This is a genomic window from Variovorax sp. 01N429 (assembly GCF_056399425.1).
This window is the reverse complement of record NZ_JBFTRG010000003.1, coordinates 396075-451011: the sequence shown is the minus strand read 5'-3', so window position 1 is coordinate 451011 and position 54937 is coordinate 396075. Positions and strand designations below refer to the sequence as shown.

Genomic DNA, 54937 nt, shown 5'->3' with positions numbered 1-54937 from the left:
TACACGCGTTCCATTCGGACGAATCTCACAGACGCACGACTACATTAGCAGCGCTTCCGTGGCATTTCGAGCGATAGTCGAACATTCCAAAGCTGAAGCGAGGCACGATTCCATGTTCCCTTCCATCGTCGGCAGCACGTCTCTCTACCTTCTTCCCGGTGATCCGGTGACGAACGTCCGCCTTCCGCGCATGTTCAACGCCGCCTTCGAGCATTGCGGCATCGATGCCGTGATGGCGCCTGTGCAAGTTGCAAGGCGCGATCTGGCGGTCTTCGTGAAGGCGGCTTTCCTCGCCAGGAACGTGCGGGGAATGGCAATCGCGCCGCCGCACAAGCCGCTGTTGGTCGACCTGCTCGACGGCTGCGGGCTCTTCGGCCGCGTGGCGGGCTCGGTCAACGTGGTGCGTCGCATCGACAACGGCGAACTCGAAGGCGACTTGTTCGACGGCGAGGGGCTCCTGGGGGCGCTCGACCGCTACAACATCCCGTTTCGCGGCAAGCGCGTGCTGATTCTCGGCGCGGGCGTGAGCGCCGCAGCCATCGGTGTCGCGCTGGCCGAAGGCGGCACTGTCAATGGCGCGGAGCACATTGCCTTCTATGACGTCGCAGCCGGCAAGGCGGCCGGTGTAGCGGCCAAGATCGACTCGTTCTTCGATGCGACGAGCGTTGCGGTCGAAAGCAGCGATCCGGCCGGCTACGACCTCGTGATCAACGCCACTTCGCTCGGCCTGAAGCCCGAGGACCCGCTGCCTGTCGACGTGGCACGCATGGAGTCTCATGCCGCGCTGTTCGACATCCTCTTGCGCAACCAGCCGACGCCGCTGGTGCGTGCCGCGCGCGAGCGCGGCCTCAATGCCCAAGCCGGCTTCGAGATGCTGGTCCAGCAGATGCCGCACTACCTCGACTTCTTCGGCCACAAGGAAGCGGCGAACACGGTTCGCCACAACGCGGATTTCCTTCGCGAACTGATCTATCCCGCCGCAATGGCGAACGAAATCCATCAACCGCTGCGATATCACTCGGCCAGCGTTGCCTAGCAACTTCCATAGAGAAAACAACCCATGGCCATCGCCCTTGACCGCTTCGGCTTCAACACTGTCACGATGGGCGGAGAACTCGGCCACAAGCTCGACTGCATGAAGGCAGCCGGCTTCGCGGGCGTCGAGTTGTGGGCGCGCGACCTGATCAACCATCCGGCCGGGGTCGAGAAGGCCGCACAACTCGTCAAGGAAAGCGGGCTCAAGGTCACTGATTTCCAGCCGCTGCGCGACTTCGAATGCGCGCCGGACGCCATGCGTCCGCACCGGCTCGAAATGGCGCGCGAGCAATTGCGGCAGATGGCGCTGGTCGATACCGATCTGCTGCTGTGCTGTTCGACCACCTCGCCGCTCGCCATCGACGACCCCGACCGTGCCGCCGAGGATCTGCGCACGCTCGCCACATTGGCAACGCCGCTCGGTATCCGCATCTGCTATGAGGCGCTTTCGTGGGGGCGGCACACCAATCGCTGGCATCAGGCGTGGGACATCGTGCGTCGCTGCGACCGCGAGAACGTCGGCCTCAACCTCGACTTCTTTCACATGTCCGTGCACGGCGACGACACGGCCGAAACGCTCGCTCAACTGGCCGACGTGCCGGTCGAAAAGATCTTCCTGGTGCAGCTTGCAGACTATTTTTTCGAGTACAGCGACCGCCAGGCCGACATGATCGAGCTGGCGCGCCACCAGCGGTTGTTTCCCGGAGAGGGCCTGCACGACGTGCGCGACCTCGTGCAATTGCTCGAAGACAAGGGCTACCGCGGCCACTACACCTTCGAAGTGTTCAACGACGACTACGTCAATTCCGACCCGATGGTGATCGGCGAGCGTGCCATGAAGAGCGCGCGCTGGATCAGCGAATCGCATGTCGCCGGTGGAAGCGCGGCGCGGTCGACGTGACCGTCTTTTCTGATTGACCCAAAGGATTCCCCCATGATCTCCGGCAAGACCACGCTCATCGCCCACCTCGGTTATCCGACCGAGAGCTTCAAGGCTCCGATGATCTACAACCCCTGGTTCGACAAGCAGGGCATCGATGCGGTGGTGATGCCGATGGGCGTCAAGCCCGAGGTGTATCCGAGCGTGTTCGAGGCGCTCTTCCACCTGACCAACATCCGCGGCGCGCTGGTGACCATGCCGCACAAGATCACGACCATGTCGCTGGTCGACGAGGTGACGCCCACGGCCAAAATCGCGGGCGCCTGCAACGCCGTGTTGAAGCGGCCTGACGGCACGCTGCTGGGCGACCAGTTCGACGGCGCCGGCTTCGTGCGCGGCGTACAGCGAAAGGGCCGTTCGCTCGAAGGCGCGCGCGTGCTGGTGTCCGGCAGCGGCGGCGTGGGCTCGGCCATTGCCGCGTCGCTGGCTGCAGCGGGCGTCGCCGAAATGGCGCTCTTCGACGCCAGCGAGGCCTCGGCCGAAGGGCTTGCCCAACGTCTGCGCGCGCACTACCCGGCCATGAAGGTCAGCACCGGCTCCAACGACCCGGCGGGCTTCGATCTGGTCGTCAACGCCACGCCGCTGGGCATGAAGGAGGGTGACCCGCTCCCCTTCGACGTCAGCCGCATCGCGCCATCGACCTTTGTCGGCGAAGTCGTGATGAAGAGCGAATACACGCCCCTGCTGCGTGCCGCGCGAGAAAAAGGCTGCGCAGTGCAAGTCGGCACCGACATGCTGTTCGAGATGATCCCGGCCTACCTCGAATTCTTCGGCTACGGCACAGCCACGCCCGAAGACCTGCGCGCGGTTGCTACGCTCGCCTACTGATCGACCACAGACCCATCACAACATTCGCCATGAGCATCTTCGAGGGCTTCCTCTCCACATCCGAAACGTTGGCGGCCTTCAGCGACCGCAATTTCGTCGACGCGATGCTTCGCTTCGAAGCGGCACTCGCGCGCGCGCAGGCGCAGATCGGGCTCATTCCCGAATCGGCCGCGCATTCCATCATCGGCAGCTGCAAGGTCGAACTGTTCGACGTCGCCAAGATCGTGCGCGAAAGCGGCCGGGCGGGCAGCGTCGCGATTCCGCTGGTCAAGAGCCTGAAAGAGGCGGTGGGCCTCTTCAACGCCGACGCGCTGCCTTACGTGCATTTCGGCAGCACCAGCCAGGACGTGATCGACACCGCGATGGCGCTGGTCACGCGCGAGGCGACGACGCTGATCGAGACTGACCTCACGCGCGCCGCGCACGCATTGTTGCGCCAGGCCGAACAGCACGCGACCACGCCCATCCTCGCGCGGACGCTGATGCAGCCGGCCTCGGTGACGAGCTTCGGCTTCAAGTGCGTCGGCTGGGCGGCGCCGCTCGTGCGCAGCCGCACGCGCATCGCCAAGGCTTCGCGCAACGCACTGCACGTGCAGCTCGGTGGCGCCGTGGGCACGTTGGCGCAAATGAAGGGCGAGGGCCCGCAGGTGCGCCGGCTCATGGCCGAGGAACTGGGGCTCGGCGATCCGGGCGCGACATGGCATACGCAGCGCGACGAATGGATCGCGCTCGGGTGCGAACTCGGCCTCATGGTCGGCAGCCTCGGCAAGATCGCCAAGGACATCGCGCTGATGGGCCAGTACGAGGTCGCCGAAGTGGCGGAGCCCAGCGAGCCCGGCCGCGGCGGCTCGTCGGCGATGCCGCACAAGCGCAATCCCGTGGCGTCGATGGTTGCCATTGCCGCTGCGCAGCGCGCGCCGCAGCGGGTGGCGGCGCTGCTGCAGGCCATGCCCCAGGAACATGAGCGCGCGCTTGGCGCCTGGCAGGCCGAATTGGCCGAATGGCCTCAGTTGCTGATGTCGGCGCATGGCAGCGTGCGTGCGCTGGCCGGGGCACTGCCTGGCCTGCAGGTGGACGAAGCGCGGATGCGTTCCAATATCGACCGGCTGCGCGCCGAACTGCCGCGCGATGCCGCAGACCAATGGTTCGATCCGGCGCTGGCCGGGCCGGCCGGCGAGACGGCACTGGCACAGGTGTTGGTGTTGCAGGCTGAACTCAACTCTTCCCAATCTTCAAGATGACCACTCCTTCCACTCCGGCCGGCGACTATGAATCCGGCCTCGTCAATCGTCGCCGCGTGCTCGGCGACGCCTGGGTCGACAAGTCGCTCGCGAATCGCAATGAATTCAACAGCGAGTTCCAGGCGCTGATCACGCGCCACGCCTGGAATGACATCTGGGGACGTCCGGCGCTCGGAGACAAGACCCGCAGATTCATGGTTCTGTCGATGATGCTCGGCATCCACGCCTACGAGGAGTTCGCGATGCACGTGCGCGCGGCACTCGACGGGCCACCCGAGTCGCGCTTGACGCCCGATGACATCAAGGAAGTCATCATGATGGCCGCGATCTACTGCGGCGTTCCCGTTGCCAACCATGCGTTCGGCATTGCAACGGGGATCCTGCGCGAAAAAGGTCTGCTCGCAGACGCCTCGAAGTGAACGGAGCCGCCGCGCGCAGCGGCATCTCGTTCGCGCTGTTGTTGCCCTTGCTGCTGGCGGCCCAGCCGGTGGCCACGGACAGCTACTTGCCGGCCTTGCCGGCGATTGCACAGGACCTGGGCTCGGCCAGTTCGAGCCTGACGGTCTTCGTGCTCGCCTTCGGGTTGGGTCAGTTGCCCTGTGGCCCGCTCTCCGACCACTTCGGTCGCCGGCCCGTGCTGCTGACCGGCCTAGCGCTCTACGCGTTGGCGGCGCTCGGTTGCGTGCTGTCGCCAGATATTCCGATGCTGGTCACCTGTCGTGCGGTACAGGGCTTTTCGATGGCGGCCATCCTCGTGTGCTCGCGCGCGGCGGTGCGTGACCTGTATCCGGCGCACGAGGGCCCGCATGTGATGGCGCGCGGGCTGACCGGTCTCGGTGTGGTCGCACTGGCAGCGCCGATTCTGGGCGCGTATGCCGTGCAGGGGCTGGGCTGGCGCTGGGTGCTGGGTGGCATGGCCGTCTATGCGCTGATCCTGTTCGCGATGTGTTTTCACGGCTTCGGTGAAACGAGGGTGAAGGCAGCGGGTCCAAACGCGGCAAAGGGCAGTGTGCGCGAGGTCTTTGCCAGCCAGAGCTTTCGCGCGTGGGCATCGCTCGCTGCCGCCACTTACGGCGGGCTGTTCTGCTTCCTGCTGCTGTCGCCGATGGTCTACATCAGCTATCTCGGGCTTTCGCCCGCGTTGTACGGATGGATTCCGGCGGGCGGATCGCTCGTCTACATCTTTAGCACCACGCTGTGCCGCCGTTTGCTGACGCACAGGGGGGCGGTGCGCACGGTGCAGCTTGGGTCGCTGCTCAGCCTCGCCGGTCCCCTGGTGCAAGCCATGGGTTGCTGGCTGCTGCCGCTGTCGGCTTGGCCGCTCCTGCTGGGGCACGCAATCTATTGCATCGGGCACGGCATTCACCAACCTTGCGGACAGGCCGGCGCCGTCGGCGACTTGCCGCATCTGGCCGGTCGCGCCGTCTCGTGGTCGGGTTTTGCGATGATGGCGGTTGCATTCATCGTGGGCCAGATCGCCGCAAGCTTCGTCAATCCGCAATTCAGCCATGGCGCCTGGCCCATGGTGGTGCCGATGGCGCTCGCGGGCGTCGTGCTGGTGCTGATCGCCCATGCCTGGCTGCCGCGCTTGCCCTTGCCCACCCATCCACATCGAAAGGAAACACCATGACCCGCTTGAATATCGTCCGCGAGGGCAGCGGCCCCATCGTCGTGCTGAGCCACGCTCTGGGTTGCGACCTGCGCATGTGGGACGGCGTGGCCGCGCAGCTCGCCCGCGCGCACACGGTCGTGCGATACGACCATCGCAACCACGGCGGCTCCGAAGTGGTTGCCGGTTCGCTGACGATCGAGGACCTCGCTGAAGATGCGGCCGAACTGATTGCGCGGGAAGCGTCGGGCGAGCCCGTGCACTTCGTCGGGCTGTCCATGGGCGGCATGACGGCGCAGGCGCTGGCTCCCAGGCATCCGAGGCTGCTCAAGAGCGTGGTCATTGCCAACTCGGCCGCGCACTATCCCGACTCCGCTCCCTGGCGCGCGCGCGTCGAGATGGTGGAAGCGCAGGGCATCGAGGCGATCGCTCTCGGCGCGGTGGCGCGCTGGCTCACGCCTGAGTTCGTATCGACGCCAGAGGGCGCGGAAGCCGGCCGCGCCCTGAATCAGACGCTGTTGGGCTGCGATGCCAAGGGCTACATCGCGAGCTGCAACGCCGTGGCCGCCATCGACTTTCGCGAAAGCAACCGGCGCATTGCCGTGCCGACGCTGGTGATCGCCGGAACGCGCGACGAGGCCACGCCGCCCGCGCTGTCCGAAGACATGGTTGCAGCCATTCCGGGGGCGCGTCTTGCCACGATCGATGCGGCCCACCTGAGCGCCGTGGAGCGGCCGGTCGAGTTCACGCAACTGCTGATGGATTTCTGGCGCAGCCTTTGATTTCCACCCGCGCCCGAGGCACGCCGGGCGATTGACTCCCGCGATAGGTCGAGCAACTCGCTGCGCGGGCTGGTCGCGCAATTCGAGCGTGAACTCGCAGCGCCCGCGACGGCGCAACTTCAGCAGCGAGATTCCGCACCCGAAGGTTGAAAAGCCGCGCGGGCGGCGCCATCATTGGGGGATGCCTACCCGACTCCACATCGATTTCGTGTCCGACATCTCGTGCCCCTGGTGCGCCGTCGGGCTTGGCGCGCTCGAAGCCGCTCTCAAGAACGTTGCCCCCGAAGTGACCGCCGAACTGCACTTCCAGCCTTTCGAGCTGAACCCGCAGATGCCGCCCGAAGGGCAGGACGCCTTTGAGCACATCCACGAGAAGTACGGCTCCACCCGCGAGCAGCAGGCGCAGTCACGCGAAGCGATCCGGGCGCGGGGGGCGGCCGTCGGCTTCGAATTCCGGCCCGAGGGGCGCGCCCGGGTCTACAACACCTTCGATGCGCACCGGCTGCTCCATTGGGCCGAGCTGGAAGATGTGGCGAAGCAGGTCGCCTTGAAGAAGGCGCTGCTGAAGGCCTGCCACACCGATGGCGAGAACCCTTCGGACCCGGAATTGCTCGTGCGCCTCGCGGGCGAAGCCGGCCTCGATCGGGAGCGTGCCCGCGCCATCCTGCAAAGCGACGAGTTCGCCGCCCAAACCCGCGAACGCGAGCGGCTCTACACCGACGCCGGCATTCATTCGGTGCCCGCCGTCATCATCAACAACAGGCACCTGATCTCCGGCGGCCAGCCGGTGGAAGTGTTCGAGCGCGCCCTGCGGCAGATCGCCGGTGCGGCGCCGCCCAGTGTTGCGATGGCCTGAACGCGGCGGCGTCGTGTAAAGAACGTCAACCGGTGGCGTCGCCAGCCGGTTGAGTGAGGCAGCCCCGCGCCGAACGGGGAATGGAGTCCCGATGATGGATGGCCGATCCGCCGCTTCAGGTTTAGCGCTTGCGTGCGCGATGGCGCTGGGCTCTTGTGCGATGCCTTCTGCTCGCGGACCATTGCCGAAGGTGGTCGCCGCCGACGAAGCGACCCAGCTGCGCTGGCTCGATCGCGTGACCTGGGGCGCCGACGCCGCCACCGAAAAGCAGCTCGCGCATGAAGGCCTCCCCGCATGGCTGCGAGACCAGTTGCACCCCGCCGCCGCGGCGCTGCCGCCCCAGGCGCAGGCGCGGATCGATGCGATGACGATTTCCCGGGTGCCCCTGGATGAAATGGTCGCTTCGCTTGCCGCCCAGCGGCGCGCACTCGACACGCTGCCCGGCGAGGACCAGAAGAAAGAAGCGCAGCGGACCTACCAGCAGGATCTGACACGCCTTGCCCGCGAGGCCCAGGAGCGCTTTCTGCTGCGCGCGCTCTATTCGCCCAACCAGCTCCAGGAACAGATGACTTGGTTCTGGATGAACCATTTCAACGTGAACGCCCGCAAGAACAACCTTCGAGCGCTCGTGGGCGACTACGAGGAAACGGCGATCCGTCCCCATGCGCTCGGCAGGTTTCGCGACCTGCTGGGCGCGACGGCGCATCACCACGCGATGCTCGGCTACCTCGACAACGCGCAGAACGCCGCCAACCGAATCAATGAAAACTACGCGCGTGAGCTGATGGAGCTGCACACCCTGGGCGTCGGCGGCGGCTATTCGCAGACCGACGTGCAGGAGCTGGCGCGTGTGCTGACGGGCGTCGGCGTCCGCAGGCGCACGCCGGACGCGCCCGCGCCGAACATCCGCCCCGAGCTTCGCGGCGACTACGTCCAGCAAGGGCTGTTCGAGTTCAATCCCAACCGTCACGACTATGGCCCGAAAGTGCTGCTGGGCCAGCCGATGACCCAGCGCGCGCTTGCCGAAGTCGACGAGGCACTCGATCGACTGGCGCGGGCGCCCGCGACGGCGCGCTTCATCTCGCGCAAGCTGGCGATCTACTTCGTTGCCGACGATCCACCGCAAGCCTTGGTCGACCGCATGGCTGGCACCTTCCAGCGCACGGACGGAGATATTGCCGCCACGCTGCAGACGATGTTCGAGTCGCCCGAATTCACCGCATCTCTCGGCCAGAAGTTTCGCGATCCGGTGCACTACGTGATCGCGAGCGTGCGCCTGGCCGACGACGGACGGGTCGTGACCAACGTGAACCCGATGATCGGCTGGCTCAACCGGATGGGCGAGCCGCTGTACGCCCGCGAGACGCCGGACGGCTATTCGCTGACGCAGGACGCCTGGGCGAGCGCGGGGCAGATGACCACCCGCTTCGAGATCGCCCGTGCCATCGGTGCGAACGGCGCCGTGCTGTTCCGCGGCGATGACGGTGCAGCAGGCGAAAAGCCGAAGCCGCCCCGTCTGGCAGATTCGCCGACCGTGAAAGCGGCTTTGCCGTCGATGAGTGTTGACACGCGCGAAGCACTGGCGCAGGCGAAGTCTCCGCAGGAATGGAACACTTTCCTGCTCGCATCACCCGAGCTGATGCACCGTTGAAGGAGCCGACATGCAGCGACGCGATCTCCTCCAACTGCTCGCAGCGACATCGGCCTGCGCCTCGGCAGGCCGGCTGATGGCGGCGCCCGCGGCCGGCGGCGCGAAGCTGCTGATCGTCTTTTTGCGTGGCGCGTATGACTGCGCCAACGTGCTGGTGCCGGTGTCGAGCGATTTCTACTATGCGTCGCGCCCGAACATCGCCATTGCGCGGCCGGGCCAACCGAACGGCGCGGTTTCGGTCGACGCCGACTGGGGCCTGCATCCGGCGCTCTCCACCAGCGTGATTCCGCTGTTCCAGAAGAAGCAGGCCGCCTTCGTTGCTTTTGCCGGCACGGACGATCTCACGCGAAGCCATTTCGAAACGCAGGACTCGATCGAACTCGGACAGGCGCTGGACCGGCGCCGCGACTACCGCTCAGGCTTCCTGAATCGTCTGGCGGGTGTGCTGGGGGCAGGCCCGGTGACCGAGGTCGCGCCGATCGCCTTCACCAACCAGTTGCCGATCGCGCTACGCGGTGACGCCAAGGCGGCCAACATGGCGCTCGCCGGCGTCGGGCGCCAGGGCATCGACGAGAGCCAGAGCAAGGTGATCCAGGCCATGTACCGGAACACGGCGCTGGCGCAGCCCGTGGCGGAAGGGTTTCAGGTGCGCGACGAAGTGCAGCGCGCGGTACAGGCAGAAATGCAGGCGGCGAGCCGCGATGCAATGAGCGCCAGGGGCTTTGAACTCGTCGCGCGGCGCATGGCGCGGCTCATGCGCGAGCGCTTTGACGTGGGCTTCGTCGACGTGGGTGGTTGGGACACGCACGTGGGGCAGGGCGGTGCAACGGGCTATCTGGCGAATCGTCTTGACGAGCTCGGGCGCGGGCTGGCCGGCTTCGCAACGGAGATGGGTGACGACGCGTGGCGTGACTCGGTCGTCGTGGTCATCAGCGAATTCGGCCGTACCTTCCGCGAGAACGGCAACCGTGGCACCGATCACGGCCATGGCACTGTCTACTGGGTCATGGGCGGCGGACTTTCGGCGCAAGCAGGCGGTCGCGTGCTCGGCGAGCAGGTGGCGGTGACGCAGGATCGTCTCTTCCAGAACCGCGACTATCCCGTGCTCAATGAATACCGGGCAGTGTTCGGCGGCTTGTTCCGCAGGATGTACGGGCTCTCACCGGCGCAACTCGGGCGGGTCTTCGACGCGGTGCCGCCGAAGGACTTGGCACTCGTCTAGCGTCGACAGCCAGTCGCTAGTCCCGAAGCTCGACCTCACCCTCGACTTCGACCGGAATATCGAAAGGCAGCTCCGCCACCCCGATCGCACTGCGCGCATGAGCGCCGGCTTCCGGTCCGTAGAGCTGGATGATGAGGTCTGAGAACCCGTTGATCACAGCGGGCGTCCTGTTGAAGCCAGGCGCCACGTTGACCATGCCGAACACGCGCACCCACGTCGAGATGCGGTCCAGGTCGCCGAGCGTCCGCTGCAGGCTGCCAAGGACGGCCAGCGCCGTGAGTCGCGCCGCCTCGTAGCCCTGCTCGAGGGTGAGTTCTCGCCCGACCTTGCCCCGTGGCTCCGCCACGCTCCCCACGGGCGTTTGAGGCCCGTGCCCGGAGATCAGCACGCGGCGGCCCACGATGCGAACCCAAGGAAAAGGCAAGGCCACGCCCGGTGGCAGCGAGAGCGGCGGTGGCAATGACAGGCCGAGCGATTGGAGCTTCTGTTCGATGCGCGACATGGCCGCAGATGCTACGCCGCTCGGCGTCTCTTGGGATGGACCTGCCGACTACTTGTTGCTGAAGTTCAGTGCGGCCGTCAGGTCGCCCATCGGCTTGCCGCCGTTCTTCAGCAGCGCCGCGTCCCGTTCGACCAGCCCCGGCAGCGGCGGCAGCGACCAGCGGTGCGTGATGAAGCGCAGCGTCGACGCTGTGTCGTACTGCGTCTTGTCGACGAAGCCCTTCTTGGCATAGGGCGAGATGATCAACGCCGGGACGCGCGTGCCGGGACCCCAGCGGTCGCCCTTCGGCACGGTGGCGTGGTCATAGAAGCCGCCGTTTTCGTCGTATGTGACGACGACCAGCATGTTCTTCCATTGCGGGCTGGCCTGCAGCTTGGCGATCACGTCGGCGATGTGCGCGTCACCATCCGTGATGTTGGCGTAGCCATTGTGCTGGTTGAGATTGCCCTGCGGCTTGTAGAAGGCCACGGCAGGCAGCTTGCCGGCGGCGGCATCCTTCAGGAAGTCGGCGTCGAAATCCTTCAGGTGAGCCGCGCGCACGTCGGGGTGCGCGACCGGATCGAACTCGGCGTAGTAGTTGAAGGGCTGGTGGTGAAACTGGAAGTTCGGCGTCACCGCTGCCGCAGGCGCCGCCGGATCGGTGGAAGGGAACTTGCGGTCACCTTCGGCGGTGGCCGTGGTGCTGTTCCATGCGCCGCCGTACCAGGCCCAGCTCAGGCCCTTCTTGTCGAGCAGATCGCCGATGGTGGCCTGCGTCTGCGGCGGCAGCGTGTTGGCCTTGCTTGCATCGGCATAGAGCTTGGTCGTGTCGCCCGCCGCGGGTGCGTTGCCGCTCGGCTGATAGGGCGGCTGCATGGTGTTGACGGCATAGAACATCCCGCTCGCATCCTTCGGCGTGAGCGTGTTGTCGTTCTTGTAGACGGGCGCGCCGCTGAGCACCGATGCCGGCGAAGTGGCTGCGGGCGTCAGCCGGACGAAGTTGCCGTTGGCATCGACGTCGATGGCCGAGATCGCGCCCTTGGCTGGCGACGTATCGGCATCGGCGTTGGGGTAGGTCGGCGCACAGGCGCAGACCAGGTACTGGTGGTTCAGGAACGAGCCGCCGAACGCCCCCATGAAGAAGTTGTCGGCCAGCGTGTATTGCTGAGCGATCTTCCACAACTGCATCTTGCTGCCGTCGAAGTAGCCCATGCTCAGGCCGCCCGCATCGGAATAGGCGGCGAACTTGTCGTTCTTGCCGCCGTTGATCTGCATCTGGTTGTTGTAGAACCGGTGGACCAGATCGCGCGTGATGGTCGATTGGCCGACCATGATCCCGGTGTTGAAGAAGCCGGCCGAATCGTCGATGCGGAACATCTTGTTCGGCATGCCGACGGTCTGCGCCTGCGTGATGGTGACCGCTTGGCCGGCGATCGTCACGCCGCTCCAGACTGGCGGCAGCGCGGGCAGGGCAGCGCCGTCGAAGTCCTTCTGGGGTTCCGGATTGCTCGGGGTAGAAGTCGGATTGACGCCCGGAATGCCGTTCGCGCCGGGATAGAGGCCGTAGAGATTGTCGAAGCCGCGGTTCTCGGCGTAGATGACGACCACGTTATGGATCTTGTCGAGTGCAAGGCGGTTGCGCAGTGCCTGGACCACGTCGCCGCCCGAGCCTGCTTCGGCAACGGCTTCGGCGATGCGTTCGATGGCCTGGTCGATCTCGGCCTGCAGCAGGCCCTTGACGCCCTTGTCGTCGATCTTGTTGTGGTCGGCCGTCAGTTGCGCTTCACTCACGCCCAGGCGCTTGGCGAGGGCGGTGCGCGCGGCGGCGAGGTCGCCGCCGTTGTCATCCATGATCGCGACCAATTCGGTGCTGATGGCGCTGATCACGTTGTTTGCGCCCGAAGGTGCGCGAAACACCAGGGGCTGCGTCACGGGGCTTTCTACGCCGGTCGCCGGGTCGAAGCGCTTGCTCGACGTGCCGATCTCGGCCACGACAGCGCCTTGTCCGGTCAGCTTGAAAGCGCCGTTGGCATCCGTGGTCGTGCTGGCTTCGTTGCCATCGCAGTGGCCGTTGTTGTTGGCGTCGATGCAGACCTTGGCATTGCGGTAGTAGCTGCCGGTGACCACGCCCGAAGTGGTGGCCGTGCCGCCCGTGCCGACCGGCGCGACGCCGAAGCCCGACCCTCCACTGCCGCCACCGCACGCGGCGACGACCGCGGCCGTCACGATCGAGATGGGCCATGGAGAAAGGCGAACCATCGGGTTGTGCACGATTCGCCCCAAAGTGGCACGGGAAGTTGCAGAGCTTTTCATCATGTGTGGAGTTATGAGATGTCGATGAGTCCGGCGAATACCGGCGGCCGAGATGTTCGCTTCCCCCCATGACAAATTCATTGCAGATGAAAGACGGATCGCTGTGGGAGCGCTGTGAGAGTCATGCGCCTGTCATGTTCGATGCCTATGCTGCGCGCGCAATGCGGCTCTCAACTCTGTTCCTGTCGATCCGGTTCCGGTTGGGTGTTCTCACGCTGGCATGTGTCGCCCTTGCCGCTTGCGATCGCGCTGCACCTTCCGCTCCTGTTGCACAGCCTGCATCGCCGGTGCCCGCGTATGTCGGCGCAACTTACGCACCGGTGCCTGGCAAAGCGCAGCCCACAGCCGCCCAACTGACGGCGCTTGGGCGCAGGATCTTCTTCGATCCGTCGCTGTCGGCATCGGGAGCGCAGTCGTGCGCCAGTTGCCACGATCCGCAACATGCGTTCGGTCCACCCAATGCGCTGTCGGTGCAATGGGGCGGCGCTGACGGCCGCACGCAAGGCCCGCGCGCTACGCCGTCGCTCCGCTACCTCGAGACGCTCACGGCGTTTTCGGAGCATCACCATGACAACGACGGCGACGACAGCATCGACGCCGGCCCGACGGGTGGGCACATGTGGGACGGCCGTGCCGGTTCGGCGCACGAACAGGCCGGGTTGCCGCTCCTGTCGCCGGCCGAGATGGGCAATGCCTCGATCGATGAGGTCTCTGGCAAGCTGATGCGCGCCGCTTATGTGGACGAGATGCGCGCCGTCTTCGGTGCCGACTTGTTCGACGATCCAACGGCGGCATTCCGCGCGGCGGGCCTCGCGCTGGAAGTCTTCCAGCAGTCGCCCGCCGAGTTCTATCCTTTCACGAGCAAGTACGACGCGGCGCTGCGCGGCGAGCAAAAGCTGAGCGCCGCCGAAACGCGCGGCCTGCGGCTCTTCAAGGCCGAGGACAAAGGCAACTGCGCTTCATGCCATCTGAGCGACCGCACCGCGGACGGCGCGTTTCCGCTCTTCACCGATTTCGGCATGATCGCCATCGGCGTGCCGCGCCACCGGGGCCTGGCAGCGAATGCCGACCCGGACTATCACGACCTCGGCCTGTGCGGGCCCATCCGAACCGACCTCAAGGACCATCCCGAGTATTGCGGCTTGTTCCGCACGCCGAGCCTGCGCAATGTCGCGGTGCGGCAGGCGTTCTTTCACAACGGCATCTTTCATTCGCTGGAAGACGCGGTGCGCTTCTACGCGCAGCGCGACACTGCGCCGGAGCGCTGGTATGGGCGCGATGCCAAGGGCAAGACACAGCCTTTCGACGATCTGCCTGCCGAGTACCAAGGCAACATCAACACCGATCCACCCTTCGGCCAGAAACGCGGGGGCAAGCCGGCGTTGACGGAAGCGGAGATTCGCGACGTGGTCGCTTTCCTGAAGACGTTGACGGATGCCGATTTGCTGCCCGCGGGCGATCATCCGGCGAAGCCGTAGGCGTTTGGCCTAGATGTCCGTATCGTGGGTATCGCGGATGAGGCGCCGACCGAGGCTGACCGCATCGTCCTGCGTGTACCCCAGTTCGCGATAAAACGCGATCACGTCCGTGTTCGACGAGCGCACCAGCAAATTGATCTTGGGGCAACCGCGTTCCATGAGCAGCCTCTCGGCTTCGCGCATGAGCGCGCGGCCGATGGATCGTTTGCGGTGCAGTGGCGATACCGCCAGGTAATAGACCCAGCCGCGGTGTCCGTCGAAGCCCACCATGGCCGTGCCGACCAGCGCATCATCGATCGTGGCAATCAAAAACAGCTCCGGCTGTTCGCTCAACTTGCGCTGGATATCCCGATGAGGATCGTTCCAAGGCCGGGTCAGGCCGCACTCGCGCCAGAGCGCAACGACAGTGCTTTCGTCCGCCGGCTCGAACGGGCGGATTCTCACGATTCACCTCTTTCCCTGACGTCCGCGACCACGCGCGCGTAACGCTGGAAGCTCCAGTACGCGCTGGCCCAATCCATCAGCACGACGATCCGATTGCGAAAGCCGATCAGGAAATACACGTGTGCAAAGAGCCAGAACAGCCACGCCATGCGCCCCGAGAAGCGCAAGGGACCAAAGGGTGTGCCCAGGTCGACGACGGCCGAGTTGCGCCCGATGGTGGCGAGGTTCCCGTAGTCGCTGTAGCGGAAGGGCTCGGTCGGCTGGCCGGCAATGCGCCGAAGGACGTTCGACGCGGCGGCGCGGCCCATTTGCTTGGCGCCCGGGGAGACGCCGGGCACGGGCGTGGGCTCCTTGCCGGGCCTGTAGCTCATCGCGGCCGCAAGATCGCCCACGACGCTGATGTCCGGATGACCGGGCAAGCTCAGGTCGGGCAACACTTTGATGCGGCCCGGGCGGTCCGTTTCGGAACCGGTGACGCTCGCCAGCAAACGGCCCAGCGGCGATGCGGCAACCCCTGCGGCCCAGATGACGCAGTTGCACGCGATGCGATGGCTGCCGACGCCTGCGCCGCCGTCGCTGAAGGGCGATTCGACCTGCAATCCTCCGGCGTCGACCGACGTGACCCTTGCGTTGAGGCGCACCTGCACGCCGAGCTTTTGGAGTTGTTCGAGTGCACGTTGACTCAGCGACTCCGGCATGGCCTGCAGCACGCGCGGACCACCTTCGATCAACAGAATTTCCGCGCTGCCCGGATCGAAGTGCCGGAATTCGCCCGACAACGTGTGGCGGGCGATCTCGGCAAGCGTGCCCGCCATCTCGACGCCGGTCGGCCCCGCGCCAATCACCGCGAAAGTCAGCAGCGCGCGGCGGCGTTCGGGGTCGCTTTCGACTTCGGCCGCCTCGAAGCTCAGCAGGATCCGGCGACGGATCTCGAAGGCATCGGCAAGCGTCTTGAGACCGGGCGCCATCTTTTCCCACTCATCGTGGCCGAAATAGCTGTGCGTCGCGCCTGCCGCAACAATGAGGTGATCCCATGCAATGCGCGTGCCGTCCGCCAACTGGACTTCGTGCGCTGCCGGGTCGATGTGCATGACTTCTCCGAGCAATGTCGTGACGTTCGACTGTTCCCTGAAGAGCAGTCGCACAGGCGCCGCAATGGCCGGCGCGGCCAGTCCCGCCGTAGCGACCTGGTAGAGCAAGGGTTGGAAGAGGTGATGGTTGGTCTTGTCGATCACCGTGATGTCCACTTCGGCCTTCTGCAGCTTGCGTGCAGCCTCCAGGCCACCGAAGCCACAGCCGACGATCACGACATGAGGGCGGCCGGTGTTTGTAGTGGTGCTCATGCGCCGGATGATACGCAGCGCGGGGTCATGCAAGCGTTCCCGACTTGTGCGACATTGGCGTGTTCCGCTGTGCCTGGTCATGGTTCGCCTGCAGCTTTGAGCGAGCCCTTGTCCTACGGCGCATTCCTCCGTGCGTGGGCTAAAACCCGTCAAGACGAATCTTGGAGATTCCATGAACCTGATCCGGCCGGCCGCGCCCGCGGCGGACGAACTGCGCGAGCGTTTCCAGTCGGTGCGTGCCCACAGCCTGTCGCTGGCGGCGCCACTTTCGGCCGAAGACCAGTGCATCCAGTCGATGCCCGATGCCAGCCCCACCAAATGGCATCTCGCGCACACCACCTGGTTCTTCGAGACCGTGTTGCTCCAGGCACACGCAAGTGGTTACCGCGTGTTCGATCCGCGGTTTCACTACCTCTTCAATTCCTACTATGAAGCTTTGGGGCCGCGCCATCCGCGTCCGCAGCGCGGCTTGCTGACGCGCCCGTCGCTCGAGGAGGTGCATGCCTATCGCCGCCATGTGGACGAGGCGGTGTGTGCGCTGCTCGGCAGCGCGAGCGACACGGACTGGCATGCGATCGAGAGCATCGTCACGCTGGGGCTTCATCATGAGCAGCAGCATCAGGAACTCATCGTCACTGACATCCTGCATGCGCTGTCGTGCAATCCCTTGTTGCCGGCCTATCGTCCAGCGCCGGGTCCTTCGTTGCGCCTGGCTTCGGTCGCACGGCCGATGCAATGGTTGTCCATGCCCGGCGGCCTGGTCGAGGTGGGTCACGACGGACCAGGCTTCGCCTTCGACAACGAGACCCCGCGCCACGCCGCGATTCTGCGGCCCTATGCCATTGCCGACCGCCTCGTGAACTGCAGCGATTACGCGCAGTTCATCGCCGATGGTGGCTACGAGCGGCCCGAACTGTGGCTCTCGGACGGCTGGGCGACGGTCCAGGCGCAGGGATGGCGTTGCCCGGCGTACTGGATCGCTGCCGGTGATCAGAGGCTGATGCACCAGGGCCCCAACCAGGGCTCGAACGGAGGCACCTCGGCCTGGCAGATCTTCGGCCTGCACGGCGTCCGGCCGCTGGAGCCGGAGGCGCCTGTCGCGCAGTTGAGCTTCTATGAAGCCGCCGCCTATGCAGAGTGGGCGGGCGCGAGGCTACCGACCGAATTCGAATGGGAAGCGGCGTACGACGCTCCGGGCATCTCCCAGATGACCGGGCACGTCTGGCAGTGGACACGTTCTTCCTACGATCCTTATCCTGGCTTTCGGCCGCTCGCGGGCATCGCGGCGGAATACAACGGGAAGTTCATGGTGGGCCAACTCGTGTTGCGAGGCAGCAGCATTGCCACGCCGCCAGGGCACGCACGGGCCAGCTATCGCAACTTCTTTCCGCCGGCGGCACGCTGGCAGTTCTCGGGGCTGCGGCTCGCGAAAGACCTCTGATGGGCACTCCAGCATTCAATCTCCATGCATTCCGTGCGGCACAACGGGCTGCGCCACTGTCCGACTTCGCCCGCGAGATGCACGCCGGCCTGAGTCTCGATGCGCGCAGTATTTCGCCGAAGTTCTTCTACGACGTCGCGGGTTCGGCGCTGTTCGATCGCATCTGCGAACTGCCCGAGTACTACCCGACACGCACGGAGGTCCGCATCCTGACCGAATGCGCGCCGGAGATCGCCGCGCAGATCGGACCCAATGCCGAGATCGTGGAATTCGGTGCGGGCTCTCTCACCAAGGTGCGGCTGTTGCTCGACGCGCTCGAGGCGCCCAAGCGCTATGTGCCCATCGACATCTCGGGGGAACACCTCGAAGCCGCGGCCGAACGTCTGCGCAAGGACTATCCGCACCTTGCGGTGCAGCCGATGGTGGCGGACTACACGATGCCGTTGGTGCTGCCTTCTCGCGAGAAGGGCCTGGGGCAGCGCGTCGGGTTCTTTCCCGGCTCCACGCTGGGCAACTTCAGCCCCGACGAAGCTCTGGCCTTCCTGCAGCTTGCGCGGCGGCTGCTTCGTGGTGGCGGGCTGTTGCTGGGGGTCGATCTCGTGAAGGATCCGGCGCTGCTGCACGCGGCCTACAACGATGCGCAAGGCGTGACGGCGGCCTTCAACCTCAACCTGCTGCGGCGCGCCAACGCCGAGCTCGACATGGATTTCGATCTCGACGGCTTCACGCATGGCGCCTTCTACAACTCGCCGCTTCGGCGCATCGAGATGCATCTCGTGAGCCGCCGCGCCCAGACGGTGAAGCTGGACGGCCATTCTTTCAGCTTCGAGGAAGGCGAGACGATCCACACCGAGAACTCGCACAAGTTCACCATCGATGGACTGCGCGCCCTGGCCGTGAAAGCGGGCTTCAGTCCGGCGGCAGTCTGGACGGATCCGGAGCACCTGTTCAGCGTGCATTGGCTCCAGGCGAAGGATTGATCATCGGGGGAGGGGGCGCCGTATCATTTGCCCGCCATGAACTTCCGGTGAGCCAAGGTTGACGCAGGACCCCAAGCTGTTGCGCCGTCTGCTGCGCGCCAAGGATCGCATGGACGCCGCCTCGCACGAGGACTGGCCTGTTCGGCGGCTGGCGGAAGTGAGCGGCGTCTCCGAAGCGCACTTCGCACGATCCTTCAAGCTAGCCTTCGGCCTCCCGCCGCATCGCTATCTGCTCACGCGGCGCATTGAGCGAGCGACGACATTGCTGCGCGACACCGAACTGTCAGTGACCGAGATCGCTTTTCACACCGGCTGGGGCAGCCTCGGCACGTTCGGCCGCATCTTTCGCGACATCACCGGCGAAAGCCCCGGCGAGATCCGGACGCGGAGAAGGGCCGCCGCGCAAGAACTTGGCCGCGTGCCCGCGTGCATCCTCAGCGCGGCGCATCGGCCCGATCTCACGATGGCAGTTTTGGAGAAGCGCCGCCGCATCGCGGCCGATATAAACGGGTCTCGATAAAAGGAGATCCCATGAGTCAAGGTGTTGAAGTTGCTGGTTTGTACGTGCGCGATCAGGATGAGGCGCTCACGTTCTATGTCGAGAAGCTCGGATTCAAGGTCCATACGGACGTGAAGAACGGCGACTATCGCTGGCTCACGATCCAGCATCCGGACCAGCCGACGTTCCAGCTCGGCCTGTTCAAGCCCGGCCCGCCGATGCTGGACGCCGCCACCGCGCAAGCACTGAGCGCGATCGTTGCGAAAGGTGCAATGCCGCCACTGGTGCTGGTCGTGAACGACTGCCGCGCGGCGTATGGCCAGATGAGTGCGCGGGGCGTGGAGTTCACCCAGGAGCCGGTCGAGCGCTATGGCTCCATCGACGCCGGCTTCCGCGATCCTTCGGGCAACGGCTGGAAGATGATCCAGGCGCGCCGCTGAAGCCTTGCCGAACCCCTGTCGACAGCCTACGCCTTCGACTTCGCCGCTTCCGCCCGGAATGCCGCTTCACCAGCGTCCGACACCTCGACCCACCTCTTGTCGGGCGCCGCCTCTTCGGCGTAGTTGTCGTGCCAGTTCCACCACTTGTAGGTCGGCGTCTGCGGATAGCCCTCGGGTGAGTCTTCCCAGACTTCCTGCCGGCCCAGAGGCGTGATGTCGAGGTAGTTCCAAGTACCGCCCATCTGCTCGTCGCCGCGGTTGTTGACGAAGTAGGTCCTGAATGCGCGATCGCCATCACGGTAGAACACGTTGGTGCCATGCCATTGGTCGACGTCGAACTCGGCGTCGAAGTCGTCGGTGATGGTGTACCAAGGCATCGTCCAGTCCATGCGCTCCTTCAGTCTCGCGATGTCCGCCTGGGGAGCGCGCGAGACGAAGACGAGGGTGGTGTCGCGGGCGTTCAGGTGGGCGACGTGGGCCACTTGGTCGGCCACCATCGAGCAGCCGCGGCAGGCGTGTTCAGGCCAACCGAAGACGCCTGGTTCATAGAAGGCGCGATAGACGATCAATTGACGCCGCCCGTCAAACAGGTCGAGCAGGCTCACCTTGCCCTGCGGCCCTTCGAACGCATACGACGTCTTCACCTCCATCCACGGCATTCGCCGGCGCTCGGCGGCCAAGGCGTCGCGTGCGCGGCTTTGGGCCTTTTCCTTGACCAGCATTTCAGCGTGGGCCGCTTTCCATGCCTGCGCCGATACGACCGGCGGCGTTTGCATGGCCGGCGCTCCGGGCTTGCCTTGGTTCTCGATGGGTGCACTCATGGCGAATCTCCTGATGTTTGCATACGGAAAGTCAAAGTCTGGCAGCGAACATCGAAGGCGGGGAGTAACAAGTGTGGCGGTATTCGGTTGCCGGACCGCTGGCTTCAGGTGCTGGGCGCACGCACCGGCGAGGCGCAGTCCGACATGAATTCGGGCGGGGTTGTGCATCGTCGAAGGGTTTTGCCCTTTTGCGCCCGAACCCAGCACTCATGAAGCCACAGGCAACGATCGACACCGAGGATTTCCAGCGCCTGCTCAATCGCAACCTGAAATTGCCCCTCGTCGGCGGCGTAATCGGCGCCGCAAAGCCAGTGGACCTCAATCGGCTGTTCTCTCTCCTGCGCGTGTGGATGCCGAAGATGGAGCGCCTGTGACAGCCGGCAAATCTTCCGCCCCACTGCGTCCGCCCTCGCACGTCGACATCGAGGTGCGGCTGCTGATGGAGGCCATCTATCTCAAGTACAGCTACGACTTTCGCAACTACACCGGCGCATCGCAGAAGCGGCGAGTGCTCTATGCGCTGGACCAGCTCAAGATGTCGAGCATCTCCGCGCTGCAGGACAAGGTGCTGCGCGAACCGGGCACCTTTGCGCTGCTGCTGCAGTTCCTGACGATTCCGGTGAGCGAGATGTTCCGCGACCCGGCCTACTTTCTCGCCTTGCGCCGGCAGGTCGTTCCGCACCTGCTCACCTATCCCTCGCTGAAGATTTGGGTCGCTGGTTGCAGCACCGGCGAAGAGGTGTTTTCACTCGCCATCCTGCTGCGCGAGGAAGGGCTCCTGGAGCGCACGCTGATCTATGCGACGGACATCAACCCGGCGTCGCTGGAGAAGGCGCGCAAGGGGATCTTCCCGATCGATTCGATCAAGGGCTACACGGCCAACTACCAGCGCGCCGGCGGCCGGCGCTCCTTTTCGGATTACTACACCGCCGCCTATGAGGCGGGTCGCTTCGATCCTTCGCTGGGCGCGGGTGTGATTTTTGCCGACCACAGCCTGTCGACCGACAGCGTCTTCGCGGAGACGCATCTGGTGTCGTGCCGCAACGTACTCATCTACTTCAATCGGGAGTTGCAGGACCGCGCCCTCGGGCTGTTCCACGAGTCGCTTTGCCATCGCGGCTTTCTCGGACTCGGCGCCAAGGAGAGCATCGATTTCTCAGGCTATGCGGGCGCATTCGAAGTCCTGTCCCGCAGCGAGCGCATCTACAGGAAGGGCACATGACCCCATGACAAGTACGCCGGGCGATTCATCGGTCGAGCACGAGGGACGGGACCTGCGCGCCGTGGTCATCGGCGCCTCGTCGGGCGGCGTGGATGCGTTGTTGACGCTGCTGTCGGACCTTCCGTCCGGCTGGCGGCTCCCGATCGTCGTGGTCATCCATCTTCCGGACCCACACGACAGCAGGCTGGCGGAGGTGTTCGCCCAGCGCCTTTCGATCGAGGTCCGAGAGGCGGAGGACAAGTTGCCCATCGAGGAGGGTGCGCTCTATTTCGCGCCTTCGGGCTATCACCTGTCGATCGAGTCCGACCTCTGCTTCTCTCTGAGCTGCGAGCCGCCGGTGTTGTTCTCGCGCCCCGCGATCGACGTCCTGATGAGCTCCGCCGCGGACGCCTACGGCCCTGCGCTCGTCGGCATTCTGCTGACGGGTGCGAACGAAGACGGCGCCGCCGGGCTGCTGCAGATTCACGAGGCCGGTGGCCTGACGATCGTCCAGGACCCGGACGAAGCCCTTGCACCGATGATGCCGCTCTCGGCGCTCGCGCTTCATGTGCCCGACCACGTCTTGCCCCTGCGCGAGATTCGCGCGCTCCTGATGCAGCTGGATTCCCGCCATCCACATTGAATGTGCTACTTTCGTGGATGTAAATCGAAATAGCGATCGGCGCAACCTGGCGCCTTGGAGTCATATGAAATGAAAGCAACCTGGAACGGCGTCACCATCGCCGAGAGCGACGACACAGTGCTCGTCGAAGGTAATCACTATTTCCCCATGGAATCGCTCAACCGCGACCATGTCACGTTCAGCAACCACAAGACCACCTGCGCCTGGAAGGGCACCGCAAGCTATTACTCGCTGCTGGTCAACGGCGAACTCAACACCGACGCCGCCTGGTACTACGCCGATCCCAAGCCGGAAGCCGAAATGGTCAAGGACCGCGTCGCCTTCTGGAAGGGCGTGAAGGTGACGGAGTGAACGCGGCCTTCAGTCCGCCATTCACACCGCCCGATCGCCTCGTCTCCACACTGCGCCAGGACGGCTATGCCGTGCTGAGCCCGCAAGGCGTCGCCGAATGGCTGGACGCACCGTTGGCCGAGCTCGACGCGCTGCACGGCGACTGGTTCCAACTGCCGCCCGACGACTACCTCAAGGACGGCGGCCGCTATCGCACCCGGCGGCACGCCTGCTTCACCGTCGACGGCGCAGCGCTCGCGCAGGTGCCGCATCGCGCGCACTGGCAGCCGGTCGAATACAACGCGCTGCATGGCGGCATGCAGCGGTGGTTCGCGCCGATGGAAGAAAAAACCGTGGCGCAGCCGGTATGGCGACGCATGATGCTTGCGCTGGGCGACGTCGCCGGCGGCCTGCGCGGGATGCAGCCCTGGTTTGTCGAGGCACACCAGTTTCGCATCGACACGGCAGACGGCATCGGTCGGCCGACGCCCGAGGGCGCACACCGGGACGGCGTCGACGTGGTGGCGGTGGCGCTGGTCGGCCGGCACAACATCAAGGGCGGCGAAACCCGCGTCTTCGAGGCCACGGGCCGGCGTGGCGAACGCTTCACGATGACGGAACCCTGGACCTTGCTGCTGCTGGACGACGCGCGCGTCATCCACGAATCGACGCCGATCCAGCCCCTGGTGGAAGGCGAGCCGGGCTGGCGCGACACCCTGGTCGTGACTTGCCGGGCGGGCAGTTTCCAAGGGGAATAGCGCTGCGCCAAGCACCATAGAAAGTCCTACATGCGCAGTGCATGGTTGGATGTAAATTCGGGGCCCGGTGCGCCCGCACATCCCGTTCTGTGTATGAAAGAGGTCTCGCATGTTCAATCACATCCTCGTGCCCATCGACGGCTCCGAAACGTCGATGCTGGCCGTCAGCAAGGCCAGCGGGCTGGCTCTTGCCTTCGGCAGTCGGATCACGCTCATTCATGTGGTGGACAACTACCCCTTCATCGGGGTTGGCGCTGATTACGCGCTCGGCCAGAACGAATACCTCGCAGCCGCGACGAGCAGCGCCAATGCCGCGCTGGCACGCGGTGTGGCGGCGCTGGCCGCCGAAGGCCTGCACAGCGATCAGCGTGTGATCGACGGCCACGTGGTCCACGAAGGCATCGTCGACACCGCCATAGCGATCGGCGCCGACCTGATCGTGATGGGTTCGCATGGCCGAACCGGCATCGAGAAGCTGCTGCTCGGCAGCGTGACGCAGCGCGTGCTGCAAGACGCCAAGGTACCCGTGCTCGTCGTGAAGGGCGAACTCTGAGGCCGCTTTAGAAGGGGAAGGGCGGCGGGCTTTCGAATCGGCACAGTCGCCGTTCAACCGGGTGCACGAATTCGAGCGCCGTGGCGTGCAGCAACAATCTCGGCGCGCGTTGGCGGACATCCTCGTCGCCATACAGTGCATCGCCGAGGATGGGGTGGCCGATCGACAGAAGATGCACCCGCAGTTGATGGCTTCTCCCGGTGAGCGGTTCCAGCCACAAATGACTTGAATGGCGATCGGGCAGCTGCCGCTTGACGCGCCAGCGTGTCTGGCTCGGCTTTCCGGCCGCGTCGACTTTCTGCAGCGGTCTGCGCGGCCAGTCGGCCATCAGCGGAGCGTCGATCAAAGACCATTCATCGCTGACAGGCAGCAGGCCGTCGACGATCGCCTCATAGCGCTTCCCGATCTGCCTTGCCGCGAATGCATCTCCCAGCGCGCGCTGCACCTCCAGGCTGCGGGCCATCAGCACCAGGCCGCTGGTTGCCATGTCCAGGCGATGCACGACGAGCGCATCGGGCCAGCGCGATGTGGCGCGCGCGCTCAGGCAATCCTGCTTGTCATCGCCGCGGCCGGGCACGCAGAGCAGGCCCGCGGGTTTGTCGAAGACCAGCAGATGCGCGTCTTCGTGGATCAGGTGCAGGTGAGTCTCGGTCGTCATGGTTGCGGTGGGCCAAGTCTAGAAGACCGGCCTCGGCTATCCTCGCGGCGATGTCCGTTCGCGCTCCCGTTCCCGCCCCTGCTCCTGCAGCTTCCTCCTCCCGATCTTCGAGTTTTTCCGACCTGACGCGCGAGCGGGCCTTCATGCAGTTCTGGCTGGGGCGGCTGTTCGGCACCGCCGCGAGCCAGATGCTGATGGTCGCCATCGGCTGGCACATGTACGACATCACGCACAGCGCCTGGGATCTCGGACTGGTCGGGCTCTATCAGTTCGTGCCGGCCTTGTTGCTGGCGCTGGTCGCGGGGCACGTGGTGGACAACCATCATCGCGGGCGCATCGTCGCCGCCTGTTTCGCGGTGCAAGGGGCGGTTGCGCTCGTGCTGCTGCTGGCGGTGCACGGCGCACACGATTCGCGCGCGCTGCTGCTGGGGTTGTCGCTGGTGCTCGGCGCCGTCCGTGCCTTTCAGATGCCCGCGCAGCAGGCGCTGACGCCGTTGCTCGTGCCGCCGATGATGCTGCCGCGCGCCATGGCCTTCAGTTCGGCAGGCATGCAGGGCGCCATCATCGGCGGGCCCGCCTTGGGCGGGCTCCTTTTCGTCGCGGGCATGGGCGTGGTGTACGGCACCGCCGTCGCCTTTTTTGCCATGGCTTCGGCGCTGGTGCTGCGTCTGAAGTACGTCTACGCGCTGCCGCCGCGCGAGCCCGTGACGCTCAAGACGGTGCTGGCCGGTGTCGATTTCATCTGGAACCGCAAGCCAGTGCTGGGCGCGGTTTCGCTCGATCTTTTCGCCGTGCTGCTGGGCGGTGCCGTCGCGCTGCTGCCGATCTACGCCAAGGAGATTCTGCATACGGGGCCGTGGGGTCTCGGATTGTTGCGTGGCGCCCCGGCGGTCGGCGCGCTGTTCATGTCGATCATGCTCACCCGCCGGCCGGTGGAGCGCCGCGTCGGCCGCACGCTGCTACTCGCGGTGGCGATGTTCGGCGTATGCATGGTCGTCTTCGGCATTTCGCGCAGCTTCGTCGTGTCGATGATTGCGTTGGCGGTTTCGGGCGGCGCGGACATGGTGAATGTCGTGATCCGGCAGACGCTGGTTCAGCTCGAAACGCCCGATGCGATGCGCGGCCGGGTGAGCGCCGTCAATTCGATCTTCATCGGCGCGAGCAATCAGTTGGGTGAATTCGAATCCGGCGCCACGGCGGCGCTGCTGGGGCCGGTGGGCTCGGTCGTGGCGGGCGGCATCGGCACCGTGCTGGTGGCCGCCGCATGGTTCAGGCTTTTTCCCTCGCTCGCACGGAGGGACCGGCTCGTCAAGCTAGAAGGCTGAGAAAGCGCCGGGCACGTCGAGCGTGACGTCGCCCAGCGGCTCCGCAACGCAAGGCAGGATCCAGCCCTCGGCCTTTTCTTCGGAACTCACGCCGGGCCATTCGATGCGATAGCGGATCTCGCCCGCCACCAGCTTGCAGATGCAGGTGCGGCAGGTGCCGTTGCGGCATGAACTGGGCAGCTCGACGCCGGCGGCATCGGCGGATTGAAGGAGCGTGCGGTCCGGTTCGGTCTCGAAGCTGAATCCGCCCGGTTGCACCAGGGCCTTCATCACGGCGGGGAATCGGAAGATTGCTGTCGCCGCTGGTCGCGCAGCATGAAGAGATAGAGGCTTTCGACCTTCTCGCGCGCCCAGGGCGTCTTGCGAAGGAACTTGAGGCTGGACGACACGCTCGGGTCGCTCGTGAAGCAGCGCAACGGGATGCGCTCGCCCAGCCCCTGCCAACCGTAGTGCGCCTGGAGCGCGGTGACGATCGCTTCCAGCGTGAGGCCGTGCAGCGGATTGCGGGCCTGCTTCTGCGCTGCCGGGGGCTGCGCGCCGTCGTTCATTACTTGTTCTTGAGCTTGCCGCGCGGAATGACTGCGGTCGTGACGGTGCGTACCGGCTCGATGCCTGCGCCCGGCGGCTTCGGCGGCGAGGTGTCCTTCTTGGGTTTCTTGGTTTCCTTGTTGGTGCGCTGTTGACCTTTGGCCATGAATATCTCTCCGGATGATGCGAATGTGCGGATGAGTTTATAGCGCAGCGACAATAGGCCTTTCTACCGTTTCGCTTCCTGCATTCATGTCCGATTACGAAGTTCGCCCCGCCACCCTGCGCGACGCCAAGGCCGTCGCTGAAATCCACGCCGCCGCCGCCAGGGCCGCGTACGAGGGCATCCTCCCCGAAGACCAACTGAGCGCACTGGCGCCGGCCACGCGCGAAGCCAAATGGCGCGAGGCCATCGAATTCAGCGAACCGCAGGTGCAAGTGGCCGAACTGGACGGCGAGATCGTCGGTTTCGTCGGTTTCGACCGGTCGCGCGATCCCAAGACCCCATCGACCACCGGCGAGATCTGGGCGATCTACGTCAAGCCCGAGCACTGGGGCAAGGGCGTCGGCGTGGCGCTCTGGGACGCCGCGCGCGACGGCCTGGAGGAAGAAGGCTGCACCGTGGTCACCGTCTGGGTTCCGCTGCGAAACGACCGCGCCATGCGCTTCCATGAACTGGCCGGCTTCAAGCGCGAGATGAAGACAGCCAAGACGACCGCGATCGGCGGCGTCAAGATCGAGGAAATCCGCCTGAAGCGAAACGTCTGACGCGAGCGCGACCGGATGGCCACCAGTCTCTTGCTGCTGCTGGATGACATCGCGACGGTGCTCGATGACGTCTCGGTCCTCACCAAGGTGGCGGCCAAGAAGACCGCCGGCGTGCTGGGCGACGACCTGGCGCTGAACGCGCAGCAGGTGGCGGGCGTTCGGGCCAACCGCGAGTTGCCCGTCGTCTGGGCCGTATGCAAGGGGTCGTTCGTCAACAAGGCGATCCTCGTGCCCGCCGCGCTGCTGATCGGCACCTGGCTGCCCTGGCTGGTGACGCCGCTCCTGATGGTCGGCGGCGCTTTTCTGTGTTTCGAAGGCTTCGAGAAGCTGGCGCACAAATTCCTGCACAAGAAAGACAGCGCTGCCGAAACGGCGCGCCATGAAAGGCTGATCGCCGACGCGACGGTGGACATCGTCGCGGCCGAGAAGGCCAAGGTCAAAGGCGCGATCCGGACCGATTTCATCCTCTCCGCCGAGATCATCGCCATCACCTTGGGCACCGTGCAAGGCCAGCCCTTCGTGACGCAACTGACGGTGCTGGCAGGCATTGCCATCGTCATGACCATCGGTGTCTATGGCCTGGTGGCGGGCATCGTCCGGCTCGACGACGCCGGGTTCTACCTGAGCAAGCGGCAAGATGCGGTCTCGCGCGTCTCGGGCCGTGCGCTTCTCGCCGCCGCGCCGTGGTTGATGAAGCTGCTGTCCGTCGCCGGCACCATCGCGATGTTTCTCGTGGGTGGCGGCATCCTCGTGCATGGTGTCCCGCCCCTGGCGCATGCCTTGGAGGCCTGGGCCGCCAACGCCGGCGCCATGGCGGGCGGCCTCGCGTCGATAGGCGCCAACGCCGGCATCGGCGTCATTGCCGGCGCCATCGTCCTCGCCGCGGTCGAAGGCGCGAAGAAGGCGCTCGGCAGGCACTGAGCCTCAGCGCTTCTTGCCTTTCGCGCGCTGGACGAGGTCCACGAACACCAGCGCAATCCCCAGCACCACGGCAAACCAGCCGACCACGTGGGCGCCGCCGACGGTGTCGCGCCACACCGGCGACTGAAGAAAGCTCGGGGCAATCAACACGGCCGCGCCGATGAGGATGCACATGACGCCGCGCTCGAGCATGCGCGGGGTTCGGGTGGGTCTGGAAGCCATGGGGCGAGTCTAAGGGGCGCGCATGCCCCATTTTTGTGCGCTATCTCACGGATGAGCGGCTACCGCCATGAGAAGAGTACGAAAAATTGTCACATTCCTGTTGCTTTTGGACATTCGCGCACCGGTTCTGTGATTTTCTTCCAATGTAAATGAATACCGAAGAATTACATTCGTAAGTATTCATTTCGCACTTTATGCGGATTTCACATTGGAAGAGGAAAGAGTCAGCCCATGAACCGTGTCTTCAGAGTCGTTTGGAACCATTCGCAACAAGTCTGGGCCGTTGCGTCTGAATTGGCCCACAGCGCCGGCAAATCGACCACCGCCATTGCCCCTGCTTCGAGCAATCCAGCCCTCAAGGTCGCCTTCGCATCGACGCTGCTAGCTTTGGCGGGTGCTGCGGCGGCAGACTGCGCCACCAGTGGAACAACGATCACCTGCGCACCGCCCGCGGTTCAGCAGACAACCATCGGAACCGGCCTGAGCACCCCCTCCGGCACGGTGGTGGACGTGCAGGCGAGCGCAGCGGTCAACACCGGCGGACAAACGGCCATCAGCATGGGCGACAACGCTGACATCCATATTCGAAGCGGAGCGACGGTCGTCAACAGTGCGCCTGGCAACACCAACGGGCACTACGGCACGGGCGCCAACACGATCGAGTTCCACGACGGCACGACGTTGACGATCGACCAGGGAGCGCTCGTGCAGTCGAACGGACCGGCAGGCAATGCGGAAGCCGTCAACCCCATCGGCGTCGGCAACACGATCATCAACAACGGCACGATCAATTCGCAAGCCGGCGGTGCGGCGATCTGGTTCGAGTCATCGGGCGGCAGCAACACGGTCGTGAACGGCAAGACCGGCGTCATGCAGTACATGAACGGCACGACGGGCAACATCATGGGCTTCGGCGGCAACAGCGCCGTCGATTTCACCAACAAGGGCGAGGTGCGCGGCTCGCTGAATTTTGGCAATGGCAACGACACGCTGAACCTGTATGACGGCTCGACGGTCTCGGGCGCGATCAACGGCGGCGGTGGCAACAATCTGCTGACGCTGAACGGCACGGGCGCGGACACGCTGACGCACACGATTTCGGGCTTTCAGTCGCTGGTAAAGAACGACAGCGGCACGTGGACCCTCGGCAATCCGCTCCAGGGCTCGGGCGTCACCAGTACACGCGTCGCTGAAGGCACGCTGGTTTTGGGCGCCGATGCAAGCAACTACACCGGCAGCATGACGGTCGATGCGCCTGGCACGCTGGAGACGAAGGCGGAATTCGCGCCGTCCGCCATCACTGACAACGGACTGGTGCGGTTTGCGCAGCCGACGAATGCGACCTACGCGGGCGTGCTGTCAGGCACCGGCATGGTCGAGAAGACCGGTGGCGGGACTCTGACGCTTGCCTCGACCAGCAACAGCTATTCCGGCGGCACGACCATCTCCGGCGGTACCCTGCAGGTGAGCACCGATGCCAACCTGGGGGCGTCGACCGGCAGGCTGACCTTCAACGGCGGCACGCTCAAGCTGACCGACACCGTCAACTCCGCCCGGCCGATCACCATGGCCGCCGACGGCACCATCGACGTTGCAGGCACCGCCGGCAGCAAGATGAGCGGCAGCATCAGCGGCGCCGGGACTCTGTCGCTGATCAACAGCACGCCTTTCGACGGCCACGACAGCGTCACGCGCCTGACGCTCAGCAGCAGCGGCAACAGCGCATTCACCGGCTCGACCCGGCTCGGCTCGCTCACGAGCGCCGATGCGACCGCCGGCCGGATCAACGTGATGGTGACAGGCACCGGCACGCTGGGCACGAGCAACAACACTGTCGATATCTACAACAACAGCGAACTCGATTTCGACGGCGCCAATGCCAATGCGGGCAACCTGAACATCACGACGCACGTCAGCACGAACAACCTCGGAACAAACTCCGGCGTCACGTTCGCGAATGGCGCCAGCGCGGGTTCCGCCACGTTGACGAACAAGGCCGAAGGCAGCCTGATCCAGTTCCAGACCGGCACGACGGCAGCGAATTCGACGATCAACAACGGCAGCGGCGCGCGCGTGTACTTCGAAGGCAACAGCACGGGCGGCAGTGCCACCATCAACAACGACATCGACGCGGCAGGCGGTCGTATCTACCTGCAAGACAACGCGGACCTGAGCGGCGCCAGGATCGGCAATGGCGCGGGCGGCCACGTGTTCATCAACAACGCCAACGCGCTCACCGGCATCTCCGTCGGCGAGCTCTCGGGCGACGGCGACGTGGTGCTCGGCAGCAAGAAGCTGACGGTTGGCGCGCTCGGTACCAGCAGCGCGATCGGCGGTGTGATCTCCGACACCGGCCCTGGATTCCTCGATGTGAAGGGCGCGTCGTACAACAACCCGGTGACGGATACCGGCGGCTCGCTGGTCAAGACCGGCGCGGGCACGCTCACGCTGACAGGCGCCAACACCTACACGGGCGGCACGGCGATCTCGGGCGGCACGCTGCAACTGGGCAACGGCGGTACGACGGGCTCCATCCTTGGAGACGTGGTCAACAATGGCACCTTGGCCTTCAATCGATCGGACGCGGTGAGCTTCACGGGCCTGATCTCCGGCACGGGCGCGGTATCGCATGTGGGCACCGGCACCACGACCCTGACCAGCGACAACACCTACACGAGCGGCACGACGATTTCGGCGGGCACGCTGCAACTGGGCAACGGCGGCACGACGGGCTCCATCGTCGGCGACGTCGCCAACAGCGGTACGCTGGCTTTCAATCGATCTGACGCGGTGAGTTTCGCTGGCCTGATCTCCGGCGCCGGCGCGGTTTCGCATGTGGGCACCGGCACCACGACGCTGACCAGCGACAACACCTACACGGGCGGCACGACGATTTCGGCCGGCACGCTGCAATTGGGCAACGGCGGAACAGCCGGCAGCGTGAAGGGCAACATCCTCGACAACGGCACGCTGGTTGTGAATCGCTCGGACACGCTGGATCTCTCGGGTGCCATCTCGGGCACCGGTGCGTTGCGGCAAGCGGGCACCGGCACCACGGTGCTCTCGGGCGCCAACAGCTACAGCGGCGCGACGACCGTGGCATCGGGCGCGCTCAAGGCCGGCGCGGCCAATGTGTTCAGCGGCGCGTCGGCACATACCGTGGCCTCCGGCGCCATGCTCGACACCGCAGGCTTCAACCAGAGCGTTGCATCGTTGAACAACAGCGGCACCGTGAGCCTGCTGGGCGCGGCACCCGGAAGCACGTTGACCGTGAACGGCGCCTACGTCGGCAACAACGCCGTGCTCAAACTCGGCACCGTCCTGGGCGGCAGCAGCAGCGTGAGCGATCGCCTGGTCTTGAACGGCCCCACCGCCAGTGCAAGCGGCCATACGACGATTCGCGTCACGAACCTCGGCGGGCTCGGCGCGCAGACGACGGGCAACGGCATCGAGCTGGTGAGTGCGCTCAACGGCGCGAAGACAACGGCGCAGACCACGCGCGACGCCTTCACGCTCGCCAACGGCCACGTCGACGCTGGCGCGTACGAATACCGCCTCTATGCGACCGATGCAAAGGGTGCCGGGGAGAACTGGTACCTGCGCTCGGAAACCACGCTCAAGCCGACGGACCCCTCCGTGCCGAACGAGCCGCCGGAAATCGGCAAGCCTCCGGCATCCGAGGTTCCGCAAGCGCCCCAAGCACCGCAAGCACCGCAAGCACCGCAAGCACCTCAGGTGCCGCAGTTGCCCCAGCTTCCGCCGGTGACCGTGCCGACCTACCGCGCCGAAGTCCCGCTCTTCGCCGCACTGCCGGCCCAATCGCGCCAGTCCGATCTGGCGATGCTGGGCAACCTGCATCGCCGCGTCGGCGACGAAAACGCGCCCGCGGCGGCTGACGCGAGCGGCGCTCGCCAGGCATGGGCCCGTGCCGTCTACACCGACCTCGACATTCGCCAGAACGGCGTCGCCGCCGCGCAGAGCGAAGGTCATGTGAGCGGGCTCCAGGCCGGAACCGACCTGCTGGCGAGCGGCAACTGGCGCGCCGGCCTCTATGTGGGCCAGCTGGACGGCAGCGCCGATGTGAGCGGCAATGCGCGCGGCACCTTCGGGCGTGTCGGCAGCAACGACCTGCAATCGCGCTATCTCGCCGGCTATGCGACGTGGATGGACGGCAGCGGCTTGTATGCCGACGCCGTGCTCCAGGGCGGCAGCCATCGCTACACCGTGCATCCGGACGGCAACCTGAGCGCTTCGGGCAAGGCCGACAGCACCACGGCGTCGATCGAGACCGGCAAGTCGTTCCCGCTCGCCGAAGGCTGGAGCATCGAGCCGCAAGCGCAGATCGCCTACCAGCACAGCCGATTCGACGACGCGCTGATCAGCGGCGCCGTCGTTCGACAGGACGCCGACAGCGGCTGGATCGGCCGGCTCGGCGTGCGCGTAAAGGGCGACATCGCGACGAGTGCCGGGCGCTTGCAGCCTTATGCGCGAGTGAACGTCTATCACGCAACGTCCGGCACGGACGTCGCCACCTTCATCGGGCCGGCAGCGAGCACGTCCATTGCCAGCGCGACCGGCTATACGTCGACCGAAGTCGCTGCCGGCGCGACGCTCGCGCTGACGCCTTCGACCACGCTCTATGGCGAAGTCGGCCAGCTCTACAGCACGAGCGGCGACGCCAAGGTGAAGTCGTCGATCCAGGGATCGGTGGGCCTGCGCTTGAGCTGGTAGTCGCTGGCATCGGTTCAAATACAGGCCCGGCTGCCGATTTACGGCAGCCGGGCCTTTCAGCTTCTTGCCCCACCGAAAACCATGGAATCTTTTCGCCCCCGCACTCTCTTGTCTTCCGCGCGCCTCATGGCTCCGCTGTTGTGCCTGTTCACGGCGAATGCCGCGTTCTCGCAGCAAGACGCAAGCCAGTTCCCGAGCGCGGCGATGGGCTTCCTGGGCGAAGAGCTCCCCAAGATGGAAACGGCCATTGCCGAGCGCGACCGCGACTATTTCGAGAACGCCATGGGCCGAATGCTCAACTTCTCCGAGAGCTGGGGCTTCAAGACGCGGGACAACCCTGCGCTCGCACGCTATTCAATGTGTACCGAAGTGGTGTCGGACTTTCTGGCCGTGGGCATGTGCCGCATCATGACCACGGCGGACGCCTGCGAGCCCGGCCTGGCGCAGCGCTTCGATGCCAACCTGAAGAAGTGCCGCGACCTGGCGGCGCGGCACTGATGCGAGATTCGGACTCTAGGCCGCCGATGCCGCCTTGAGCCCTTGCACCGTCTGCAGGAGCACCACGCGGGACTGTCCGAGCACCATGCCCTTCCATTCTTCGTTGTCGCAATAGAAGGCGTCCCGCAGTTCCCGGCGAATGGTGCGCTGCTGTTCTTCCGGTGCTTCGGGATGGCGGCGCAGCCACGTGTCGGCGCGCAGGCGCGTCATGACTTCCTGGTCGGGGAGGGTGCCGAATTCGAGCCCCATCAATGCGGCGCTTGCCTGCGGGCATTCGTCATACACCGCCGACACCACCGGACCCGACACGTCGGCGGAGGCCGACTGCCCCTCGAAAGGCGCGAACACGTCGGCTCCCCACCAAGCGCGCGCCTGGGCGAGATCGGCCGCGGCGTTGCGGCCCGCGTAGATCTTCTCGCCGTGCCCATAGGGCCCGAGCCCCGTGTGCACGTCGATCCAGCCGATGTGCGTGGCCGCCGCTCCGTACTTGCGCAGGATGCCACGCATCGTGCGGTTGCTCCATGAGGGCGCGGTGCCTCCGTAGAACACACCCTGTGGCGAGGTGTACTGCCCTGCAGACATCGCCGTGCGCAACGCCCACATGCCGTGCTTCTCGATGTAGGCCGCCATCGCGACGTTGTCGGCGGGGCCGGGCGGCCACGTGGCGGGCAGCACGAACGGCTCGACGTCGGCATAGGCGGCATTCACCGGCAGCGGGGCACTGAAGTCGATGTGGTTGCGGTTCAGGTCGATGTTGTCTTCGTTCGTGCGGTGCAGGTGCGAGAAGCCGTGCGGATTCACTGCGTGCACCATCAGCAGGCCGACGCCTGCTTGCTCCATGCGCGAGAGCAGCTCGGCATCGCTGAGCGTGGCGACCTGGCAGCCGGAGCCGCAGAAGCCTTCCGGCCCGTGCGTGCCGGAGCTGACGATCAGCAGCTTGGTTGCGCCGGGCTTGCCCAGCCAGGCCACATCCGTGGCGAGCGTTTCACCGAGGGCGCCGCGATGTTGCGGATGCTCGAACGATTCGATGGCGGCGCCGCGCTGCGCCGCTGCATCGAGGAATTTGTGCCGCGCCTCGGCGTAGGTGCCCGAGAAGTAGCGGCTGGCTGCACTGTTGTACATGGTCGTGGTCCTTGAAGAGAGTGTCGATCAGGCGGGTTGGTACGCGTCCGCGGCATCGATGTCCTTGCCGGTGAAATCCTTCATCCACAGCAGTCCGATCAGCGACACCAGCGAGACCGCCAGCAAATACCACGCGGGCGCCAGCTTGTTGCCCGTGGCATTCAGCAGCCAGGCGCTGATGAAAGGCGAGAAGCCGCCGAAAAGCGCAACGCCCACGCTGTAGACGAGCGACATGCCGCTGGCGCGCACGTGTTTGGGAAAGAGCTCCGGCAGCATCGTGATGCCGGGCACGGTCTGGATCGCCAATGCCGCGCTGAGCACGCCCACCACAATGAACAGCACGGCGGGCGTCGGCGAAGCGTTGAGCCACAGAAAACCCGGGTAGATCAGCACCGCCACGGCAATGCGACTCCAGATGATCAGCGGCTTGCGCCCGACGCGATCGGACCAGCGGCCCACGAACGGTGCGAGCCCGAAAGACAGAAGCCCTGTCAGCGCGGCGCCGAAGAGCGCCACCGGCGGCGGCATCCCCAGTTCGCGAATGGCGTAGGTCGGCATATAAAAAGTAATCACATAAGCCGCCGCCGTGCCGCCGATGATGCTCAGGATCGCAGCGAGCACGGTCTTGCCGTGTTCGCCGCACACTTCCGAAAGGCTGCTGCGGCGCGGAGCGGCATGGGCCGGTTCGTCGGCCACGTCGAGCGACTCTTCGAGGTGGCGGCGGATGTACATGCCGACCGGAGCGATCAACATGCCCATCACGAACGGCACGCGCCAGCCCCAGCTTTCCATCGATTGGGGCGACAGCGTCGCGGACAGCACGCCGACCACCAGCGCGCCCAGCAGGATGCCGAGGCCCTGGCTCGCGAACTGCCAACTGGCCATGTAGCCGCGATTGGCCGGCGTGGCATGTTCCACCAGCAGCGTCGTCGATGCGCCCACCTCGCCGCCGGCCGAGAAGCCCTGAATCAGCCGCGCCAGCACGATCAGCAGCGGCGCCGCCACGCCGATCTGCACGTAAGTCGGTGCGAAGGCGATCATCGCGCAGCCCAGTGCCATCATGAAGATAGTGAGCGTCATGGCCTTCTTGCGGCCGGCCCGGTCGGCATAGGCGCCGATCACGATGCCGCCCAGCGGCCGCATGATGAATCCCACCCCGAAGCTGGCGACCGTCAGCAGCAACTGGCCATATGAGTTGAAGGTCGGAAAAAAGAGTTTGCCGATCACCAGGGCGAGAAAGCCATACACGGTGAAGTCGAAGAACTCCAGGGCGTTGCCGATGGTGGTGGCAACGATGGTCCGGCGTCGGCTCATTGGCGCCGGGCTTGAAGCGGTGGTCATGGGTTTTGATGTGTCATGTGGTTATCGCGCAGGGATGCTAGGGGAATAGCGCTGATCGTGAAAAGACAATAATTGAGCTTCAAAGATAACTTTTGGTTTTCACATGAAGCCGAACCAGCTCCTGGCCTTCGTCGCCGTGGCCGAGCAGATGAGCATTCGCGGCGCGGCGCGGCTTCTTGGGATATCGCAGCCTGCGGTGACCAAGATCGTGCGGGAACTCGAGCGTGCGGTGGGTGCGCCGCTGGTCGCCCGCAGCGTCAAGGGCGTGGAGCTCACCACCTATGGCGAAACCTTTGCGCCGCGGGCGCGTCTTCTGCTGGCGGACATGCGCCGGGCACGCGATGAAATCGCTCAGATCCGCGATGGCGCGACCGGCAAGATCTCGGTTGCCGTGAGCAATTCGGCCGCGATCACCGTGCTCCCTGCGGCGTTCAAGGAATTCCACACACGCCTGCCTGCCGTCGACGTGCATTTCAGTGAAGCGGTTCTCCCGTGGATGCTTTCGGGCATGCGAAACGGCAGCCTCGACTTCGCGATCGCGCACGTGATGCCCCACACGCTCGATCCTGAGTTCGAGAGCATCGAGCTGTTTCAGGTGCAACTTGCGGTCGGAATGCGCACCGGCCATCCGATGCGCCACTGCCGCTCGTTGCGTGATCTGCACGGGGAAGAATGGGTGCTGCCCGGCGAAAGCGAACTCGGCCGAGAGTCGGTGGTACCTCTGTTTTCGCCAATGGGGCTGACGCCGCCGGCCCGCGTCATCTTTGGCGAATCGGTCACGGTCGCGCTCGGGCTGGTGGGAGAAATGGACCTGGTGGGTCTCTTTGTCGAGCCCGTGGTCGACCTGTCGTTCGAGCGCTATGGCATCGAGCGCGTCGAAATGAAGGAGGACATTCCGGCTCTCGGCATGTGCGTGATCAAGCGCCGCGAACAGCGCCTGCCGCCGGCGGCGCAGCAGTTCGTCGAGTGCATCCAGCGCGCCGCCGCGCAGCGACGCGCATAGTCCTGCGGCGTGAGGACGAAGGCGTTCTGGGGTAACTTCGGGGCCATGTCACTTCCTCCCATCGAAATCGAAACCGGCCCGAATCCGACGGCCTCCATCCTCGTCATGCACGGCCTTGGCGCCGATGGCAACGACTTCGTGCCCATCGCCAATGAGATGGACCTCTCGGCCGTCGGCCCGGTGCGGTTCATGTTTCCCAATGCACCGGTCATGCCCGTGACCATCAACGGCGGCTATCGCATGCCCGCCTGGTACGACATTCTTGGCCCCGGACAGCCGGAGGACGAAGCTGGTTTGCGCAGCTCGCAAGTAGCGATCGAGTCGTTGATTGCAAACGAAAAGAAGCGCGGCATTCCGGCGCACCGGATCGTCGTCGCCGGATTCTCCCAAGGCTGCGCGATGACTTTCATGACCGCGCTGCGGCATTCCGAGCGGCTGGCCGGCATCGTCGGCCTCTCAGGCTATCTGCCCGTGGCCGGCACGGTGGCTGCCGAGCGCCATCCCGCCAACCAGAAAACGCCCATTTTCCAGGCGCATGGCCTGCGCGATGGCGTCATTCCGATTGCCCGCGCCGCCGACAGCCGCGATGCGCTCAAGGCGCTGGGCTACGAGGTGGAGTGGCACGAATACCCGATGGAGCACTCCGTCTGCATGGAGGAAATCGCCGACCTGAATCGCTTCTTGCTGCGCGTCCTGGCCTGAAGCCGAAAGGCCACATTTCAGGCTCCGTGCGCGCCTTTCTGGCTTCTGCTACCTTCCAGCCCCACGAAGAACGACGAGCCATATCCATATGAGCAATTTGAAGGAGCGCCTCGATGCGCTCTCGGCTGCACGGCTGAGGGGCGTGCGGCGGGGGATCGAGAAGGAAAGCCTGCGCGCGCAGCCCGACGGCAAGCTCGCGCTGACGCCGCATCCGGCCGCGTTGGGTTCCGCGCTGACGCATCCGCACATTACGACGGATTTCAGTGAATCTCAGCTCGAACTCATCACCGGCGCGCACAAGGATGTCGAAGCGGCGCTCCAAGAGTTGGTGCAGGTACACCAGTTCACCTATCACGTACTGAACGAAGCCGGCGACGAGCGCCTCTGGGTTTCCAGCATGCCCTGCGGCCTGCCGACGGACGAGACCATCCCGATCGGGCGCTATGGCTCCTCGAACATCGGCCGTGCGAAGAGCGTCTACCGGATGGGGCTGAGCCACCGCTATGGGCGGCGCATGCAGACCATTTCGGGCATTCACTACAACTGGTCGCTGCCTGATGTGTCGAGCGAACAGTATTTCGCGCTGATTCGCAACTTCCGCCGTCATGCGTTCTTGCTGCTGTATCTGTTCGGAGCCTCGCCGTCGCTGTGTTCGACCTTCGTCGACGGCCGGCCGCACGAGCTGCAGCCGCTGGGCGAGGGCAGCATGTACATGCCCTATGGCACTTCACTGCGAATGGGCCGTCTGGGCTACCAGAGCGAGGCGCAAGCGTCGCTGGCGGTGAGCTACAACAGCCTCGACGGCTACGGCGCGTCGCTGCAGGACGCGCTGACGCGACCCTGGCCTGCCTATGAGGCCATCGGCATTCGCAGCTTGGGCGGCGACTACAACCAGCTCGCGACGAGCCTGCTGCAGATCGAAAACGAGTTCTACGGCACTATCCGTCCCAAGCGCGTGATCTATCCGGGCGAACGTCCGCTGCATGCATTGCGCGAGCGCGGCGTGGAATACGTCGAAGTGCGGCTGATGGATCTCGATCCCTTCGAGCCGGTCGGCATCAATGCCCAAACCATGCGCTTTCTGGACGTGTTCCTGTTGCACTGTCTGCTGACGGACAGTCCGCCCGACACTGGCAAGGAAATTGCCGACTTGGCGCACAACCAGCATCTCACGGCGGCCCGTGGACGCGAGCCCGGCCTGCAACTGCGGCGCGGCGATACGCAGGTGACGCTGACCGAATGGGGCTCGGAACTGCTGCGCGAATTCGAGCCGATCGCGGCTGCGCTCGACGCCGCGCACGGCGGCTCAAAGCACGCCGAGGCCGTGCGCGCGGCCGGCGCTGCCTTGGACGACCCGTCCATCCTGCCTTCGGCGCGCGTGCTGGCAGAGATGAAGTCGCACGACGATTCGTTCGTGAGCTTCGTGCGCGCCCGGTCCGAGGCGACCCGCCAGGGTTTGCTGGATTTGCCGTTTTCGGCCGAGCAACGCGCCGCCTTCGAGCAGATGACGCAAACGTCCATCGATGCGCAGAAGCAGATCGAGGCCGCCGACACCATGCCCTTCGAGATCTACCGGGAGCAATACGTCTCGCCGGCTCGATTGGGCTTCAAGAACCACTGGGCGGAAGCGCCAGCAGGTCCCGTGAGCCAGCGCGCGGCCCTCTGAGGACGGGCAGGGTAGGTTGAAGCCTACCCGGATTGGCCTTCCGCGCTCACGAGGCCGTCAAGATTGTTGGCGAAGATGGGCGGCACGGCGCAAGCCTCCTCTCCAACCTGACTGCCGACTCTTCCATGACTTTCAAGACCTACCTGGTCGAAGACAACCCCGTCATACGCGACAACCTTGCCGGTTTTCTGGAAGACATCACGGACGCCGTCATAGTGGCCCACGCCAGCGGCGAAGACGAAGCCGTGGCGTGGCTGCGAAGGCACGGTGATGATTGGGAYGTCGCCATCGTCGACCTTTTTCTCGAGCAGGGCAACGGCTTCGGCGTCGTCGATGCGTGCCGCAAGCGCGCCGCGCACCAGAAGATCGTCGTGCTGAGCAACTACGCAACGCCGGACATGCGCGCACGCTCCAGGGCCATGGGCGCGGACGCCTTCTTCGACAAATCGGCCGAGATCGATTTGCTGCTGGATTACTGCGAGCGTCTGAGCGAGAAGACCTGAGCGGAGGAATCCGGCGAAACGGGCGCTGGGTAAACCGGACGCTCGACTTGGCACGCAGGAGACGTGCTCGCGGCTGCTTTTCGGGTAAAACGCACCGCGTCAACGACTCCTACGAAAGCATTCCGGCATGAGCAATCTCGACTTCAAGGGCCGCGTGGCCATCGTCACTGGCGCGGGCAACGGCCTGGGCCGCCAGCACGCACTGGCTCTTGCGGCGCGCGGCGCGAGGGTTCTGGTGAACGATTTGGGCGGTGCGCGCGACGGGTCTGGCGGATCGGTCAGTGCGGCACAGGCCGTGGTCGACGAGATCAAGGCCGCTGGCGGCGAGGCGATTGCCAATGGCGCTTCGGTGACCGACTTCGAAGCCGTGCAGGCCATGGTCCGGCAGGCTGTAGACGCCTGGGGCCGCGTCGACATTCTGGTGAACAACGCAGGCATCCTGCGCGACAAAAGCTTCGCGAAGATGGAACTGGCCGACTTCCGCCTGGTGGTGGACGTTCATTTGATGGGTGCGGTGCATTGCACCAAGGCCGTGTGGGCGATCATGAACGAGCAGAAATACGGCCGCATCGTGATGACCACGTCGTCTTCCGGCCTCTACGGCAACTTCGGCCAGAGCAACTACGGCGCCGCGAAGCTCGCGCTGGTCGGACTCATGCAGACCTTGAGCATCGAAGGTGCCAAGAACGACATCCGCGTGAACTGCCTCGCGCCCACGGCCGCCACGCGCATGACCGAAGACTTGATGCCGGAGGAAGTGCTGAATGCCCTCAAGCCCGAAGCCGTGGTGCCCGCGATGCTCGTGCTGGCGGCTCAGGATGCGCCGAACCGCACCATCCTTTGCGCCGGTGCCGGCGTGTTCGAGGCTGCGCACATCACCCTGACCCAGGGCACGTGGATCGGGCTCGACGCCAATGCGCCGGAACAGCTTGCCGCGCGTCTTGCCGAAGTGACCGATCGCCACGGCGAGATCGTGCCTCAGAGCGGTGCGGCGCAGGGCACGAACGAAGTAGGCAAGGCGATGGCGAACTCGCGTCGGCATTGAGGCAGTCGACGCCTCAGCTCGCCGGCGCCCCGATGCCCTGCACACTGAAGCAATCGACCGGCCGCTGAAACCCCTTCAGGCTGAGAGCCCGAGGCGGGTCCACCTCAAGCATCGACTCCAGCTGCGCAAACACCTTGCGCGAAATCAGGATCTCGTTGCTTTCCGCCTCGCCGCACAGCCTTGCGGCGAGATTGGTGACAGTGCCGATCGCGCCATAGTCCCAGCGGCCTTCGAACCCGATGGCGCCAATCGTGGCAAAGCCCTGGGCAATGCCGATGCCAAGCCCGAGCGAATAGCCGCGGCGCACCCAGGTCTTGGCGATCGAGCCCACGCATTCACGAATCGCCAGCGACATGCGCACCGCGCGTTCGGCCGCGTCCGGCACGGGCACCGGATCGTTGAAGAAGATCATCATGCCGTCGCCGGTGAAGCGCTCCAGTGTTCCTTCATGCGCGAGGATCAGTTCGCCGGTCGCCGCGTGATATTGGCGCAGCACGCCCATGACGTCCTCAGGCTCTGCGCTTTCGGCGAAGGCAGTGAAGCCGCGCAGATCGAGGAACACCACGGTGATCTCGCGACGATGGCTTTGCAGAGGGTCCTCGGCGTCGCCGCTGACGATGAGCTCCGCCAGTTGCGGCGAGAAGAATCGGCGTAGGCGGCCCACGCGTTCAAGTTCGGCGACCTGGGTGGCGACGCGGTGCTCGAGCGAAGCGTTCCAGTCCTTCACCTGTGCAACCAACGATTCGACCTGGTCGTGCAGCCGCTTGATCCGCAGCATCGAGCGCACGCGCGCGGCAAGGGCGGCGTGGTCCACAGGCTTGGTGAGGTATTCGTCGCCGCCCGCCTCCAGGCCCGCGATGACGTCCTTCAGGTCGGACATTGCCGTCACCATGATGATCGGCGTGAAGGGAAAGTCGGGGTCCGCCCGCAGGCGGCGGCAAACCTCCAGCCCATCCATCCTGGGCATCATCACATCGAGCAGGATCAGGTCGGGCGAGAGTTCGCGCGCCGCCTGCAGGCCTTCGAGGCCATCGGAGGCCGAGACCACTTCGTAGCCCTCGCTGCCAAGGCGGGCCTGCAGAATCTTGACGTTGGTCGCGTTGTCGTCGACGATGAGGATGCGTGGGGGGGTTCTCACCGTCTTTCTCCCGAGACGAAAAATGTAGCGGCTTCATGGTGGTTCCACAAGGCTGCGAGCTACCTTCGGTCCCTTGATGGAGTGGCCATCAAACTCGAACAGCTTGTAACGCGGGTGTTGAAACAGTCGCCTTTTGCCGGGCTGGTGCAAAGGGTCGCCGCTGTTCGCGCTTCGGTGCACACCAAGCTGCTCCTGGCATTCCTGATCATCACGCTCTTGTTCATCGCCATGGCGGTGGCCAGCCTGCTCATCATCGTCAACATCACCGAGCAGAGCCGCATGCTGGACCAAGCCCATGAGCGGGTCAGCTGGGCGCAGCAGAGCCAGCATGCGCTGGACCGGCAGATGCACTTCACTGCACTCGCACTGCTGTCGAAAGACGAGGCCGCTATTGAACGCATCCTCCGCGAGAACAACCGGTTCAACGAAACACTGGCCAAGCTGGACACCTCGGCGGCCGGCGGCCAGAAAGGGCTGATCGACCAGATCCGCGCTTCGCAGGACGATGCCATGGGCGTCGTGGCCGACATCGCCAATGCCATTCGCGACGGCAAGCTGGGGGACATCACGGCCGATTTGCTGCAGCGCGAGGAACTCCTCGACAACCGGATCGCGTCGCGTATGGGCCAACTCGTCGAGGTCGAGCAAAGCCGGATGGCTCGTCTGCGCGACAGCGTCGGCGCGGCCAACCGCCGATCGCTGATCCTCACGTCCGTCTTTGCAGTCAGCGCCGTCTTGCTGGCTTGGCTCTGCGGATTCGTGATCTCTTGGTCCTTCATCTTGCCGGTACGCGCGGCGGCCGTTTTCATGGACGATGTGGCGGCCGGAAACTTCGGGCGCAGAATCTCCGTGCCCAACCGTGACGAATTCGGAGTGCTCGCCGACCGGATGAACCACATGAGTCAGCAACTTCAGCGCTTGGACGAATCCCAGCGGCAGGCGGCCGCGAAGCTCGTGGACCTCAACGAGCAGCTTTCGCGCGCGAGCAAGGCAAAGTCCGAGTTCCTGGCCAACATGAGCCACGAATTGCGCACGCCAATGAATGCGATCCTCGGATTCAGCGAAATGATGATCGACGGGATCTACGGCGAGGTTCCGGCTGAACTGAAAGAGCCGCTGACGGACATACAGGTCAACGGCCGCAATCTGCTGCGTCTGATCAACGAAGTGCTCGATCTGTCGAAGATCGAGGCAGGGCGCATGGAACTCGCGCTCAGCGATTACGCGGTCAGTGACGTCGTGAACACAGTGCGAACATCGCTGCGCTCCATCGCTGCTGAAAAGGGGCTCGCATTCACCGCGCGCGTGCCGGAGGATTTGCCCGTAGCGTTCGGCGACAGCGGTCGGCTTGCACAGTGCCTGACCAACCTGGCCGGCAATGCACTGAAGTTCACGCGACAAGGCCGCGTGGAGATCGCAGTGGAATTGGTAGATGACGACCTGATCTACAGCGTCTCGGACACGGGCATCGGCATTGCTCAGTGCGATCTCGACAACATCTTCACGGAATTCCGCCAGGTGGATACGACCATCACGCGTGAATTCGGCGGCACGGGGCTCGGGCTCAGCATCTCGAAGAAGTTCGTTGAGAGGCTCGGCGGGCGCATCTGGGTCGAAAGCGAACTGGGGAAGGGCTCCACCTTTCTTTTCTCCGTGCCATTGCGCGCGGGCGGGCGCAGCAAGGAGGTTGATCCATGACCGAGCGCAAGATCCTCTATGTCGAGGATAACGAGTACAACCGCAAGATCGTCCGGCAGTTGCTCAAGCGTTCTGCCTGTCAACTGATCGAAGCGGGGGACGGCGAAGCCGGCGTGGCGCTCGCGCAGCAGGAGTTGCCCGATCTCATCCTCATGGACGTGCAGCTTCCCAAGATGTCCGGGCTCGACGCCGCGCGGCTCCTGACCACCGAGGCGGCTACACGGCATATCCCAATCATCGTCATCACCTCATATGCGCTGAGCGGCGACCGGGAAAAGGCGCTTCAGGCGGGCGCCGCCAGCTACTTGGCCAAGCCCTACAGCCCCAGCGAACTGCTGGGAATGATCAAGCAGTTTCTGCCGGACATCTGATCAGTCAGCGGAGGGTTTCATGACAACAGCGAACATTCCAGGCGCGCAGCGCGTCGTCATTGCCACGATTGCGATGGCAATGTGCTTTGCTGCTGCAGGCGTGCGTGCGGAAGAAGAGCAGGTCCAGCAGTTCACGCCGGAGTTTCGCGAAGTTCACAAAGGCTCCGACCCGAAACACTCGCCCAAGATCACAGCGCCGGACAGCGTGCGACGGGGCGCGTGGTTCAACGTCACGATCAGCGTCGGTGCCGATTCGCAGCACCCGTCTCTGTCAGAGCACTTCGTGCGCTACATCGCGCTCTACAAGGACTCGGTGGAGATCGCGCGCGCCTACCTGCACCCCGTGTATTCGTCGCCGACCGTGACTTTCACGATCGCGCTCGACGAGGGCGGATCGCTCCGGGCAGTCGAGGAGCCGACCCACTCTGCCGCGTGGGAAACGACGAAGAAGATCGCCGTTGTGCCTTGAGGGCGTCTGACTGTGCGTTCGGCTCTACCGTGGCTTCAGTTCCACCGAGAGTTGCGCGGGCTCCCGATCGCTCACGGTGACACTCGCCGGTGTCGTTCCCAGGCGTTCATGCCAGATCTGCAGCTTGTACTGGCCCGGCGGAAGGTCGTCGAATGCGAACGTTCCGTCGGCGCCGGTGACCGCATAGAAGCGGTGCGCCGCGACGACCACCCATGCGGTCATCCATGAATGCAAGTCACAGTTGATGCGGACGATTTCAGGCTGGGCAAAGGTGATTGGAATCGTCCGCCCCATGGGCTGCGTTCGATTGAAAGAAACGTTCGCCTTCGGCGTGGCGTGAATGTTGTGCAGCAGTCGATCGCTGTTGAGGAAATCGACTGTCCCGCCGGCTCGGACCACGACGACCCTGGGGATGAAGGCGCATCCCTTCTGGTCGACCTCGACCTTCTGATTCACGGACGGCGCAACGTCGGCGGGCGCGTTCTCGATCCAGACGACGGCATTTCGGACTTCGCGATTCGCCGACACCTGCAAGTCGTCGGCGGCCTTTTCGTTGCCGCACAGATACTGATCGATCGTGACGGGCACCTTGACCGGCGCCGGCGCAGGGCCGGCGAACACGATCTTGCCCTTCAGACTCCCCGCGAAGCCGTGATTCGACACGCCGCACGCCAGAAGCAGCGTCCCAAGGAGCCCGAGGGCCCGGACGCCCCTCAAGGCGCATCCCCCTCGGCGTCGATCGCATCGCCTTCGGCGCCATTGCGGATCGAATCGCGTTGGCGATGGTTGTAGAGCCGTCCGAGCACGCTCTCCAGCGAACGCTTCAGCTTTTCCGACGCTCCGCGAAACGCCTCGTCGATGTTGGATGCGTGGTGGGTGACGGCCAGTGGCTGGTGATGCGCCAGGCGCGCCTCCATGGCGCAGCGCTTGGCGCCGCCGCCGCTGGCGTCATGGTTTTCGTCACTGAGATGGACTTCGACGCGGGTGACGTCTTCGACGAAGCGGCTGAGGGTCTGGCGTATCTGGCCATCGGCCCAGCGTTCGAGCGCCTCCTTGTTCTCGATGCCGTTGCTCGTTCTCACTTGAATCTGCATGCTGCTACCTTTCGCGACTATTGGGCGAGAGGCTCTAGCATGCGGTCAGTTGGGCCTCGGGCTCCAATGTCCACAATGGCCGTGCACTCATTCGAAGGAACTTGCAGAACCATGAATTCTTCCGTCCAACCTGGGCTTGCGCCTGACTACTCGAACGGGGTTGCCTTCATTCGGGGCCAATACGTGCCCATTGCCGAGGCCGCGATTCCCATCACCGACTGGGGTTTCCTGCGTTCGGATGCGACCTATGACGTGGTCACCGTCTGGGATGGAGCGTTCTTCAGGCTGGACGTGCATCTCGAGCGCTTCATGCGAAGCTGCGAGCGTTTTCGCCTCGATCCTGGCCTCACGCCCGACCAGATCGTTGCGGTGCTGACCGAATGCGTGCGCAAGAGCGGCCTGCGAAGTTCGTATGTCGAAATGATCGTGACGCGCGGACAACCGCCGTGGGGTTCGCGCGATCCGCGGCAGGCGGTCAATCAGTTCTATGCCTTCGCGGTGCCTTTCGTGTGGATCGCCAATGAAGCGCAGCGGGAGCGCGGCCTGCACCTGCAGGTGAGCGATGTGCAGCGTATTCCGGCGCGTTCGGTCGACCCGAAAGCCAAGAACTATCACTGGAACGATCTCACCATGGGACTGTTGAGCGCGCTCGATGCGGGTGCCGATACCGTCGTTCTGACCGACGCCGCGGGCAATGTGGTCGAAGGGCCCGGCTTCAACATCTTCTGCGTGCGCAATGGCGTGGTCGTCACGCCGAAGGAGGGGGTGCTCGAAGGTGTATCGCGCCGTACCGTGATCGAGATCGCGCAGAAACTCGGCTTGCCTGTCGAACTGCGCGACTTGCCTGCGGGCGAACTGCGCGAGGCTGATGAAGTGTTCCTGAGCACTTCGGGCGGCGGCGTGCTGCCGGTGACGCGAGTCGATGACCAGATGATCGGCCAGGGCTCCCCGGGGCCGATCACGCAGCGGCTTCTCGAGACCTATTGGGACTGGCACCGCGAGCCAGCCTACAGCCTTCCGATCGACTATCGCGACGATCTGAATTGACGACAATCCCGGGTCGTTCACAGACAGAGAAAGACATTCGCGATGGCCATCCAGTGGTTCCCCGGTCACATGCACCTGACCAAGAAAGCCATCGCCGAGCGCATCAAGGACATCGACGTCGTCATCGAACTGCTCGATGCGCGCTTGCCCGGCTCCAGCGCCAATCCCATGCTGGCCGAACTCACCGGCCACAAACCGGGGCTCAAGGTGCTCAACAAGCAGGACCTGGCGGACCCGGGATGCACGGCGCGCTGGCTCGAACACTACAACGCCCAACCCGAGACGCGCGCCATCGGTCTCGATGCCGGCCAGGCCGCGCCCGCCCGGCAACTGATCGACGCCTGCCACGCGTTGGCCCCGCAACGTGGCGGCATGGCCAAGCCGATGAGGGTGCTGATTTGCGGCATCCCCAACGTGGGCAAGTCGACGTTGATCAACACGCTCACCGGCAGCCGCAAGGCCAAGACGGGCGACGAGGCCGGCATCACCAAGCTGGAGCAGCGCATCACGCTGGCCGACGACTTCTATCTGTGGGACACGCCGGGCATGCTGTGGCCGCGAATCATCGTTGCCAAGAGCGGCTACAACCTGGCTGCAAGCGGCGCCATCGGCCGCAATGCTTTCGATGACGAAGAGGTGGCGCTGGAACTGCTGTCGTACCTGAAGCAGCACTACGCAGGCCTTGTCGAAGCACGCTTCAAGCTGGAGCCGATTGCGGGCCTCCGCGACGAGGAGGTGCTCGAAGCCATCGGCCGCAAGCGCGGCGCACTGCTGGGCAAGGGCCGCGTGAATTTGCAGAAGGCCGCCGAGATCGTCATGCACGAGTTCCGCAGCGGCAATCTGGGGCGCATCACGCTCGAAACGCCGGAAGAATTCGCGCAATGGCTTGCGGCCGGGCAACTGCTGGATGCCGAGCGCAAGGCGAAGAAGGAAGCCAGGGCCAACAAGAAGGGCTCTGGGCGGCGCGAGACCGGAGACGATGCCGCCGGAGAAACGCCAACGGCCTGATGCAAGGCACAAGGGCGCTTTGGTCGCTTTGGTCTTGCGCTCAATCCGCCAGTTCGATCGGCGCTTCCAGTGTGATGTAGGGCACGTGCCGGAAGTCCCTTATGAAGCTGACGCGCCCCTCACGCCACTGCAGTTCCATGAAGTAGCCGGGCAGCGTCGCCCCGGGCGCGCGCATGACAGCCAGCACTTCGCGCCCGTCGAGCCACGCAGGCACCAGCCGCCAATCGTCCTGTCGGCTGTAGTTCGTGTAGTAGATCTCGACCTCGCGCCGGCCGGCTGCCTTGCGCCGTGAGACGAGGTCCAGGCGAACTTCGTCCGCCAGCATCGCCCGGACGCCGTCCCAATCGCGCGCGTTGAAGAGATCGGCATAACGGCGCAAGGCAGGGGAGATTGCAGTGGGCGGGCGCACCGAAGAAATATCGATCGTCGAAGCGGACAACTGGCGCAGCTGCGTTCGTCCCCGATGCAGCGCGGCCTTGACTGCTGGCACGCTCAGATCCAGTTCCCCGGCGATTTCCTCCAGTGAATGGTCCAGCACATCCTTGAGGATCACGCAGCCGCGTTGCGCCGGTGCGAGCTGCAGAAAGCACGAGAGCGCGGCGCGCACCGCCTGCTGGCGAGCAAGCGTCTGGTCCGGCTCGCGCGTTTCGTCGTCGGCAATGTCGAGCACCGATTCGATGGGCTCGGCCATGCGATGCGCATCGCGCCGCCAGTGGTCGATGGCCCTGTTGTGCGCAATCCGAAAGAGCCATGGCCGCAGCGGCGGCATTTCCTTCAGCTCGGGCAGTTGGTAGTAGGCCCGCGCGAGGGTGTCCTGCACGACGTCTTCGCCGTCGGCCACCGAGCCCGTCATGCGCGTGCAGTAGCGATGCAGGTCAGGCCTGATGCCATCGACCAGCGCCAGAAACTGGCGCCGGCCCTCCTCGAGCGTGGCGATGATGTCGTTGCCGGGCTCAGTCGCCGAAGAATCCATATGAGCCGATCTCCTTCAGTTCCGTCCTGACCGGCGGCTCCTCGCAACGCTCGCGAACGCCCGCGGTGAATTCCTTGAATGCCGGCATGTCGGTCAGCACGCTGGTGCCATCGGCTTGGTCATACGAGACGATGTGCACAAAGCTCACGCCATCGTCGAGCCGGAAAGTGGCATAGCGCAGGCCCTTCGGCTTGAGCTTATGGAGTTCCTCGTAAACCTTGGCCGAGGAACGCTCGTTTTCGGCGACGCGGTCGGCCTTGACCTTGTATCGAATCATGTGCTTCACGTGGGGATCCTTTCTCCGGCGGCGCCGGAACCATTCTGTGACAAAGACAAGACGTTCGGGCGCCCCAAAAGGATGCGGTAGCGGCGCCTGCAGGAATTTCGGAGGGCGCCTATGCTGCGAGTCCGATTTGTTTGTCTGCACAACAAGGAGTTGTCTTCCATGCGTCACCATCCTCTCGGCCGCACTGGCCTTTTCGTGTCGGAGCTGTGCCTCGGAACCATGACCTTCGGCGGCGGCGAAGGCATCTGGGCTCAAATTGGCGATCTGCAGCAGAGCGACGCCGAACGCCTGATCGGCTCGGCGCTCGATGCCGGCATCAATTTCATCGACACGGCCGATGTCTACTCGAACGGCGTCTCTGAGCAGATCACCGGGCAGGCGCTCAAGAACCTCAAGGTGCCGCGCGAGAACGTGATCGTCGCGACCAAGGTCTTCGGCGAAACAGGCCCCGGGCCGAATGCACGCGGCGCCTCGCGCAGCCACATCATGGATGGCGTCAAGGCGAGCCTGAAGCGGCTGCAACTCGATCACATCGACCTCTATCAGATCCATGGCTTCGATCCGGCGACGCCCATCGAAGAAACCGTGCGTGCGCTCGACCAGCTCGTGCGTCACGGGCATGTGCGCCATGTCGGCGTTTCGAACTGGGCCGCCTGGCAAATCGTGAAGGCGCTCGGCATCTCCGAGAGATGGGGGCTGTCACGATTCGAATCGCTGCAGGCCTACTACACCATCGCCGGACGCGATCTTGAACGCGAGCTGGTGCCGATGCTTCGCAGCGAAGGCGTGGGGCTGATGGTGTGGAGTCCGCTCGCGGGCGGCCTGCTCAGCGGCAAATACGGCCGCGAACAACAGGGCGAACAGGGCAGCCGCCGAACCAGCTTCGACTTTCCGCCCGTCAACAAGGACCGCGCGTACGACTGCGTCGATGCGATGCGTCCGATCGCCGAGGCGCACGGCGTGTCGGTCGCGCAGATCGCGCTGGCGTGGCTGCTGCATCAACCGCAGGTCACCAGCGTCATCATCGGCGCCAAGCGGCCGGATCAACTCGCCGACAACATGGCCGCCACCAAAGTGGAGCTGAGCGCGGCAGAGCTGGCGCAACTCGATGAAGTCAGCCGGTTGCCTGCGGAATACCCCGGATGGATGTTCGCCCGGCAAGGGGAAAACCGCCGGAAGCAACTTGCCGAATCGCAGCGTTGAAGCGGCGCAGCCATGAGAGCCGGATGGGTGCATCGAATGGGTGCATGTAATTGGTTTGCGCGGACGGCCCAATGCGTCCGATTTGCATCCATTTAGGGTTGTCACTCTCTTCGGTTTTCTCTCTCTCGCCTATGGTTCCGACACATTCAGACACTTGGAGATTTTCGACATGCCCTTGAGTTTCAAGCTTCTCGCCGTGGCAGGCGCTATCGCCTTTTCCGCGGGAGCATTCGCAGCCGATCCCATCAAGATCGGCGTGGACGGTCCGTTTACCGGCGGGTCGTCCTCGATGGGTGTGAGCATGCGCGACGGCGTGCGCCTGGCAACGGAAGAAATCAACAAGGCTGGCGGCGTATTGGGCCGGCCGATTCAGCTCGTCGAACGCGATGACGAAGCCAAGAATGAACGCGGCGTGCAGATCGCCCAGGAGTTCATCAACAAGGAGAAGGTCGTCGCGGTTGTCGGCTATATCAACACGGGCGTGGCGCTGGCCTCGCAACGCTTCTTCCAGGAAGCGAAGATCCCGGTGATGAACAACGTGGCGACCGGCTCGGTCATCACGCACCAGTTCGACAAGGATCCTGAGAACTACGTCTTCCGCAACTCGGCGCACGACAGCATCCAGGCTCCGATGATCGTCGAGGAAGCAGTCACGCGTCGCGGCTACAAGAAGGTCGCGATCCTGGCTGATTCGACCAACTATGGACAGCTCGGTCGCGAAGATCTGGAGAAGGCGCTCAAGGCCAAGGGCATCACGCCGGTCGCGGTCGAGAAGTTCAACATCAAGGACGTCGACATGACGGCCCAGTTGCTGAAGGCCAAGGAAGCCGGCGCCGAAGCAGTGCTGACCTACGGCATCGGCCCCGAGCTGGCGCAGATCGCCAACGGCATGACGAAGCTGGGCTGGAAAGTCCCGATGATCGGCAGCTGGACCTTGTCGATGGCCAACTTCATCGACAACGCCGGCCCCGGCGGCGACGGTGCGCGCATGCCGCAGACCTTTATCCAGGAGCCGACCACGCCCAAGCGCAAGAGCTTCATCACCAGCTACATCGCGACCTTCAAGCCGAAGAACAACCGCATCGATTCGCCGGTGTCGGCTGCGCAGGGCTACGACTCCATCTACCTGCTGGCCGCCGCGATGAAGCAGGCCAACAGCACCGAAGGCCCGAAGATCATGGCCGCTCTCGAAGACCTGAAGACGCCGGTCGAAGGTGTGGTGACGACCTACAACAAGCCTTTTTCCAAGGGTGACCATGACGCGATCACCGCGAACATCCCGGTGTTCGGTGAAGTCAAGGGCGGCCGCGTGAGCTATGCCAACGCCGACGACATGAAGAATGCGTCGAAGGTGCAGATCAAGAACAACGCTGCCAACGACGCACTGCTGAAGAACTAAGCTGCGCCTCCCACAGGCGCCGCCCCGGGGATTTCCCTGGGGCGGCGCCTTTTCATGTTCAACGCATCGCAAGAGCCGCCATGCAAATCCTCACTCAACTCATCTTCAGCGGTATCGCGCTGGGCATGATCTATGCCGTGATCGCGTTCGGCTATCAGCTGACTTTCGCGACTTCGGACACTCTCAATTTCGGGCAGGGCGATGCGCTGATGCTCGGCGCGCTCGTTGGCTTGACGCTGGTCACGCTGGGCGTGAACTACTGGCTGATGATCCCGATCGTGTGCCTGTTCGGCGCAGTGCAGGGCGCGGTGGTGGAGCGCATTGGCGTGCGGCCCGCGATCAAGATCAAGTCGGAGTTTGGCTGGATCATGTCGACCATTGCGCTGGGCATCATCTTCAAGAACGTCGCGGAAAACGTCTGGGGCCGCGACGACCTGAGATTTCCTTCGCCGCTGCCGGAAGCACCCATCAAGTTCCTCAACGCAAATGTGCTGCCGATGGAAATCCTGGTGGTGGTCGGCGCCATCCTGATGATGCTGGCGGTGGAAGTCTTCAATCGCCGCTCGATCTACGGCAAGGCGGTGGTCGCGACTTTCAACGATCGTGATGCGGCCAAGCTGATGGGCATCAATACCGGACTGGTGATCACCTTTTCATATGCGCTGTCGTCGCTCACGGCCGCATTTGCCGGCGTGCTGATTGCGCCGCTGACGCTGACGGGTGCCACGATGGGCGCGGTGCTGGGGCTCAAGGCCTTTGCCGTGGCGATCATCGGCGGGCTGACCAGCGGCATGGGCATCGTGGTGGGCGGGATCATCCTCGGCATTGCCGAGACCACCACCGGTTTCTATCTGAGCACCGGCTACAAGGACGTACCGGGCCTGGTGCTGCTGCTGATCGTACTGGCCGTTCGGCCCGCGGGTCTGTTCGGCAAGACGGCCATCAAGAAGGTCTGAGCGCGAGGCATCGAAGTCAACACAATGAAAACTGGTCGCTTTCTTCTTGCCATCGCGGGGTTTGCAGCGCTGATGCTGTTCCCGATCGGCATCGACAACCCCTACTACATCCACCTGCTCGAAACGATCATGATCTACGCGATCCTGCTGTTCGGGCTGGACATCGTGGTGGGCTATACGGGACAGGTATCGCTCGGGCATGCGGGGTTGTTCGGTCTCGGCGCCTACACCGCCGGTGTGCTGGTGTACAAGACGGGCGCGCTTCTGCTGGTTTCGCTGGTCGCCGCAATCGGTGTCACGGCGGTCTTCGGCGCCATCCTCGCGCTGCCTGCGCTGCGGGTGACGGGGCCTTACCTCGCCATGGTGACGCTGGCCTTCGGGACCATCATCCAGATTCTCATCAACGAGATGAGCTTCATCACCGAAGGGCCGATGGGCATCAAGCTCAGCAAGCCGCCGCTCTTCGGCCACAAGCTCGATGAACGCGAGTTCTTCTGGCTGGTGGCGGTGATGCTGGTGCTGTCGTTGATCGTGGTGCACCGCATCCTGCGCTCGCATCTCGGGCGCGCTTTCGAGGCGCTGCGCGGCAGCCCCGTCGCATCGGACTGCATGGGTGTTTCGGTGTATCGCTACAAGGTTTACGCCTTCGTGATCAGCGCCGGATTCGCCGGGCTGGCCGGCAGCCTGTATGCGTACTCGGAGCAATACATCTCGCCGAACACCTACAACTTCGAACTGACGGTGCTCTTCCTGCTGGCGGTGATCATGGGCGGGCGCAAGAGCCGCATCGGGTCGATGCTCGGCGCGGCCATCATCGTGCTGCTGCCCAAGCTGCTGGACGACGTGGTGCTGTTCCGCTATGTGTCGGTCGGCCTGGCCGTGCTGGTGATGATCACGGCCGTGATCGGCATCCAGCGCCAGCGCGTGACGCCCAAGCAGATGGCGATCCCGGTGGTCGGCAGCATCGCACTCGCGGGGCTCTCGTTCTGGCTCGAAACGATGACTGACTGGCGGCTGTCGATCTTCGGCGTGATCATGCTTTTCGTCGTCTATTACCTGCAGGACGGCATCGTCGGTTTCGTGCGCAACGCGCTCAATCTGCGCCGGCCCAAGGCACAGGCCGATGTGGTCGGCCAGGTCGCGGGGCCGTCGGACGCGGTGAGCGTCGCCGCATCGGGCAGCGGCGGTGCGGAGTTGCTGCAGGCTTCGGGCGTGCTCATGCAGTTCGGCGGCCTCAAGGCACTGAACAACGTCGACCTGAAGGTGAAGCGCGGCGCGATCCATGGGCTGATCGGTCCGAACGGCTCGGGCAAGAGCACGATGATGAACGTGCTGACCGGCATCTACGTGCCCACCGCCGGCAACATCGAATTCGGCGGACGCTCGCTCGTGGGCCGCACGTCGGCGGACATCGCTTTGTCGGGCATCGCGCGCACCTTCCAGAACGTGCAGCTCTTCGGCGAAATGACCGCGCAGCAGAACGTGCAGGTCGGCCTGCACCATACGTTCAGGAGCAATCTTTTCGACGTGGCGGTGCACACGCCGCGCTATCGCCGCGAAAGTCTTGCCGCGGCCAACCGCGCACTCGGGTTGCTGAAGTTCGTCGGCCTGGAGCAGTTCGCCGCGGAAGAGGCTCGCAACCTGCCTTACGGCAAGCAACGCCTGCTGGAGATCGCCCGCGCACTGGCGCTCGACCCGCAACTGCTGCTGCTCGACGAGCCCGCAGCCGGACTCACGGCGCCCGACATCAAGGAGCTGATCGCGATCATCCGCAAGATCCGCGAGCACGGCGTGACCGTCATCCTGATCGAACACCACATGGACGTCGTGATGAGCATGTGCGATACGGTTTCGGTGCTCGACTTCGGCCAGAAGATTGCCGAGGGCGAGCCTGCGCAGGTGCAGTCGGACGAGAAGGTCATCGAGGCCTATCTCGGCGGACAGGAAACGGCGGCACCGGCCGCGCAGGCGGCGTGAGGATCAACAGATGCTGACCATCCAGAATCTTTCCGCCGGCTACGGCAAGGTGCAAGTGCTGCACGGTATTTCGATCGAAGTGCCCAAGGGCAAGGTCGTGACCCTCATCGGCTCCAACGGCGCCGGCAAGACCACGACCATGCGCGCGGTGTCGGGCATGATCCGCGCGACCGCCGGTGAAATCGCGCTCAACGGCAAGCGCATCGAGGGCTTGGAGTCCTACCACATCGCCAAGCTCGGGCTCGCGCATTCGCCCGAAGGCCGTCGCGTGTTCGCGACCATGAGCGTCACGGACAACCTCACGCTGGGTGCATTCCCGAGGCTGACCGGCAGCCGCCCGCGCGGCGACGTGGCAGCCGATCTCGAGCGGGCGATGGAGCTCTTTCCGCGTTTGAA

Annotated in this window: 58 protein-coding genes (1 of these 58 running past the window's edge); 41 read left to right on the top strand and 17 right to left on the bottom strand. The window is 64.7% G+C overall.

The features are described from left to right. Positions 1–112: 112 nt before the first annotated feature. From AC1DSF_RS08190 to AC1DSF_RS08145, 10 genes are all read left to right on the top strand, one after another. The gene (locus AC1DSF_RS08190; RefSeq protein ID WP_478126724.1) at positions 113–1036 is read left to right on the top strand and encodes a shikimate dehydrogenase family protein; all 924 of its coding nucleotides are present in this window, start codon (positions 113–115) and stop codon (positions 1034–1036) included. 24 nt (positions 1037–1060) lie between these two features. Then, positions 1061–1936, top strand: a complete 876-nt coding sequence (locus tag AC1DSF_RS08185; protein ID WP_478126723.1) for a sugar phosphate isomerase/epimerase family protein — start codon at positions 1061–1063, stop codon at positions 1934–1936. A gap of 33 nt (positions 1937–1969) precedes the next feature. Continuing rightward, complete coding sequence (locus AC1DSF_RS08180) at positions 1970–2803, top strand: shikimate dehydrogenase family protein (RefSeq protein ID WP_478126722.1); 834 nt, start codon at positions 1970–1972, stop codon at positions 2801–2803. 29 nt (positions 2804–2832) lie between these two features. Further along, entirely contained in the window at positions 2833–4044 is a 1212-nt protein-coding gene (gene pcaB / locus AC1DSF_RS08175; protein ID WP_478126721.1) for a 3-carboxy-cis,cis-muconate cycloisomerase, read from the top strand. Next, a complete protein-coding gene (locus AC1DSF_RS08170; RefSeq protein ID WP_478126720.1) occupies positions 4041–4463 on the top strand; it encodes a carboxymuconolactone decarboxylase family protein in 423 nt (140 codons plus the stop codon). The genes pcaB and AC1DSF_RS08170 overlap by 4 nt, the downstream gene beginning before the upstream one ends. After that, the gene (locus AC1DSF_RS08165) at positions 4460–5674 is read left to right on the top strand and encodes a Bcr/CflA family efflux MFS transporter (protein WP_478182582.1); all 1215 of its coding nucleotides are present in this window, start codon (positions 4460–4462) and stop codon (positions 5672–5674) included. The genes AC1DSF_RS08170 and AC1DSF_RS08165 overlap by 4 nt, the downstream gene beginning before the upstream one ends. Further along, entirely contained in the window at positions 5671–6435 is a 765-nt protein-coding gene (locus tag AC1DSF_RS08160; protein ID WP_478182581.1) for an alpha/beta fold hydrolase, read from the top strand. Before AC1DSF_RS08165 ends, AC1DSF_RS08160 begins: the two co-directional genes overlap by 4 nt. A gap of 181 nt (positions 6436–6616) precedes the next feature. Continuing rightward, positions 6617–7291 (top strand): DsbA family oxidoreductase, encoded by a 675-nt coding sequence (locus AC1DSF_RS08155; protein ID WP_478126762.1) that lies wholly within the window; start codon positions 6617–6619, stop codon positions 7289–7291. Positions 7292–7382: 91 nt separating this feature from the next. Next, positions 7383–8942: a DUF1800 domain-containing protein gene (locus AC1DSF_RS08150; protein ID WP_478182580.1), complete on the top strand. Its 1560-nt coding sequence runs from the start codon at positions 7383–7385 to the stop codon at positions 8940–8942. 10 nt (positions 8943–8952) lie between these two features. After that, positions 8953–10164, top strand: coding sequence for a DUF1501 domain-containing protein (locus AC1DSF_RS08145; protein WP_478126716.1), 1212 nt, complete (start codon positions 8953–8955; stop codon positions 10162–10164). A gap of 16 nt (positions 10165–10180) precedes the next feature. Here AC1DSF_RS08145 and AC1DSF_RS08140 read toward each other — a convergent pair whose 3' ends face one another. After that, positions 10181–10666 carry a RidA family protein gene (locus tag AC1DSF_RS08140; RefSeq protein WP_478182579.1) on the bottom strand — a complete coding sequence of 162 codons (486 nt, stop codon included), beginning with the start codon at positions 10664–10666 and terminating at the stop codon, positions 10181–10183. Positions 10667–10714: 48 nt separating this feature from the next. Further along, a complete protein-coding gene (gene acpA, locus AC1DSF_RS08135; RefSeq protein WP_478182578.1) occupies positions 10715–12904 on the bottom strand; it encodes an acid phosphatase in 2190 nt (729 codons plus the stop codon). 215 nt (positions 12905–13119) lie between these two features. Here acpA and AC1DSF_RS08130 point away from each other — a divergent pair, with 215 nt between their 5' ends. Then, entirely contained in the window at positions 13120–14436 is a 1317-nt protein-coding gene (locus AC1DSF_RS08130) for a cytochrome-c peroxidase (protein ID WP_478182595.1), read from the top strand. Between the two features lie 9 nt (positions 14437–14445). Here the strand turns inward: AC1DSF_RS08130 and AC1DSF_RS08125 are convergent, their stop codons facing one another. After that, a complete protein-coding gene (locus AC1DSF_RS08125; protein WP_478182577.1) occupies positions 14446–14880 on the bottom strand; it encodes a GNAT family acetyltransferase in 435 nt (144 codons plus the stop codon). Continuing rightward, complete coding sequence (locus AC1DSF_RS08120) at positions 14877–16223, bottom strand: NAD(P)/FAD-dependent oxidoreductase (RefSeq protein WP_478182576.1); 1347 nt, start codon at positions 16221–16223, stop codon at positions 14877–14879. Before AC1DSF_RS08120 ends, AC1DSF_RS08125 begins: the two co-directional genes overlap by 4 nt. Before the next feature lie 172 nt (positions 16224–16395). Here AC1DSF_RS08120 and egtB point away from each other — a divergent pair, with 172 nt between their 5' ends. From egtB to AC1DSF_RS08100, 4 genes are read left to right on the top strand one after another with little or no spacing between them, the layout of a single operon-like run. Continuing rightward, positions 16396–17664, top strand: a complete 1269-nt coding sequence (gene egtB / locus AC1DSF_RS08115) for an ergothioneine biosynthesis protein EgtB (RefSeq protein WP_478182575.1) — start codon at positions 16396–16398, stop codon at positions 17662–17664. Then, positions 17664–18644 (top strand): L-histidine N(alpha)-methyltransferase, encoded by a 981-nt coding sequence (gene egtD / locus AC1DSF_RS08110; protein ID WP_478126710.1) that lies wholly within the window; start codon positions 17664–17666, stop codon positions 18642–18644. The genes egtB and egtD overlap by 1 nt, the downstream gene beginning before the upstream one ends. Positions 18645–18702: 58 nt before the next feature. Next, a complete protein-coding gene (locus tag AC1DSF_RS08105) occupies positions 18703–19164 on the top strand; it encodes a helix-turn-helix domain-containing protein (protein WP_478126709.1) in 462 nt (153 codons plus the stop codon). 11 nt (positions 19165–19175) lie between these two features. Next, positions 19176–19583 (top strand): VOC family protein, encoded by a 408-nt coding sequence (locus AC1DSF_RS08100; protein WP_478182574.1) that lies wholly within the window; start codon positions 19176–19178, stop codon positions 19581–19583. A 26-nt stretch (positions 19584–19609) separates the two neighbouring features. Here the strand turns inward: AC1DSF_RS08100 and AC1DSF_RS08095 are convergent, their stop codons facing one another. Continuing rightward, positions 19610–20404, bottom strand: a complete 795-nt coding sequence (locus AC1DSF_RS08095) for a DUF899 domain-containing protein (protein WP_478182573.1) — start codon at positions 20402–20404, stop codon at positions 19610–19612. 209 nt (positions 20405–20613) lie between these two features. Here AC1DSF_RS08095 and AC1DSF_RS08090 point away from each other — a divergent pair, with 209 nt between their 5' ends. The 6 genes from AC1DSF_RS08090 to AC1DSF_RS08065 all read left to right on the top strand — a co-directional run bounded on the left by AC1DSF_RS08090 (position 20614) and on the right by AC1DSF_RS08065 (position 23889). Next, positions 20614–20778, top strand: coding sequence for a hypothetical protein (locus AC1DSF_RS08090; RefSeq protein ID WP_478182572.1), 165 nt, complete (start codon positions 20614–20616; stop codon positions 20776–20778). Positions 20779–20843: 65 nt separating this feature from the next. Next, complete coding sequence (locus tag AC1DSF_RS08085; RefSeq protein WP_478182594.1) at positions 20844–21626, top strand: CheR family methyltransferase; 783 nt, start codon at positions 20844–20846, stop codon at positions 21624–21626. Between the two features lie 4 nt (positions 21627–21630). Beyond that, positions 21631–22248: a chemotaxis protein CheB gene (locus tag AC1DSF_RS08080; protein WP_478126706.1), complete on the top strand. Its 618-nt coding sequence runs from the start codon at positions 21631–21633 to the stop codon at positions 22246–22248. A 69-nt stretch (positions 22249–22317) separates the two neighbouring features. Then, complete coding sequence (locus tag AC1DSF_RS08075) at positions 22318–22599, top strand: DUF427 domain-containing protein (protein WP_478101006.1); 282 nt, start codon at positions 22318–22320, stop codon at positions 22597–22599. Beyond that, a complete protein-coding gene (locus tag AC1DSF_RS08070; RefSeq protein WP_478126705.1) occupies positions 22596–23336 on the top strand; it encodes a 2OG-Fe dioxygenase family protein in 741 nt (246 codons plus the stop codon). Before AC1DSF_RS08075 ends, AC1DSF_RS08070 begins: the two co-directional genes overlap by 4 nt. Before the next feature lie 109 nt (positions 23337–23445). Next, complete coding sequence (locus AC1DSF_RS08065) at positions 23446–23889, top strand: universal stress protein (protein WP_478126704.1); 444 nt, start codon at positions 23446–23448, stop codon at positions 23887–23889. A gap of 7 nt (positions 23890–23896) precedes the next feature. Here AC1DSF_RS08065 and AC1DSF_RS08060 read toward each other — a convergent pair whose 3' ends face one another. Further along, the gene (locus AC1DSF_RS08060; protein ID WP_478126703.1) at positions 23897–24547 is read right to left on the bottom strand and encodes an RluA family pseudouridine synthase; all 651 of its coding nucleotides are present in this window, start codon (positions 24545–24547) and stop codon (positions 23897–23899) included. Positions 24548–24690: 143 nt separating this feature from the next. Between AC1DSF_RS08060 and AC1DSF_RS08055 the strand changes: the two genes are divergently transcribed. Next, complete coding sequence (locus AC1DSF_RS08055) at positions 24691–25872, top strand: MFS transporter (protein WP_478126702.1); 1182 nt, start codon at positions 24691–24693, stop codon at positions 25870–25872. Here AC1DSF_RS08055 and AC1DSF_RS08050 read toward each other — a convergent pair. From AC1DSF_RS08050 to AC1DSF_RS08040, 3 genes are read right to left on the bottom strand one after another with little or no spacing between them, the layout of a single operon-like run. Beyond that, entirely contained in the window at positions 25861–26142 is a 282-nt protein-coding gene (locus AC1DSF_RS08050) for a 2Fe-2S iron-sulfur cluster-binding protein (protein WP_478126759.1), read from the bottom strand. The genes AC1DSF_RS08055 and AC1DSF_RS08050 overlap by 12 nt on opposite strands. Further along, complete coding sequence (locus tag AC1DSF_RS08045) at positions 26142–26420, bottom strand: VF530 family protein (protein ID WP_478126701.1); 279 nt, start codon at positions 26418–26420, stop codon at positions 26142–26144. Before AC1DSF_RS08045 ends, AC1DSF_RS08050 begins: the two co-directional genes overlap by 1 nt. Next, positions 26420–26566 (bottom strand): hypothetical protein, encoded by a 147-nt coding sequence (locus tag AC1DSF_RS08040; protein WP_478126700.1) that lies wholly within the window; start codon positions 26564–26566, stop codon positions 26420–26422. The genes AC1DSF_RS08045 and AC1DSF_RS08040 overlap by 1 nt, the downstream gene beginning before the upstream one ends. Positions 26567–26652: 86 nt before the next feature. Between AC1DSF_RS08040 and AC1DSF_RS08035 the strand changes: the two genes are divergently transcribed. After that, entirely contained in the window at positions 26653–27168 is a 516-nt protein-coding gene (locus AC1DSF_RS08035) for an N-acetyltransferase family protein (RefSeq protein WP_478126699.1), read from the top strand. A gap of 15 nt (positions 27169–27183) precedes the next feature. Next, positions 27184–28089, top strand: coding sequence for a DUF808 domain-containing protein (locus tag AC1DSF_RS08030; RefSeq protein ID WP_478126698.1), 906 nt, complete (start codon positions 27184–27186; stop codon positions 28087–28089). Between the two features lie 3 nt (positions 28090–28092). Here the strand turns inward: AC1DSF_RS08030 and AC1DSF_RS08025 are convergent, their stop codons facing one another. Next, a complete protein-coding gene (locus AC1DSF_RS08025) occupies positions 28093–28311 on the bottom strand; it encodes a hypothetical protein (protein WP_478126697.1) in 219 nt (72 codons plus the stop codon). 231 nt (positions 28312–28542) lie between these two features. Here AC1DSF_RS08025 and AC1DSF_RS08020 point away from each other — a divergent pair, with 231 nt between their 5' ends. Together AC1DSF_RS08020 and AC1DSF_RS08015 are read left to right on the top strand one after the other, a co-directional pair. Beyond that, entirely contained in the window at positions 28543–33042 is a 4500-nt protein-coding gene (locus AC1DSF_RS08020) for an autotransporter outer membrane beta-barrel domain-containing protein (protein ID WP_478182571.1), read from the top strand. Positions 33043–33168: 126 nt separating this feature from the next. After that, complete coding sequence (locus AC1DSF_RS08015) at positions 33169–33540, top strand: hypothetical protein (RefSeq protein ID WP_478182570.1); 372 nt, start codon at positions 33169–33171, stop codon at positions 33538–33540. 15 nt (positions 33541–33555) lie between these two features. Here AC1DSF_RS08015 and AC1DSF_RS08010 read toward each other — a convergent pair whose 3' ends face one another. Then, entirely contained in the window at positions 33556–34662 is a 1107-nt protein-coding gene (locus AC1DSF_RS08010; protein ID WP_478126694.1) for a M14 family metallopeptidase, read from the bottom strand. Positions 34663–34689: 27 nt separating this feature from the next. Then, positions 34690–36003 carry an MFS transporter gene (locus AC1DSF_RS08005; RefSeq protein ID WP_478126693.1) on the bottom strand — a complete coding sequence of 438 codons (1314 nt, stop codon included), beginning with the start codon at positions 36001–36003 and terminating at the stop codon, positions 34690–34692. 103 nt (positions 36004–36106) lie between these two features. Between AC1DSF_RS08005 and AC1DSF_RS08000 the strand changes: the two genes are divergently transcribed. The 5 genes from AC1DSF_RS08000 (at position 36107) to AC1DSF_RS07980 (ending at position 40922) form a co-directional block, all read left to right on the top strand. Beyond that, positions 36107–37006 carry a LysR substrate-binding domain-containing protein gene (locus AC1DSF_RS08000; RefSeq protein ID WP_478126692.1) on the top strand — a complete coding sequence of 300 codons (900 nt, stop codon included), beginning with the start codon at positions 36107–36109 and terminating at the stop codon, positions 37004–37006. A 45-nt stretch (positions 37007–37051) separates the two neighbouring features. Next, positions 37052–37708, top strand: coding sequence for an alpha/beta hydrolase (locus tag AC1DSF_RS07995; protein ID WP_478126691.1), 657 nt, complete (start codon positions 37052–37054; stop codon positions 37706–37708). A gap of 88 nt (positions 37709–37796) precedes the next feature. Beyond that, complete coding sequence (gene gshA, locus AC1DSF_RS07990; RefSeq protein ID WP_478126690.1) at positions 37797–39374, top strand: glutamate--cysteine ligase; 1578 nt, start codon at positions 37797–37799, stop codon at positions 39372–39374. Between the two features lie 125 nt (positions 39375–39499). Further along, complete coding sequence (locus tag AC1DSF_RS07985; protein ID WP_478182569.1) at positions 39500–39877, top strand: response regulator; 378 nt, start codon at positions 39500–39502, stop codon at positions 39875–39877. A gap of 127 nt (positions 39878–40004) precedes the next feature. Next, a complete protein-coding gene (locus tag AC1DSF_RS07980) occupies positions 40005–40922 on the top strand; it encodes an SDR family NAD(P)-dependent oxidoreductase (protein ID WP_478182568.1) in 918 nt (305 codons plus the stop codon). Positions 40923–40935: 13 nt separating this feature from the next. Here the strand turns inward: AC1DSF_RS07980 and AC1DSF_RS07975 are convergent, their stop codons facing one another. Next, positions 40936–42060: an adenylate/guanylate cyclase domain-containing protein gene (locus AC1DSF_RS07975; protein ID WP_478143292.1), complete on the bottom strand. Its 1125-nt coding sequence runs from the start codon at positions 42058–42060 to the stop codon at positions 40936–40938. Between the two features lie 81 nt (positions 42061–42141). Here AC1DSF_RS07975 and AC1DSF_RS07970 point away from each other — a divergent pair, with 81 nt between their 5' ends. From AC1DSF_RS07970 to AC1DSF_RS07960, 3 genes are read left to right on the top strand one after another with little or no spacing between them, the layout of a single operon-like run. Then, entirely contained in the window at positions 42142–43758 is a 1617-nt protein-coding gene (locus AC1DSF_RS07970; protein ID WP_478182567.1) for a sensor histidine kinase, read from the top strand. Beyond that, entirely contained in the window at positions 43755–44129 is a 375-nt protein-coding gene (locus tag AC1DSF_RS07965) for a response regulator (protein WP_478126685.1), read from the top strand. The genes AC1DSF_RS07970 and AC1DSF_RS07965 overlap by 4 nt, the downstream gene beginning before the upstream one ends. 19 nt (positions 44130–44148) lie before the next feature. Next, the gene (locus tag AC1DSF_RS07960) at positions 44149–44598 is read left to right on the top strand and encodes a desulfoferrodoxin family protein (RefSeq protein ID WP_478126684.1); all 450 of its coding nucleotides are present in this window, start codon (positions 44149–44151) and stop codon (positions 44596–44598) included. Between the two features lie 24 nt (positions 44599–44622). Here the strand turns inward: AC1DSF_RS07960 and AC1DSF_RS07955 are convergent, their stop codons facing one another. Both AC1DSF_RS07955 and AC1DSF_RS07950 read right to left on the bottom strand, forming a co-directional pair. Next, complete coding sequence (locus AC1DSF_RS07955) at positions 44623–45261, bottom strand: carboxypeptidase regulatory-like domain-containing protein (protein WP_478126683.1); 639 nt, start codon at positions 45259–45261, stop codon at positions 44623–44625. A gap of 50 nt (positions 45262–45311) precedes the next feature. Continuing rightward, on the bottom strand, positions 45312–45692 hold the full coding sequence (locus AC1DSF_RS07950; protein WP_478126682.1) for an HPF/RaiA family ribosome-associated protein: 381 nt from the start codon (positions 45690–45692) through the stop codon (positions 45312–45314). 111 nt (positions 45693–45803) lie between these two features. On the opposite strand from AC1DSF_RS07950, the gene AC1DSF_RS07945 reads away from it, so the two are divergent. Both AC1DSF_RS07945 and ylqF read left to right on the top strand, forming a co-directional pair. Then, positions 45804–46739, top strand: coding sequence for an aminotransferase class IV (locus AC1DSF_RS07945; protein ID WP_478126681.1), 936 nt, complete (start codon positions 45804–45806; stop codon positions 46737–46739). A gap of 42 nt (positions 46740–46781) precedes the next feature. After that, on the top strand, positions 46782–47747 hold the full coding sequence (ylqF, locus tag AC1DSF_RS07940; protein WP_478126680.1) for a ribosome biogenesis GTPase YlqF: 966 nt from the start codon (positions 46782–46784) through the stop codon (positions 47745–47747). Positions 47748–47787: 40 nt separating this feature from the next. Here the strand turns inward: ylqF and AC1DSF_RS07935 are convergent, their stop codons facing one another. Both AC1DSF_RS07935 and AC1DSF_RS07930 read right to left on the bottom strand, forming a co-directional pair. Then, positions 47788–48720, bottom strand: coding sequence for a sigma-70 family RNA polymerase sigma factor (locus AC1DSF_RS07935; RefSeq protein ID WP_478126679.1), 933 nt, complete (start codon positions 48718–48720; stop codon positions 47788–47790). Next, positions 48701–49006 carry a hypothetical protein gene (locus tag AC1DSF_RS07930; RefSeq protein WP_478126678.1) on the bottom strand — a complete coding sequence of 102 codons (306 nt, stop codon included), beginning with the start codon at positions 49004–49006 and terminating at the stop codon, positions 48701–48703. Before AC1DSF_RS07930 ends, AC1DSF_RS07935 begins: the two co-directional genes overlap by 20 nt. Positions 49007–49165: 159 nt before the next feature. On the opposite strand from AC1DSF_RS07930, the gene AC1DSF_RS07925 reads away from it, so the two are divergent. The 5 genes from AC1DSF_RS07925 to AC1DSF_RS07905 all read left to right on the top strand — a co-directional run. After that, positions 49166–50209 (top strand): aldo/keto reductase, encoded by a 1044-nt coding sequence (locus AC1DSF_RS07925; RefSeq protein ID WP_478126677.1) that lies wholly within the window; start codon positions 49166–49168, stop codon positions 50207–50209. Positions 50210–50378: 169 nt separating this feature from the next. Then, positions 50379–51608 carry an ABC transporter substrate-binding protein gene (locus AC1DSF_RS07920; protein WP_478126676.1) on the top strand — a complete coding sequence of 410 codons (1230 nt, stop codon included), beginning with the start codon at positions 50379–50381 and terminating at the stop codon, positions 51606–51608. Between the two features lie 80 nt (positions 51609–51688). Further along, positions 51689–52564, top strand: a complete 876-nt coding sequence (locus tag AC1DSF_RS07915) for a branched-chain amino acid ABC transporter permease (RefSeq protein ID WP_478126675.1) — start codon at positions 51689–51691, stop codon at positions 52562–52564. Positions 52565–52588: 24 nt separating this feature from the next. Continuing rightward, positions 52589–54541, top strand: coding sequence for an ABC transporter permease subunit (locus tag AC1DSF_RS07910; RefSeq protein ID WP_478126674.1), 1953 nt, complete (start codon positions 52589–52591; stop codon positions 54539–54541). Between the two features lie 10 nt (positions 54542–54551). Beyond that, a protein-coding gene (locus tag AC1DSF_RS07905; RefSeq protein ID WP_478126673.1) for an ABC transporter ATP-binding protein crosses the window boundary here: on the top strand, positions 54552–54937 show its 5' portion. 337 nt of this gene lie beyond the right edge of the window; 386 of the gene's 723 nt are visible here — the first part of the coding sequence; it begins with the start codon at positions 54552–54554; the stop codon falls past the right edge of the window.

Bases quoted from the DNA above. Each gene is read 5' to 3' on its own strand.
- AC1DSF_RS08015 (WP_478182570.1), top strand. From the start codon at position 33,169: ATGGCTCCGCTGTTGTGCCTGTTCACGGCGAATGCCGCGTTCTCGCAG.
- AC1DSF_RS08150 (WP_478182580.1), top strand. From the start codon at position 7,383: ATGATGGATGGCCGATCCGCCGCTTCAGGTTTAGCGCTTGCGTGCGCG.
- AC1DSF_RS08120 (WP_478182576.1), bottom strand. From the start codon at position 16,223: ATGAGCACCACTACAAACACCGGCCGCCCTCATGTCGTGATCGTCGGC.
- AC1DSF_RS08005 (WP_478126693.1), bottom strand. From the start codon at position 36,003: ATGACCACCGCTTCAAGCCCGGCGCCAATGAGCCGACGCCGGACCATC.
- AC1DSF_RS08140 (WP_478182579.1), bottom strand. From the start codon at position 10,666: ATGTCGCGCATCGAACAGAAGCTCCAATCGCTCGGCCTGTCATTGCCA.
- AC1DSF_RS07945 (WP_478126681.1), top strand. From the start codon at position 45,804: ATGAATTCTTCCGTCCAACCTGGGCTTGCGCCTGACTACTCGAACGGG.
- ylqF (WP_478126680.1), top strand. From the start codon at position 46,782: ATGGCCATCCAGTGGTTCCCCGGTCACATGCACCTGACCAAGAAAGCC.
- AC1DSF_RS08040 (WP_478126700.1), bottom strand. From the start codon at position 26,566: ATGGCCAAAGGTCAACAGCGCACCAACAAGGAAACCAAGAAACCCAAG.
- AC1DSF_RS08190 (WP_478126724.1), top strand. From the start codon at position 113: ATGTTCCCTTCCATCGTCGGCAGCACGTCTCTCTACCTTCTTCCCGGT.
- AC1DSF_RS08050 (WP_478126759.1), bottom strand. From the start codon at position 26,142: ATGAAGGCCCTGGTGCAACCGGGCGGATTCAGCTTCGAGACCGAACCG.
- AC1DSF_RS08055 (WP_478126702.1), top strand. From the start codon at position 24,691: ATGCAGTTCTGGCTGGGGCGGCTGTTCGGCACCGCCGCGAGCCAGATG.
- AC1DSF_RS08060 (WP_478126703.1), bottom strand. From the start codon at position 24,547: ATGACGACCGAGACTCACCTGCACCTGATCCACGAAGACGCGCATCTG.
- AC1DSF_RS08035 (WP_478126699.1), top strand. From the start codon at position 26,653: ATGTCCGATTACGAAGTTCGCCCCGCCACCCTGCGCGACGCCAAGGCC.
- AC1DSF_RS08100 (WP_478182574.1), top strand. From the start codon at position 19,176: ATGAGTCAAGGTGTTGAAGTTGCTGGTTTGTACGTGCGCGATCAGGAT.
- AC1DSF_RS08025 (WP_478126697.1), bottom strand. From the start codon at position 28,311: ATGGCTTCCAGACCCACCCGAACCCCGCGCATGCTCGAGCGCGGCGTC.
- AC1DSF_RS08065 (WP_478126704.1), top strand. From the start codon at position 23,446: ATGTTCAATCACATCCTCGTGCCCATCGACGGCTCCGAAACGTCGATG.
- AC1DSF_RS07965 (WP_478126685.1), top strand. From the start codon at position 43,755: ATGACCGAGCGCAAGATCCTCTATGTCGAGGATAACGAGTACAACCGC.
- AC1DSF_RS08080 (WP_478126706.1), top strand. From the start codon at position 21,631: ATGACAAGTACGCCGGGCGATTCATCGGTCGAGCACGAGGGACGGGAC.
- AC1DSF_RS07920 (WP_478126676.1), top strand. From the start codon at position 50,379: ATGCCCTTGAGTTTCAAGCTTCTCGCCGTGGCAGGCGCTATCGCCTTT.
- AC1DSF_RS08160 (WP_478182581.1), top strand. From the start codon at position 5,671: ATGACCCGCTTGAATATCGTCCGCGAGGGCAGCGGCCCCATCGTCGTG.
- AC1DSF_RS07915 (WP_478126675.1), top strand. From the start codon at position 51,689: ATGCAAATCCTCACTCAACTCATCTTCAGCGGTATCGCGCTGGGCATG.
- acpA (WP_478182578.1), bottom strand. From the start codon at position 12,904: ATGGTTCGCCTTTCTCCATGGCCCATCTCGATCGTGACGGCCGCGGTC.
- AC1DSF_RS07950 (WP_478126682.1), bottom strand. From the start codon at position 45,692: ATGCAGATTCAAGTGAGAACGAGCAACGGCATCGAGAACAAGGAGGCG.
- AC1DSF_RS07980 (WP_478182568.1), top strand. From the start codon at position 40,005: ATGAGCAATCTCGACTTCAAGGGCCGCGTGGCCATCGTCACTGGCGCG.
- AC1DSF_RS08170 (WP_478126720.1), top strand. From the start codon at position 4,041: ATGACCACTCCTTCCACTCCGGCCGGCGACTATGAATCCGGCCTCGTC.
- egtD (WP_478126710.1), top strand. From the start codon at position 17,664: ATGGGCACTCCAGCATTCAATCTCCATGCATTCCGTGCGGCACAACGG.
- AC1DSF_RS08000 (WP_478126692.1), top strand. From the start codon at position 36,107: ATGAAGCCGAACCAGCTCCTGGCCTTCGTCGCCGTGGCCGAGCAGATG.
- AC1DSF_RS08020 (WP_478182571.1), top strand. From the start codon at position 28,543: ATGAACCGTGTCTTCAGAGTCGTTTGGAACCATTCGCAACAAGTCTGG.
- AC1DSF_RS07935 (WP_478126679.1), bottom strand. From the start codon at position 48,720: ATGGATTCTTCGGCGACTGAGCCCGGCAACGACATCATCGCCACGCTC.
- AC1DSF_RS08185 (WP_478126723.1), top strand. From the start codon at position 1,061: ATGGCCATCGCCCTTGACCGCTTCGGCTTCAACACTGTCACGATGGGC.
- AC1DSF_RS08180 (WP_478126722.1), top strand. From the start codon at position 1,970: ATGATCTCCGGCAAGACCACGCTCATCGCCCACCTCGGTTATCCGACC.
- gshA (WP_478126690.1), top strand. From the start codon at position 37,797: ATGAGCAATTTGAAGGAGCGCCTCGATGCGCTCTCGGCTGCACGGCTG.
- AC1DSF_RS07925 (WP_478126677.1), top strand. From the start codon at position 49,166: ATGCGTCACCATCCTCTCGGCCGCACTGGCCTTTTCGTGTCGGAGCTG.
- AC1DSF_RS08030 (WP_478126698.1), top strand. From the start codon at position 27,184: ATGGCCACCAGTCTCTTGCTGCTGCTGGATGACATCGCGACGGTGCTC.
- egtB (WP_478182575.1), top strand. From the start codon at position 16,396: ATGAACCTGATCCGGCCGGCCGCGCCCGCGGCGGACGAACTGCGCGAG.
- AC1DSF_RS08085 (WP_478182594.1), top strand. From the start codon at position 20,844: ATGGAGGCCATCTATCTCAAGTACAGCTACGACTTTCGCAACTACACC.
- AC1DSF_RS08145 (WP_478126716.1), top strand. From the start codon at position 8,953: ATGCAGCGACGCGATCTCCTCCAACTGCTCGCAGCGACATCGGCCTGC.
- pcaB (WP_478126721.1), top strand. From the start codon at position 2,833: ATGAGCATCTTCGAGGGCTTCCTCTCCACATCCGAAACGTTGGCGGCC.
- AC1DSF_RS08010 (WP_478126694.1), bottom strand. From the start codon at position 34,662: ATGTACAACAGTGCAGCCAGCCGCTACTTCTCGGGCACCTACGCCGAG.
- AC1DSF_RS08130 (WP_478182595.1), top strand. From the start codon at position 13,120: ATGCGGCTCTCAACTCTGTTCCTGTCGATCCGGTTCCGGTTGGGTGTT.
- AC1DSF_RS07910 (WP_478126674.1), top strand. From the start codon at position 52,589: ATGAAAACTGGTCGCTTTCTTCTTGCCATCGCGGGGTTTGCAGCGCTG.
- AC1DSF_RS07960 (WP_478126684.1), top strand. From the start codon at position 44,149: ATGACAACAGCGAACATTCCAGGCGCGCAGCGCGTCGTCATTGCCACG.
- AC1DSF_RS07995 (WP_478126691.1), top strand. From the start codon at position 37,052: ATGTCACTTCCTCCCATCGAAATCGAAACCGGCCCGAATCCGACGGCC.
- AC1DSF_RS08045 (WP_478126701.1), bottom strand. From the start codon at position 26,420: ATGAACGACGGCGCGCAGCCCCCGGCAGCGCAGAAGCAGGCCCGCAAT.
- AC1DSF_RS08075 (WP_478101006.1), top strand. From the start codon at position 22,318: ATGAAAGCAACCTGGAACGGCGTCACCATCGCCGAGAGCGACGACACA.
- AC1DSF_RS08095 (WP_478182573.1), bottom strand. From the start codon at position 20,404: ATGAGTGCACCCATCGAGAACCAAGGCAAGCCCGGAGCGCCGGCCATG.
- AC1DSF_RS08155 (WP_478126762.1), top strand. From the start codon at position 6,617: ATGCCTACCCGACTCCACATCGATTTCGTGTCCGACATCTCGTGCCCC.
- AC1DSF_RS08090 (WP_478182572.1), top strand. From the start codon at position 20,614: ATGAAGCCACAGGCAACGATCGACACCGAGGATTTCCAGCGCCTGCTC.